The sequence below is a fragment of the Glutamicibacter sp. X7 genome, assembly GCF_054889245.1.
On record NZ_CM142678.1, the window covers coordinates 791,302 to 847,697 of the forward strand.

At 63.2% G+C, this 56,396-nt stretch carries 54 protein-coding genes (2 of these 54 only partly in view); 32 read left to right on the forward strand and 22 right to left on the reverse strand.

The window, feature by feature from the left end:
* A protein-coding gene (locus tag ACYU0X_RS03975; RefSeq protein ID WP_418908519.1) for a PhoH family protein crosses the window boundary here: on the forward strand, positions 1-414 show its end. 903 nt of this gene lie to the left of the window's left edge; 414 of the gene's 1,317 nt are visible here — the last part of the coding sequence; its start codon lies off the left edge, out of view; its stop codon occupies positions 412-414.
* Here ACYU0X_RS03975 and ACYU0X_RS03980 read toward each other — a convergent pair.
* A complete protein-coding gene (locus tag ACYU0X_RS03980) occupies positions 365-1,210 on the reverse strand; it encodes a hypothetical protein (protein WP_418908520.1) in 846 nt (281 codons plus the stop codon). The two genes, ACYU0X_RS03975 and ACYU0X_RS03980, sit on opposite strands and share 50 nt — an antisense overlap.
* Before the next feature lie 72 nt (positions 1,211-1,282).
* Positions 1,283-1,801, reverse strand: coding sequence for a GNAT family N-acetyltransferase (locus ACYU0X_RS03985; RefSeq protein WP_418908521.1), 519 nt, complete (start codon positions 1,799-1,801; stop codon positions 1,283-1,285).
* Positions 1,802-1,941: 140 nt separating this feature from the next.
* Here ACYU0X_RS03985 and ACYU0X_RS03990 point away from each other — a divergent pair, with 140 nt between their 5' ends.
* Genes ACYU0X_RS03990 through ACYU0X_RS04000 form a run of 3 tightly spaced genes read left to right on the forward strand, consistent with a single transcriptional unit; the run spans position 1,942 to position 3,796 of the window.
* A complete protein-coding gene (locus ACYU0X_RS03990; RefSeq protein WP_418908522.1) occupies positions 1,942-2,436 on the forward strand; it encodes a prepilin peptidase in 495 nt (164 codons plus the stop codon).
* Between the two features lie 10 nt (positions 2,437-2,446).
* The gene (locus ACYU0X_RS03995; RefSeq protein ID WP_418908523.1) at positions 2,447-2,902 is read left to right on the forward strand and encodes an NUDIX hydrolase; all 456 of its coding nucleotides are present in this window, start codon (positions 2,447-2,449) and stop codon (positions 2,900-2,902) included.
* 57 nt (positions 2,903-2,959) lie between these two features.
* Positions 2,960-3,796: an SGNH/GDSL hydrolase family protein gene (locus tag ACYU0X_RS04000; RefSeq protein ID WP_418908524.1), complete on the forward strand. Its 837-nt coding sequence runs from the start codon at positions 2,960-2,962 to the stop codon at positions 3,794-3,796.
* On the opposite strand, the gene ACYU0X_RS04005 is transcribed toward ACYU0X_RS04000, so the two are convergent.
* The 4 genes from ACYU0X_RS04005 to ACYU0X_RS04020 form a co-directional block, all read right to left on the reverse strand.
* The gene (locus tag ACYU0X_RS04005; RefSeq protein ID WP_418908525.1) at positions 3,793-4,374 is read right to left on the reverse strand and encodes a GNAT family N-acetyltransferase; all 582 of its coding nucleotides are present in this window, start codon (positions 4,372-4,374) and stop codon (positions 3,793-3,795) included. The two genes, ACYU0X_RS04000 and ACYU0X_RS04005, sit on opposite strands and share 4 nt — an antisense overlap.
* A 65-nt stretch (positions 4,375-4,439) precedes the next feature.
* Entirely contained in the window at positions 4,440-5,852 is a 1,413-nt protein-coding gene (locus tag ACYU0X_RS04010) for a class II fumarate hydratase (protein ID WP_461902173.1), read from the reverse strand.
* Between the two features lie 76 nt (positions 5,853-5,928).
* On the reverse strand, positions 5,929-6,573 hold the full coding sequence (locus ACYU0X_RS04015; RefSeq protein WP_418908527.1) for a carbonic anhydrase: 645 nt from the start codon (positions 6,571-6,573) through the stop codon (positions 5,929-5,931).
* A 64-nt stretch (positions 6,574-6,637) separates the two neighbouring features.
* Entirely contained in the window at positions 6,638-7,282 is a 645-nt protein-coding gene (locus tag ACYU0X_RS04020; RefSeq protein ID WP_418908528.1) for a DUF4245 domain-containing protein, read from the reverse strand.
* A 148-nt stretch (positions 7,283-7,430) separates the two neighbouring features.
* On the opposite strand from ACYU0X_RS04020, the gene glpX reads away from it, so the two are divergent.
* On the forward strand, positions 7,431-8,465 hold the full coding sequence (gene glpX, locus ACYU0X_RS04025) for a class II fructose-bisphosphatase (RefSeq protein WP_418909296.1): 1,035 nt from the start codon (positions 7,431-7,433) through the stop codon (positions 8,463-8,465).
* A 70-nt stretch (positions 8,466-8,535) separates the two neighbouring features.
* On the opposite strand, the gene ACYU0X_RS04030 is transcribed toward glpX, so the two are convergent.
* The 6 genes from ACYU0X_RS04030 to ACYU0X_RS04055 form a co-directional block, all read right to left on the reverse strand.
* A complete protein-coding gene (locus ACYU0X_RS04030) occupies positions 8,536-9,516 on the reverse strand; it encodes an aldose 1-epimerase family protein (RefSeq protein WP_418908529.1) in 981 nt (326 codons plus the stop codon).
* A 95-nt stretch (positions 9,517-9,611) separates the two neighbouring features.
* Positions 9,612-10,883: a glycosyltransferase 87 family protein gene (locus ACYU0X_RS04035; RefSeq protein ID WP_418908530.1), complete on the reverse strand. Its 1,272-nt coding sequence runs from the start codon at positions 10,881-10,883 to the stop codon at positions 9,612-9,614.
* A gap of 205 nt (positions 10,884-11,088) precedes the next feature.
* Positions 11,089-12,294 carry a mannose-6-phosphate isomerase, class I gene (gene manA / locus ACYU0X_RS04040; RefSeq protein WP_418908531.1) on the reverse strand — a complete coding sequence of 402 codons (1,206 nt, stop codon included), beginning with the start codon at positions 12,292-12,294 and terminating at the stop codon, positions 11,089-11,091.
* Positions 12,295-12,333: 39 nt separating this feature from the next.
* Positions 12,334-13,854, reverse strand: a complete 1,521-nt coding sequence (locus ACYU0X_RS04045; RefSeq protein ID WP_418908532.1) for an LCP family protein — start codon at positions 13,852-13,854, stop codon at positions 12,334-12,336.
* A 115-nt stretch (positions 13,855-13,969) separates the two neighbouring features.
* On the reverse strand, positions 13,970-14,503 hold the full coding sequence (gene purE / locus ACYU0X_RS04050; RefSeq protein ID WP_418908533.1) for a 5-(carboxyamino)imidazole ribonucleotide mutase: 534 nt from the start codon (positions 14,501-14,503) through the stop codon (positions 13,970-13,972).
* A 60-nt stretch (positions 14,504-14,563) separates the two neighbouring features.
* Complete coding sequence (locus tag ACYU0X_RS04055) at positions 14,564-15,724, reverse strand: 5-(carboxyamino)imidazole ribonucleotide synthase (protein WP_418908534.1); 1,161 nt, start codon at positions 15,722-15,724, stop codon at positions 14,564-14,566.
* Between the two features lie 237 nt (positions 15,725-15,961).
* On the opposite strand from ACYU0X_RS04055, the gene ACYU0X_RS04060 reads away from it, so the two are divergent.
* Complete coding sequence (locus tag ACYU0X_RS04060) at positions 15,962-16,519, forward strand: GtrA family protein (RefSeq protein WP_309408545.1); 558 nt, start codon at positions 15,962-15,964, stop codon at positions 16,517-16,519.
* 3 nt (positions 16,520-16,522) lie between these two features.
* On the opposite strand, the gene ACYU0X_RS04065 is transcribed toward ACYU0X_RS04060, so the two are convergent.
* Positions 16,523-17,254 (reverse strand): TIGR03089 family protein, encoded by a 732-nt coding sequence (locus ACYU0X_RS04065; RefSeq protein ID WP_461902174.1) that lies wholly within the window; start codon positions 17,252-17,254, stop codon positions 16,523-16,525.
* Positions 17,255-17,528: 274 nt separating this feature from the next.
* Here ACYU0X_RS04065 and ACYU0X_RS04070 point away from each other — a divergent pair, with 274 nt between their 5' ends.
* Genes ACYU0X_RS04070 through ACYU0X_RS04080 form a run of 3 tightly spaced genes read left to right on the forward strand, consistent with a single transcriptional unit; the run spans position 17,529 to position 23,376 of the window.
* On the forward strand, positions 17,529-18,059 hold the full coding sequence (locus tag ACYU0X_RS04070) for a WhiB family transcriptional regulator (RefSeq protein ID WP_461902175.1): 531 nt from the start codon (positions 17,529-17,531) through the stop codon (positions 18,057-18,059).
* 11 nt (positions 18,060-18,070) lie between these two features.
* Positions 18,071-21,538 carry a glycosyltransferase gene (locus ACYU0X_RS04075; RefSeq protein WP_461902776.1) on the forward strand — a complete coding sequence of 1,156 codons (3,468 nt, stop codon included), beginning with the start codon at positions 18,071-18,073 and terminating at the stop codon, positions 21,536-21,538.
* Positions 21,538-23,376 carry a DUF5719 family protein gene (locus ACYU0X_RS04080; RefSeq protein ID WP_461902176.1) on the forward strand — a complete coding sequence of 613 codons (1,839 nt, stop codon included), beginning with the start codon at positions 21,538-21,540 and terminating at the stop codon, positions 23,374-23,376. The genes ACYU0X_RS04075 and ACYU0X_RS04080 overlap by 1 nt, the downstream gene beginning before the upstream one ends.
* Before the next feature lie 3 nt (positions 23,377-23,379).
* Here ACYU0X_RS04080 and ACYU0X_RS04085 read toward each other — a convergent pair whose 3' ends face one another.
* A complete protein-coding gene (locus tag ACYU0X_RS04085; protein WP_309408540.1) occupies positions 23,380-23,829 on the reverse strand; it encodes a metallopeptidase family protein in 450 nt (149 codons plus the stop codon).
* Positions 23,830-23,931: 102 nt separating this feature from the next.
* On the opposite strand from ACYU0X_RS04085, the gene ACYU0X_RS04090 reads away from it, so the two are divergent.
* Entirely contained in the window at positions 23,932-24,324 is a 393-nt protein-coding gene (locus ACYU0X_RS04090) for a DUF3499 domain-containing protein (RefSeq protein WP_461902177.1), read from the forward strand.
* 178 nt (positions 24,325-24,502) lie between these two features.
* Entirely contained in the window at positions 24,503-25,978 is a 1,476-nt protein-coding gene (locus ACYU0X_RS04095; RefSeq protein ID WP_461902178.1) for a TIGR01906 family membrane protein, read from the forward strand.
* Positions 25,979-26,059: 81 nt separating this feature from the next.
* Here ACYU0X_RS04095 and ACYU0X_RS04100 read toward each other — a convergent pair whose 3' ends face one another.
* Both ACYU0X_RS04100 and ACYU0X_RS04105 read right to left on the reverse strand, forming a co-directional pair.
* Positions 26,060-27,901: an AMP-dependent synthetase/ligase gene (locus tag ACYU0X_RS04100; protein ID WP_461902179.1), complete on the reverse strand. Its 1,842-nt coding sequence runs from the start codon at positions 27,899-27,901 to the stop codon at positions 26,060-26,062.
* A gap of 61 nt (positions 27,902-27,962) precedes the next feature.
* A complete protein-coding gene (locus ACYU0X_RS04105) occupies positions 27,963-29,573 on the reverse strand; it encodes a dolichyl-phosphate-mannose--protein mannosyltransferase (RefSeq protein WP_461902180.1) in 1,611 nt (536 codons plus the stop codon).
* Between the two features lie 66 nt (positions 29,574-29,639).
* Between ACYU0X_RS04105 and rsmI the strand changes: the two genes are divergently transcribed.
* Positions 29,640-30,491 (forward strand): 16S rRNA (cytidine(1402)-2'-O)-methyltransferase, encoded by an 852-nt coding sequence (gene rsmI, locus ACYU0X_RS04110; protein ID WP_461902181.1) that lies wholly within the window; start codon positions 29,640-29,642, stop codon positions 30,489-30,491.
* Positions 30,492-30,633: 142 nt separating this feature from the next.
* Positions 30,634-32,118 carry an NAD-dependent succinate-semialdehyde dehydrogenase gene (locus ACYU0X_RS04115; RefSeq protein ID WP_418908544.1) on the forward strand — a complete coding sequence of 495 codons (1,485 nt, stop codon included), beginning with the start codon at positions 30,634-30,636 and terminating at the stop codon, positions 32,116-32,118.
* An 84-nt stretch (positions 32,119-32,202) separates the two neighbouring features.
* On the opposite strand, the gene ACYU0X_RS04120 is transcribed toward ACYU0X_RS04115, so the two are convergent.
* The 3 genes from ACYU0X_RS04120 to ACYU0X_RS04130 are packed head-to-tail and all read right to left on the reverse strand — an operon-like array spanning position 32,203 to position 36,879.
* Positions 32,203-34,602: a transglutaminase TgpA family protein gene (locus ACYU0X_RS04120; RefSeq protein ID WP_418908545.1), complete on the reverse strand. Its 2,400-nt coding sequence runs from the start codon at positions 34,600-34,602 to the stop codon at positions 32,203-32,205.
* A complete protein-coding gene (locus ACYU0X_RS04125; protein WP_418908546.1) occupies positions 34,599-35,903 on the reverse strand; it encodes a DUF58 domain-containing protein in 1,305 nt (434 codons plus the stop codon). The genes ACYU0X_RS04120 and ACYU0X_RS04125 overlap by 4 nt, the downstream gene beginning before the upstream one ends.
* 7 nt (positions 35,904-35,910) lie before the next feature.
* A complete protein-coding gene (locus ACYU0X_RS04130) occupies positions 35,911-36,879 on the reverse strand; it encodes an AAA family ATPase (protein ID WP_461902182.1) in 969 nt (322 codons plus the stop codon).
* A 197-nt stretch (positions 36,880-37,076) separates the two neighbouring features.
* On the opposite strand from ACYU0X_RS04130, the gene ACYU0X_RS04135 reads away from it, so the two are divergent.
* The 7 genes from ACYU0X_RS04135 (at position 37,077) to ACYU0X_RS04165 (ending at position 45,351) form a co-directional block, all read left to right on the forward strand.
* The gene (locus ACYU0X_RS04135) at positions 37,077-37,994 is read left to right on the forward strand and encodes a TatD family hydrolase (protein ID WP_418908548.1); all 918 of its coding nucleotides are present in this window, start codon (positions 37,077-37,079) and stop codon (positions 37,992-37,994) included.
* Between the two features lie 209 nt (positions 37,995-38,203).
* Entirely contained in the window at positions 38,204-39,385 is a 1,182-nt protein-coding gene (locus ACYU0X_RS04140; protein WP_418908549.1) for a transglycosylase family protein, read from the forward strand.
* 105 nt (positions 39,386-39,490) lie between these two features.
* Positions 39,491-40,354, forward strand: coding sequence for a 16S rRNA (adenine(1518)-N(6)/adenine(1519)-N(6))-dimethyltransferase RsmA (rsmA, locus tag ACYU0X_RS04145; protein ID WP_418908550.1), 864 nt, complete (start codon positions 39,491-39,493; stop codon positions 40,352-40,354).
* Positions 40,351-41,283, forward strand: coding sequence for a 4-(cytidine 5'-diphospho)-2-C-methyl-D-erythritol kinase (locus tag ACYU0X_RS04150; RefSeq protein ID WP_418908551.1), 933 nt, complete (start codon positions 40,351-40,353; stop codon positions 41,281-41,283). The genes rsmA and ACYU0X_RS04150 overlap by 4 nt, the downstream gene beginning before the upstream one ends.
* Positions 41,284-41,397: 114 nt before the next feature.
* Positions 41,398-42,774, forward strand: coding sequence for an NAD(P)/FAD-dependent oxidoreductase (locus ACYU0X_RS04155; RefSeq protein WP_418908552.1), 1,377 nt, complete (start codon positions 41,398-41,400; stop codon positions 42,772-42,774).
* Positions 42,775-42,997: 223 nt separating this feature from the next.
* The gene (locus tag ACYU0X_RS04160; RefSeq protein WP_418908553.1) at positions 42,998-44,419 is read left to right on the forward strand and encodes a sugar porter family MFS transporter; all 1,422 of its coding nucleotides are present in this window, start codon (positions 42,998-43,000) and stop codon (positions 44,417-44,419) included.
* Positions 44,420-44,502: 83 nt separating this feature from the next.
* Positions 44,503-45,351 carry a Cof-type HAD-IIB family hydrolase gene (locus ACYU0X_RS04165; RefSeq protein ID WP_418908554.1) on the forward strand — a complete coding sequence of 283 codons (849 nt, stop codon included), beginning with the start codon at positions 44,503-44,505 and terminating at the stop codon, positions 45,349-45,351.
* Between the two features lie 40 nt (positions 45,352-45,391).
* Here ACYU0X_RS04165 and ACYU0X_RS04170 read toward each other — a convergent pair whose 3' ends face one another.
* Entirely contained in the window at positions 45,392-46,294 is a 903-nt protein-coding gene (locus ACYU0X_RS04170; RefSeq protein ID WP_418909298.1) for an EamA family transporter, read from the reverse strand.
* A gap of 87 nt (positions 46,295-46,381) precedes the next feature.
* Positions 46,382-46,987 carry a helix-turn-helix domain-containing protein gene (locus ACYU0X_RS04175; protein ID WP_461902183.1) on the reverse strand — a complete coding sequence of 202 codons (606 nt, stop codon included), beginning with the start codon at positions 46,985-46,987 and terminating at the stop codon, positions 46,382-46,384.
* Between the two features lie 191 nt (positions 46,988-47,178).
* Between ACYU0X_RS04175 and ACYU0X_RS04180 the strand changes: the two genes are divergently transcribed.
* The 12 genes from ACYU0X_RS04180 (at position 47,179) to ACYU0X_RS04235 (ending at position 56,082) form a co-directional block, all read left to right on the forward strand.
* Complete coding sequence (locus ACYU0X_RS04180) at positions 47,179-48,150, forward strand: ABC transporter ATP-binding protein (RefSeq protein ID WP_418908556.1); 972 nt, start codon at positions 47,179-47,181, stop codon at positions 48,148-48,150.
* 2 nt (positions 48,151-48,152) lie between these two features.
* Positions 48,153-49,061: an ABC transporter permease gene (locus ACYU0X_RS04185; RefSeq protein WP_461902184.1), complete on the forward strand. Its 909-nt coding sequence runs from the start codon at positions 48,153-48,155 to the stop codon at positions 49,059-49,061.
* Between the two features lie 170 nt (positions 49,062-49,231).
* The gene (gene lxmK, locus ACYU0X_RS04190; protein WP_461902185.1) at positions 49,232-50,329 is read left to right on the forward strand and encodes a class V lanthionine synthetase subunit LxmK; all 1,098 of its coding nucleotides are present in this window, start codon (positions 49,232-49,234) and stop codon (positions 50,327-50,329) included.
* 13 nt (positions 50,330-50,342) lie between these two features.
* Entirely contained in the window at positions 50,343-51,281 is a 939-nt protein-coding gene (locus ACYU0X_RS04195; protein ID WP_461902186.1) for a T3SS effector HopA1 family protein, read from the forward strand.
* 78 nt (positions 51,282-51,359) lie between these two features.
* Complete coding sequence (locus ACYU0X_RS04200) at positions 51,360-51,536, forward strand: LxmA leader domain family RiPP (RefSeq protein WP_309408503.1); 177 nt, start codon at positions 51,360-51,362, stop codon at positions 51,534-51,536.
* A gap of 75 nt (positions 51,537-51,611) precedes the next feature.
* A complete protein-coding gene (locus tag ACYU0X_RS04205; RefSeq protein ID WP_309408501.1) occupies positions 51,612-51,779 on the forward strand; it encodes an LxmA leader domain family RiPP in 168 nt (55 codons plus the stop codon).
* A 92-nt stretch (positions 51,780-51,871) separates the two neighbouring features.
* A complete protein-coding gene (locus ACYU0X_RS04210) occupies positions 51,872-52,039 on the forward strand; it encodes an LxmA leader domain family RiPP (protein ID WP_418908560.1) in 168 nt (55 codons plus the stop codon).
* Between the two features lie 95 nt (positions 52,040-52,134).
* Positions 52,135-52,305: an LxmA leader domain family RiPP gene (locus tag ACYU0X_RS04215; RefSeq protein WP_418908561.1), complete on the forward strand. Its 171-nt coding sequence runs from the start codon at positions 52,135-52,137 to the stop codon at positions 52,303-52,305.
* A 93-nt stretch (positions 52,306-52,398) separates the two neighbouring features.
* Complete coding sequence (locus tag ACYU0X_RS04220; protein ID WP_418908562.1) at positions 52,399-53,034, forward strand: flavoprotein; 636 nt, start codon at positions 52,399-52,401, stop codon at positions 53,032-53,034.
* Positions 53,031-53,885: a phosphotransferase family protein gene (locus ACYU0X_RS04225; protein WP_418908563.1), complete on the forward strand. Its 855-nt coding sequence runs from the start codon at positions 53,031-53,033 to the stop codon at positions 53,883-53,885. Before ACYU0X_RS04220 ends, ACYU0X_RS04225 begins: the two co-directional genes overlap by 4 nt.
* Entirely contained in the window at positions 53,882-55,132 is a 1,251-nt protein-coding gene (locus ACYU0X_RS04230) for a M16 family metallopeptidase (protein ID WP_461902187.1), read from the forward strand. The genes ACYU0X_RS04225 and ACYU0X_RS04230 overlap by 4 nt, the downstream gene beginning before the upstream one ends.
* Before the next feature lie 11 nt (positions 55,133-55,143).
* The gene (locus ACYU0X_RS04235; RefSeq protein WP_461902188.1) at positions 55,144-56,082 is read left to right on the forward strand and encodes a hypothetical protein; all 939 of its coding nucleotides are present in this window, start codon (positions 55,144-55,146) and stop codon (positions 56,080-56,082) included.
* A gap of 18 nt (positions 56,083-56,100) precedes the next feature.
* On the opposite strand, the gene ACYU0X_RS04240 is transcribed toward ACYU0X_RS04235, so the two are convergent.
* On the reverse strand, positions 56,101-56,396 hold the 3' portion of the coding sequence (locus ACYU0X_RS04240; protein ID WP_418908566.1) for a response regulator. Its footprint extends 382 nt past the window's final position; only the last 296 of its 678 coding nucleotides appear in the window; its start codon lies off the right edge, out of view — the gene reads right to left on this strand; it ends in the stop codon at positions 56,101-56,103.

Here is a 56,396-nt window from a genome sequence, read left to right on the forward strand (position 1 = left end):
GGGGACAAGATGGGTCCCTGGGCGCAGGCGGTCTTCGACACCCTCGGCTCGGTGGTTTCCAAGAATGCCATCGATGAAGTCGTCGAGCGTGGCATGCTCGAAGTCCTGCCGCTGACCCATATTCGTGGTCGTTCGCTGCACGATACCTTCGTGATTGTTGACGAGGCGCAGTCGTTGGAACGCAATGTGCTTCTGACGGTGCTCTCCCGTATCGGCCAGCATTCGAAGGTGGTGCTCACCCACGATGTGGCGCAGCGCGACAACCTGCACGTGGGGCGGCATGATGGTGTGGCGGCGGTGGTCGAACAGCTCAAGGGTCATGAGCTGTTCGGGCATGTGACGCTGACCCGTTCGGAGCGTTCGGCTATTGCTGCCCTGGTGACCCAGATGCTCGACGGCCCTGCGGCGGGCTGACATCCATGCGTAGCTCATAGGGCTCGAAGGATCGCACATCCGTGAGCGTGGGTGCCTCGCCGGTGAACAGCGAGTCAATGTAGTACTCGTTGCTGGCGAGCACCCGCGCCCGTAGCTCGGGTGCCGCCGGCCCGGTGAGTATCTTGCGTTCGAGGCAGATTCCCGTGGCTTGATCGAGCACGATCAGCGTACGAGTGCCGGGCGGGACGAGCGGGAACTCGGCCAGCGCCGGGCGATAACTGTAGCCGGACGAAAGAACCGCGGCCACCGCCGGGCGGTCACTTTCGGTGCGTACCGGGGTGAGCTCATGGATGAACGTGGGATGGTTGAAGGGCAGGTCAAGCTCGGCTTCCTGCGACCCGGCGAGCTCCCACGGGTCAAGCACGCTCGCCCAGTAGGGCAGTGGTAGCAGGTCGCCGTAGTCGGCGATGGCCGGGCGGCGTGCCACCAGATGATCATCGGTATATACCGGCGAGGTCAGCGAGGCCGGCAGCGCCCACGAACTGGCCGTCGCGGCCACATAGTCGCGCCCCCGATCGACGGTGAACAGTTCATGTTGGAAGACAATCTCATTGCCGGCACGTACGGTAATGGCCTCCCGTTCACGCAACAGCACCTGCAGATGACCAACCAGCCCGCGTTCGGGCAGACCCAGCTCCTCGGGCACCTCGAGTTCCACGTGCAACGAATCGCTGAGCCAGGGCGCCGAGCGGGCTAAGGCGCGGAAACGGCGCCGCGCGGCCGAATTCGGTTCGGGGGCGTGGGCGAAGACCTGCGGGTGGGTATCTGCCTTCATGAATTCAGTCTAGAAGCTTGCCGCTGGCACGCAAGGACGGAGCCTACTCGGCTTCGGTTTGATCGCCTTGAACTAGCGGCGCGCGCCAAGCGATTTGATCATCGTGCCAGCATTGGTGGCTTCCGGAGCCGGGACGAACCCCTCGGAGAAGTACAGTTCGCGGGCGAAGTTTTCCGCTTCAACACTCAGACTTAGGGCCCGTTCGCCACGGTGCTCGGCGTACGCAACAGCGCGCCGGAGTAGTTCCCGGCCAAGGCCCTGCCCGCGAAAGGCGGCGTGCACGCACAGGCTCAGTTCACCAATGTCGGGCGCGATAAACCCATAGCCGGGATCGGTAGCCGGTAGATATACCACCCACGCCACACCCGCCCAGCGTTGGTGAGCGTCTATGGCCAGAATGCCGTAATCGCCCCGATCGGGTTGGAGCTGGCAATAGTGTGCCAGTTCCGGCGTGCTCCGTACCTGCTCGGCGGTGAACCGCTCACCGCACCAATTGAGGTTCGCCGTGGTGGCTTCGAGCAGAATCGGGGCATCCGACGCGGCGAGCGGGCGGAACTCGAACTGAGCGACGGCGGGGGAGGTCGGTGGCACGGTGCTCCTTCCGGGGCCAGAACGAATGTCGTGGCATCTTGGAGCATGCTATCGGATGGGCGCACTGTGCGATGCCCGGTGTCCACAGCTTGTTGCCGTGTGGCTAGGCGGTCGGCACCCCACCGCATATGCTCGACGGTATGTTGACCTTTGCGAGCGGATCCCCGGCGCTGTGGCTACTGATGGGCTTGTATTGGGCAACGAGCTTGGGCTTTGGCCTCTGGCTCTCGATCACCGACCTGCGGTGGCATCGATTGCCCAATACCGTCGTGGCCGCATGGCTGGGTGCTAGCGCCTTGCTCTTGTTGCTGATGGCGCTGGTTGCCGGGGAACCGAAACGGTTGCTGTATGCCGGGGCCGGGATGCTGATCTTGCTCGGTGCGTACCTGTTATTACATGTGCTTACCCGCGGGGCGATGGGTATGGGGGATGTTAAATTGGCCGGGGCGCTGGGCTTCAACCTCGGGTTCTTCGCATTAAGCGCGCTGTTCCTCGCGACGGTGCTGGCCTTCGTCACGGCAACTTTCATGGTGCTGATCGGGGTGGCGGTACGCAAACTGAGCATGTCTTCCCGGGTGGCCTTTGGACCCTTTATGATCCTCGGCGCGGTGATTGCCCTAGCCATGACAGGATAGGAGCATGCCTATGCCCGAGTTTGTCACCCGCCTGCGGGCTAAGATCGGCCACGACCCGTTGTGGATGTCTGGGGTGAAGGTCGTGGTGTTCAACGACGATAAACTACTGCTCGTGCGGCGGGCCGATAACGGCCGCTGGACCCTGCCAGCCGGCATTGTGGATCCGGGCGAAGAGCCTGCACACACCGCGGTGCGTGAAGTGCTTGAGGAATGCGGCGTGCACTGCACCCTCACCGCGCTTCTGGGCGTTGGGGTCACCGCGCCGGTCACCTACCCCAACGGCGATCAAGCCCAGTATGTTGACATCGTCTTTCGCGCCGAACATCGCGCCGGACAAGCCCAGGTCAACGACGACGAGAACCTCGAGGTCGGCTACTTCCCGCTCGACAACCGTCCGGAGTTGCCGCCGCTGCATGAACGGGCCGTGCACTGGGCGCTGAACCCCAAGCCCGGGGGCTACTTCTAACTGCGGCGTAACCCGTTGGTCACCGCCGGTCAACCTCCACACGGCAGGCTGGTGAGCGTGCCGGACCACGAACGAAAACTCTATGTGGCCATCGGGGATTCCTTTACCGAAGGCGTAGGCGACTGGAACAAGCAGTTGCCCAATGGTGTGCGCGGTTGGGCCGACCGGGTGGCCGAACAACTGGCGAAGGATTCTCCCGGCTGGCAATACGCCAATCTGGCGGTACGCAGCAAACGCATGCGGCATATCATTGCCGATCAACTAGAGCCAGCGGTAGCCATGAACCCTACGTTGATCACCTTGTATGCCGGTGGCAACGACATCATGGACCTGGGCACCAGCATGGAGAAGCTCATGGCGGACTACCGGTGGATGGCCAAACGCCTTGCTGCCACCGGAGCCCGGCTCGTGCTTTTTACCGGATACAACGTCAAGGTTTCGCTCCTGCTCGAGCCGCTGAAGAAACGCAACGCATATTTCAATGAGCAGGTACGTGCCATCGCCAAGGAAACCGGTGCCCTGCTGCTGGATTACGAGACCTTCACCGAATATGAGGATCGACGCATGTGGGGTGATGATCGGCTACATATGTCCAAGGCCGGACACAAGTATCTTGCGCACCGCGTGCTCAAGCTACTGGGAGTCAAGGACAGCATTAAGCTGACCCTGTTCGAGCCGCCCGAACGGCGCAGCCTTCGTCAGCGGGCCGCGGAACAACGCCAGTGGATTAACGATTGGGTCTTGCCGCTCATGGGGCGCAAAGTGCGCGGCGTGACCATGGGAGATCACCTCACCGCGCGTTGGCCGCGTCCGGTGACGGTGCCCAAGAAGGGTGGGCTGCGCAAGCTCGCCAAGAAACAGCGTAAGGCCGAGCGCGCTCGCCGGGCGGCCTAGCCGCTGCGCTCCTGCGGGAAGATAGCTTTCCAGCTCTCCGGGCTCGGGGCCTGATCGTGGAGCAGTTCGGCCCACCATTCATCGCGCCACTGCCCGTGCCAGTCGGCGCTCCGGCGGGTTTCGCCGATGAACCGAAATCCCAAGGCACGCGCCAGTGCCGCCGAGCCGAGATTGCCGGTAAAGGCGCGCCATAGAATGCGTTGCACGCCTAGGCCCTCGGCGTCGAAGGCGTGGGCGAGGACCGCGAGGCCGGCGGTGCGTAGGTAGCCGCGACGGCGGTACCGTGGATGGCTCCAGTAACCGAGTTCGGCCGCGTGCGATGACTGCGGATGCAGGCTCATCATCCCCACCACTTCCGCATCGCGAAGGATGGCCCAGCTGTATTCTTCGCCGGTCTGTCGAAGCTCGGCGGCGCGGGTGATGAACTGCTGCGCCTCCGGCACACCATAGGGACGCGGCAACACGATGCCCTGTTGCGTGAGCTCGTCTTGGCATGCCTCGGCGATGGACGGTGCATCGGAGGGCTGTGGAGGCCGCAAAGTCAGGTCGGCGGCGTGAAGAACGCGCTGAGCAGGCATAAGCCCAGTGTGCCATGGGCGGACTCGGAACCGGGAGAGCCGGACCCGAGTCCGCCGGCGACGGCCTAGAAGTTGCCGGTCATGGTGGAGACGTCGAGCAACTCATCGAGCTGCTCCTCGGTGACCTCGCCGTGTTCGACGAAGCCTAGGGCGATCGTGGCCTCGCGAACGGTGAGCGACTCGGCCACGGCCTTCTTCGCGATCTTCGCGGCGTTTTCGTACCCAATGAGCTTATTTAGCGGGGTAACGATCGACGGGGAGGCCTCGGCAAGGAAACGGGCCCGCTGCTCATTGGCGGTGATCCCGTCAATCATCTTGGTGGCCATCACGCCCGAGACATTCGAGAGCAAGCGGATGGACTCAAGCAGGTTCGAAGCCATCACCGGAATGCCGACGTTCAGCTCAAAAGCGCCGTTGGTTCCGGACCAGGCAATGGTGGTGTCGTTGCCCATCACCTGGGCGGCCACCTGAATAACGGCCTCGCAGATCACCGGGTTGACCTTGCCGGGCATAATCGAGGAGCCGGGCTGCAGATCCGGAATGGCGATCTCTCCGAGTCCGGTGTTGGGGCCAGAACCCATCCAGCGCAGGTCGTTGGCGATCTTCATCAGCGAGATGGCGATGGAACGCAACTGGGCCGAGCCTTCGATCAGCCCATCGCGGTTGGCCTGTGCCTCGAAGTGATTGCGTGCCTCGGTGATCGGCAGACCGGTATCCGCGCGCAGGAACTCGAGTACCTGTTGCGGGAAACCCTTCGGGGTGTTGATTCCGGTACCTACCGCGGTCCCACCCAGAGGTACTTCGGCCACGCGTGGTAGTGCGGCCTCGATGCGTTCGATCCCGTAGCGGACTTGGGCGGCGTAGCCGCCGAATTCCTGACCCAGGGTCACCGGGGTGGCATCCATGAGGTGGGTGCGCCCCGACTTGACGACGCCGGAGAATTCTTTGGCCTTGGCCTCCAGCGAGCTGGCGAGTTGTTCGAGCGCGGGGATCAGTTCCCCGCTCAGCGCCGCGGTGGCCGCTAGATGAACCGAGGTGGGGAAGACGTCGTTGGAGGACTGGGAGGCGTTGACGTGGTCATTGGGGTGCACGCTGGTTTCGGAACCCGCTGCCGCCAGGGCGCGGCTGGCCAGTTCTGCAATCACCTCGTTGGTGTTCATATTTGAACTCGTGCCCGACCCGGTTTGGAAGACGTCGATCGGGAACTGGTCGTCGTGGGCACCGCTGGCGACCTCGTCGGCGGCGGCGATGATGGCCTCGGCACGCTCGGAATCTAGTACCCCGAGTGCTTGGTTGGCCCTGGCCGCGGCCTTTTTGACCTGAGCCAGGGCCCTAATGTGGGTTGCTTCCAAGCGTTTGCCGGAGATCGGGAAGTTCTCCACGGCTCGCTGGGTCTGCGCCCGGTATAGCGCGTTTTTCGGCACCCGGACTTCGCCCATAGTGTCATGTTCGATGCGGAATTCGTTACTCGTGGTCATGAGCCACAGGTTACTCTTCCAAGGCAGCTAAATAACAGGGCGTTGACCTACATATCACGAGCCGTGGTGAGTTGTCTCACGCCAAGTCGTCGTCGCTCAACCCCAGGTGCGATACTAGGCGAGCCTTGCCTTCGGCGAGGTTATAGGCCACGCCGGCTACCGCGGTGCGTCCGTCCTTGACTGCTTCGGAAATGATGCGGGAACGATCCACAAGCAGATCGGTGGTTTCCTTGACGTGCTCGATCACGGTTTCGTTGACCGTGGTGATGCCCTTGCGTTCGGCGGCGAAGACCGAGGGGGAGATGTGCTCGATCAGGTCGCGCACGAAGCCCTTGGGCATTTGCCCGGTCTTCTTGGATTCCACTGCGGCGGTGACGGCGCCGCAACTGTCATGGCCGAGGATGACGATGAGCGGAATGTTCAAGATATCTACCGCGTATTCCAGCGAACCCAGGGCCGCGGCATCCACCACATGCCCGGCGGTGCGTACCACGAAGACGTCGCCGAGACCCACGTCGAAGATGATCTCCGCGGCAAGTCGTGAATCGGAGCAGCCGAAGATCGCGGCGAAAGGTTCCTGACCGCCGACCAGTGATTCGCGGCGTGTGGCGTCCTGGTTGGGGTGTTGGGTGGCGTCTCCGGTGAACCGGCGGTTACCGGATACCAGTTGTTCCCATGCGGCCTGTGGGGTCATGTCCTGATCAGTTGACGTTGTGCTCATGATTTCGAATTTTACTCGTCCGATACCCGCCAGTAGGGCAGGAGGGCGACTAAGTAGAAATAAGTCAGCGCTGTAGCTGGGTCTGGGCCAGGCGCGCAAGATTGATGAGCTCTTCCTCGCCGGTGTCGCTGGAGAGGACCAAGGTGCTCTGACCCAGCTCCGCGATGAGGTAGGTTTCGTCGTCCTTGGTGCGGACCTCCCACTCGGTGCCATCAAGCACGAGCTTGTCGGAGGGGGTGGCGTTTTCGGTGATATTCGCCAGCCAGGTCGGGTTCGCGTCGGCTGTCTGGCGTACCCAGGCAAATTTGCTGTCGCTGAGGACCAGACCGAATTCCCAGTAGGACACGTCCTGCACGGCGTTGGTGCGCCAGCGTGCGAAGTTCGCGTATTCGTCGCCGGAGAGCTGCGGAGCCCACACCTGGAATTTGGCGACCTGCGCGGCCTCGGTCGCAACCTGCTGGAGATCCACCGGATTCTTGAAGCTGTCATCCTTTGGCCCGGGATTGAGCAACAGGATCGGCACGGCCACGGCCACGGTGAAGAGAATGGAGAGCACCATGCCTTTAAACGTCTGGTTGGCCCGCTTGGCCTGCTTCTCCGTGAGGACCGGCTTGAACGGAAGGTCTTCGTAGGTGGCCTTCGGGTCGCTCAAGTCACGACGCTGCGGGTCGACGGATTCGGTGGGTGGCTGATTCTCCGGTTGTTGCACGGCTCTATTCTCCCCGATGAACCTGTGCAAATCGAACCACTATGGGCGTCGACACATTGGGACTTGGGCGACACACCCCATGAGGTTCTCCGGCGATTGGCGATATGATGGGGGTGTTTGCATAGGCGCAAAGACAATGACTGAAGTGATGGGACCCTTCGTGACCAAAGACAATAATTACGCCCAGCTGTCCGATCGACTGTCGGTTTCCGACGCAGAGCCGGACCGCAACCTCGCACTTGAGTTGGTCCGAGCCACCGAGGCCGCGGCCATCGCTTCGTCCCCGTGGGTCGGCTTTGGCGACAAGAACGCTGCCGATGGGGCTGCCGTGGACGCGATGCGTTCGCTGCTGTCCTCCGTGAACTTCAACGGAGTCGTCGTCATCGGCGAGGGCGAGAAGGACGAAGCCCCGATGCTCTTCAACGGCGAGCAGGTCGGCAACGGGTCGGGCGCGTTGTGCGATGTGGCCGTGGACCCCATCGACGGCACCCGACTGACCGCTCTGGGCCTGAATAACGCCCTGTCGGTTCTGGCAGTGGCTGACCGTGGCGCGATGTTTGATCCGTCGGCCGTGTTCTACATGGAGAAGCTGGTCACCGGCCCGGAGGCGGCCGATCTCGTTGACCTGCGTCTGCCGGTGAAGCAGAACCTGCACTTGATCGCCAAGGCCAAGGGCAAGAAGATCAGCCAGATCGCGGTGACCGTGCTGGACCGCCCGCGTCACGCCGGTCTGATTGAGGAAATCCGCGCCGCCGGGGCCCGCACCAAGCTCATCATGGACGGCGACGTTGCCGGTGCCATCGCCGCGACCCGTGAGGGAACCGGCGTGGATGCGCTGATGGGTATTGGTGGAACCCCCGAAGGTATTGTGACCGCCTGCGCGATCAAGTCCCTCGGTGGCGTGATTCAGGGCCGCCTGGCGCCGATTGATGACGCCGAGCGTGAGAAGGCGCTGGAAGCCGGGCATGAGCTCGACCGCGTACTGACCACCAACGACCTGGTGACCAGCGATAACTGCTACTTCGCGGCGACCGGCATCACCGATGGTGATCTGCTGCGCGGTGTGCGCTACAAGAACAACCGCATTCACACCCAGTCGATCGTGATGCGTTCGAAGTCCGGCACCATTCGCTTCGTCGAGGGTGAGCACGCGCAGGATAAGTGGGAAGCCTACACCCGCTAAACTCGCACGTAGCCCAGAAGAACAGGGGGGCGTTGCCGACCGTTGCGGTCGGCAACGCCCCCCTGTTATTTCACGGCAGTTGTTGTGCGGCACTCGGGGTGCCGCTTGCTAGTGCCGGAGCCTTCACCGCGCTGACCGACCAGTGGTTTTCTACCGGCTCGCCCGGTGCGAGATGGATGAGATCGGTGCCCGAGTTGAACGCGTCGGGTGGGCAGGTCATCGGCTCGATGGCGACCGCGGCGCGATGTGCTGCCGCGGGCTCGTCGTCGCTGGTGTAGACCTGTACCCAGCGGAAATCTTCGGCCGAGAAGGCCAGCTGGACGCCTTGTCCCTGGTCATTGACCAGGCTGATGTTCACGGTTCCCTCGGAGTCCTGCCGGAGTCCGCCGAAGGCATGATCGATGGCTTGCGACTCGAGGCGACGAGCGGTACGGAAATCGAATTCTCGGTGCTCGTCGACCGGCGCCAGTTCTTGGGGGATCAGTCGCTTCTCGTCGGCGAGTAGGACGAGATCTGCCGGTAGCTGCAGCGTCCACTGATCGGCCGGAGTGTTACCGGCGACGAAGTAGGGGTGGATGCTGTTGCCGAAGGGTGCCGGCTCGCTGCCTAGATTGGTGACCTCGAGGCTACCGTGCAATCCTTGTTCGTCGAGCAGGTAGCGCTGAAGAAGCCGCAGTCGATGCGGGTAGCCGGGTTGCGGGGCGATTTCGGTGTGCAGGGTGACATGGTGCTCGCCTTCTTCCACCACCGTCCATTCCTGCCAGCACACCAAGCCGTGGAGGGCGTGGCCGCGTGCCACTTCGGTGAGTGGAAGCTGCTCGGTGGTCCCGGCGTGGTGGTAGCGGCCGTCGACGATGCGATTGGGCCAGGGGGCGAGGACCGCGCCGTGAAAGCCTGGCCGTAGCCGGTTGGCGTCGAAGGGGAGGATCAAGTCTCCCTGTTCATGACGCAGCACGCGAAGGGATGCGCCCACGCTGGAAATGCAGGCCCGATAGGCCCCGGCTTGTATCCAGTATTGCTGTCCCGTTGCGGGGGTGATTGGCTCGCTCATGGGGTCCTTCCGTGACGCTGGGCATGCTCGAATCACTTAATGATAGCGCTAACATCGCCGCCGTGCCGGGGAAGTCTGTCCTGATTCTTGCGCTGCTAGGCCGGCGTATTAGAACTTTCGCGCACCGCTAACGACTCCGGAGCACGGCGTAAGGCACTAGCGGCTAGCGCTACCAAGAAGGCGATTCCCCAAAGAATGTCGGCATTGCCCAGCAAGGACTGCCACCACGACCACTGCAGCTCAAGGTCATGGCCACGCGGCAGGAGCCGTGGCGTACCGATGGCAAAGATTGCTGCGCCGCCGACCAACAGCGCCACCCAGGTTGTCGGTGCCCCGTTGCTCAGCCGGTGGGCCACATACATCAGTGCCGGCACAATCCATACCCAGTGGTGGGTCCATGACACCGGGGAAGCGAAAAGGACGTAGATCGCCAACAGCAACACGGCCCCAAACTCGTCGCCGCGCACGATGAGGCGGCGACCGACATACAGCACGCTCAGCCCGACGATGGCGCAGAGCGCGAACCACAGCAAGGGAACCTCGGCGGCTGAGAACCGTGCCAATAGCCCCTTGAGCGACTGGTTGCCCGCATAGGCTAGATCGCCAATACGCGATGGATCGGTGATGGTGGCAAACCAGTAGGTCACCGAATCCTGGAAGGCCACGAGAAAACCAAAGCCGGTGGCGGCCAGTGCGCTAAGCACTCCCATGACCAACGCGCGCCAGCGACCATTGAGCAGAAAGAATGCCAGAAAAACGGCTGGGGTGAGCTTGATAGCGATGGTCAAGCCGATCAGCGAGCCCTGCCACCAACGACCGCGACCCAGACTGATATCCGCCAGTACCAGGGCCATCAACAACAGATTAATCTGCCCCAAGCCCAAGGTGTGCCGCACCGGTTCGAGGGCGATGGCCAGTACGAACAGCAGGAGCAGCACTGGTTTAACCACAGGGCTCGCGCCGAGTTCACGTGCCGCAATCCAAAGGGTCAACGCCAGGCAGCCGAGCGAGACGGACGTGAAGATCAGATTGGTCAACCACAGCGGCAGCAGCGCCATCGGGGTAAACATCAGCGCGGCAAAGGGTGGATAGGTGAACGGCAGCGCGATTCCCGATGACGTCGGCGGCAAGACGCCGTAGAGGTCCTGACCCGAGAGCAGCGCCACGGCACCGAGCCGGTACACATCCAGATCTAGGTGATAGGCCGGGAAACTTGGCGTAAAGGGCACACCGAAGAGCATCAGTGCGGCGGCCAGTACGGCAAGCACCAGCAACCAGTGACCGTAGGGTGCCAGCCATACCGAGGCGCGTAGCCCGAAGGGCAACTCGGAGCGTGGTGAGGTCGGGGCCGTGGTCTTCAACTGCACGTAGGTCGCCTATCGAGCCTGGCACCGCCAGGCGGCAAGGCTCAGGTTGAGTTCGAAAGTGGACTGCCCCAAGACCTCAGGCTCTGCGCCGGGCGCGCAACAGTCTGATGGGTTGAAGGGCAACCATCAGTCTATTTCATATCTCGACGATGGATGATCCGGTAGTGTTCCGGCTCACGCGGCGGATCTCTAGTGCGGTGGTGGGCTAGGCCGGTTGCGCACTGGCGGCAAAAAGACGCCCGGGCTCGGCGCCGAGCATACTGGCCTGCAACGGTAGTTCCGTCGCGGGCACGAACACCGACTGGCCGCGTTCCACCACGCGTTCTCCGGCGGCACCACGGATGCTGAAGCGCCCCTGAGTGCACAGCAAAATGGATCCACCGTGGAGTTGCAGATCTACCTGCTCACCGTCGGCGATGCCATCGAGCACCTGCAACTTGAACTCGGAGAACTGCGGAATGAACTGTCGGTTCCCGGTTCCCAGCGACTCGCCCTCCAGCAATGGCGCCGGGGCCGGGGTCGCGACGGTGACCTTGAGCAGTTCGGGCACGTCGATATGCTTGCTGGTCAGCCCGCCGCGCAACACATTATCCGAGTTGGCCATCACTTCGATGCCGAGCCCGCGCAGATAGGCGTGAACATTTCCGGCCCCAAGGCTAATGGCCTGTCCCGGTTGCAGGGTCACCAAATTCAACAGCAAGGACACCAAGATGCCTGGATCGGAAGGGTAGATCGTGCTGATCCGCAGCATCTCGGCGAAACGGGCAACCTCATTCAGCGTCGGGTCGGCTTCGATGGCGGTCAGCATCTCATCGAGCATGACGGTGACCGGCTCCCCAGCGGTGAGCACGAAATCCAGCGCGGCAGCCAGCGGCTTTTCACCCTCGAGCAATTCGATGAGGCGTTGACAGGTGGCGGCGCCTCCTTGGCCCAGGTCTCCTTGCAGTAAACGCAGGTCGCTGACGATGGCCGCCGGTTCCCGGAACCCGGAGAGCGCGGTGAACTCGGTCAACGCATAAAGCATCTCCGGCTTGTGGTTATCGTCCTTGTAGTTGCGGTGTGCGGCATCGTCAGGAACGCCGGCAGCCTGCTCGGCGGCATACCCGGCACGTGCCTGCTGCAGCGTCGGGTGTACCTGAATCGACAGCGGTTGCGCGGCGGACAGCACCTTGAACAAGAACGGCAACCGGCCATAGCGTTCGGCGACATCCGCGCCTAAAAGACCCTGCGGGTCGGCCGCAATGAGTTCGGCCAACGAGACACCTTCAAGCGAACAACTCGGCGAACCGGGGTGGGCCCCGATCCACAACTCCGCTTGCGGAGTGATGGACCGGGGCAGGCCCAACTCGTCGGTGATCTGTGATGCGGTACCCCAGTGGTAGTCCCGGATCTGGTTCTGCAACTCAATCATCGAGGGAGAGCCTTTCATAGCGGTTGAACCCGTTGCCGTTTAGGGCACCGAGCATTCGTCGTTGTTGGCGGCGATCTGCGCGATACGGGTGCGCGCACCGTTGTACTCGAGGTTTACGAGGTATTCCTCGGTGATCGGGCTGCCATCTGGCTGGGTGAAGGTCTGCTCGGAACCGTTCGAGAGCTTCGGGGCGTCGTTCGTCCCGGTACCGTCATTCGGTTCTTCGCTTTCCTCGGTCTTCTCCGAGGACTCGCTCGGCGAGGCCGAGTTGCTCTTTTCGTCCTTCTTCTTCGGCTCCTTCTTCTTTTCCTCATTCTGCGCGGCGATGAGTTTTTCGATGCGCGAATGAATCTCGTCGAAGTCCGGGTAGGTCGAGAAACTGCGTGGGAAGTCCGGCGCGCCCAAGGTCAACCGCTTGAACGGGGTGGCCCGAGTCTTATCCGCGAGCGACACGAAGGATCCCAGCTGTCCGGCGGGAATGTTGGTTTCCACCAGCTGTTCGCCGGCCTGCATGATCGCGGTGAAGCGGGTCAGGATGGTCTCCGGGTTGAACTGCTTGATGATTGCCTGCTGCAGGCACTGCTGCCGCTTGATGCGGTGGTAATCATCGGTAAAGTCGCGCGAGCGGCCAAACCACAGGGCCTGCTTGCCGTTCAACTCCAGCTCGCCCGGTGGGAACCAGTGGGTGCGGATGTTGGTGCCCTCCCACTTTTTCGCGTTGTAGGGGACCCAACCACCGGAGTTGATCTTCACCCCACCCAGCGCGTCGATAAACTGCTGGAAGCCGGCCATGTCCACCATGACGTAACCCTGAACTGCCAGACCGGTGCTGCCGGAGATCGCGTCCATCACGGCCTGGGCGCCAACGTTCTTCACCGAATCGGGGAACGCGTCGGCGTGGTTATCCTCGGCATCGCGGTAAATGGCATTGAACAGGCATTCGTCACCACAGTTGTAGCCGTTCGGGTAGAACTGCTTCATCGGTGAGTCATCGGCAAAGCGGGCATTCTGCATATTGCGCGGAATCGAAATCATCAACGACTTGCCGGTTTTGGCGTCTACCGAGAGTAGCGCCATCGAGTCGGTACGCACACCGGTACGGTTATCGCCCGAGTCGGCACCGAGTACGGCAATGTTGTAGCGCCCATCGACCGGGTCAAAGGCAGGTCCCTCGTCGAAGACCTTGGTGATGGTCTCGCGTCCGGTGTTCACCAGCGAGGCACCATAGATAAACACACCACTGGTGGCCACCACGGCCAAAATCGTGAAGGCCGCGACGATGACTCGCATGCCCGGCGCCAGCAGTTTCGGCCTGATAATCGCCAGCGTGTTCAAGAACATGATCAGCCAGCCCACGGCCAGCGCGCCGAGCACGACGATCAGCACAAGCTGGAAATTCGGGTGCGCGATCGTGGAAAGAATGACGCCGCGATCGATGAAGTACAGCCCGAGCACCGCCAACGCGATAGCCCAGCATGTGAGGGTTACGGTCAGCGCAATACGACCGAGCGCGCGGTTACCGGCGATGAGCTGAGCGCTACCGGGAATCAGGATGGTCATGATGACCAGTAGCAGGGCGCGCTTACTGCGCGCCGGTGAATTCAAATCTTCCGGATGGCGCAATGGACTTGGTGCGCGATGCGAGGCGGAACCCATATATTTGCAGCGGCTTTCTTTAGGACGTGAACTTCTCGTTGGCGACTTCTGCGCGCAGGGAGGCACCCTTGGCGTAAGCCGATTCGCGCAGAGAGTTGGCAAATTCCAACAACTTGTTCTGCAACGACTCGGCCAGCTCATCGGTTCCCGAAGCGAGCATGCGCACCGCCAGCAGACCCGCATTGCGGGCCCCGCCGATCGACACGGTGGCCACCGGAACGCCGGCCGGCATCTGCACGATCGACAGCAAGGAGTCCATGCCATCGAGCTTGGCCAGCGGTACCGGCACGCCGATCACCGGCAAGGGCGTAACCGAAGCGAGCATTCCGGGAAGGTGCGCGGCACCTCCGGCGCCAGCAATGATCACCCGTAGTCCGCGCTCGTGAGCACGCTGCCCATACTCGATCATCTCGGTGGGCATCCGGTGTGCGGAGACCACATCGGCCTCGAAGGGGATGCCAAATTCCGTCAGGGCCTCGGCCGCTAGCCGCATAACCGGCCAGTCGGAATCCGAACCCATGACGAGGCCGACCAGTGGTGCAGTTGAAGTCATTTGAAAAAGAGTCCTTGCGTTAGGGCGGGGCAACGACATAGCGGTGCCCCGGTTGGAAGATTACCCGTGGACCGGGACGCCGTCACGGATTAGCGCGGCGACTTCACCGGCGCGCTGGCGAAGTTCATCGACACTTTGCCCGTTGTTTGCCACCACGTTAACGTGGCCGATCTTGCGGCCCGTGCGGACGGACTTGCCATAGGCGTGCACCTTAACTTCCGGTGCGTGGGCCAGTGCGGCAGGGAAAGCGGAGAACAGATCCTCATTGGCGCCGCCGAGGTAATTCTTCATAACCGTGGTTCCCAGCGCGTCGGTCGCACCCAACGGCAGGTCGAGGACGGCACGCAAATGCTGTTCGAACTGGCTGGTGATCGAGCCGTTCTGCGTCCAGTGGCCGGTGTTGTGCGGGCGCATGGCCAGTTCATTAATGACGAAGCCTATGCCCTGCCCCGGGGTCTCGAAGAGCTCGGCGGCCATCACACCGGTGACACCGAACTCCGCGGCGATGCGTAGGGCCGCATCGGCGGCCGCCGACGCGGCGGCCGGATCCAAATCCTGTGCGGGGGCGATAACCTCGTCGCACACACCATCGACCTGAATGGTGTGCACGACCGGCCAAGCCTTGGACTCGCCCGAGGGGGTGCGCGCGACCAGCGCGGACAGCTCCCGGCTGAAGTTGACCTTATCTTCGGCTAATAGGGCACCGTTGGCGAACCAGTCGGCTGCCTCCGCGGCGGATGCAGCGTCATCGATGATGCGCACACCCTTGCCGTCGTAGCCGCCGCGCGGGGTCTTCAATACCACGGGCCAGCCGATGCGATCGCCAAACTCCACGAGTTCAGCCACGGTTTCGACTTTGGCCCACGCCGGGTTTGGCAGGCCGAGGCGCTCAATGGCGGCCCGCATAATGAGTTTGTCCTGCGCGTGAATCAGCGCCTGCGGGCGTGGCTGAATGTTCACGCCCTCGTCGATCAGCGTATTGAGGTGTTCATTCGGGACATGCTCGTGGTCAAAGGTCACCACATCCTTGCCCCGGGCGAAATCGCGAAGGGTCTGTAGATCTTTGTAGTCGCCGACCGGGGCATCGGGCACGCAGCGCGCGGCCGAGACCTCTGCTCCTTCCGCCAGAATATGCAGTTCAAATCCGAGGTTTAGTGCCTCGGGGGCCATCATGCGGGCCAACTGCCCGCCACCAATCACACCAATTTTTGGAAAGCTCACCCACCTAGGTTATCGAAATACTGCGCTCGAGGAGTGTGCTGGTGCTCTCCTTCCGCGTAATCTCCGGCCTATTAACAGGAATCGCCTATAAAATGGGTCGGACAACTCCGATTTACTTGGAATTGGGAAAGCGTACAGATCCCGGCTACCGCCGGGGACCTATAGAATTTCGTGCCCGACCGCCCGCGCAACCCGAACAGGAATGCGTTGGTGGTCTTGGGCCATGTGTGGAGGGCAATGTTCGAGCGCATCAGCCATAAGATCGCAGGACTCGTATCGATGCTGTGGCGCGAGGTCGCCAAGTTCGGAGTCGTTGGCGGTGTCGCCTTCGTCATTGACTCGTCGATTTACCTGTGGATGTTGCATGGTCCGATGAGCGATTCACAGGTGAAGGCCAAAATCGTCGCTGGTGTCGTGGCCACCCTCTTTTCGTGGGTTGCTAACCGCTACTGGACGTTCCGCCACCGCCGCCAAGCGAATGTGGTGCGCGAGCTGGTTATGTTCATCGTGATGAACGCCATCGGTCTGGGCATTGCTGCGGCCTGTGTTTGGGTGACCAAGTATGTTCTGGGTCTGACCGACCCGACGAGCGTCTTCATTGCCGGTTCGGTGGTTGGTCTGGTGCTGGGTACGATCTTCCGCTTCTTCGCCTACCGTTTCTGGGTCTTTGGCGCCGAACTGGATCAAGAAGAACAGTTCGCTCACGACCGTGAGCTGATCGGCTCGCACCACCACGAAGAGCCGGTGATTGCCGAGCCGCTGGGCACCGATACCGGCGCCCAGCCCAAGGTCTAAGTTTTAGTTTTTCTGCGCGAACCCGTACTCGGAACCGATACCTTCACTACTGCGCAGCGAGTCGCTGAGTTCGACTTGCTCTCCGAGCAGCACAATGCTGTCACCGGCGGCGAAGCGTTCCACGATCCAGGGCAGGACCTCTGGCAGGGGGAGTGCGCCGTTGAGCGCAACGGTGCCTTGCTCTTTTCGGTCGCCGTTGCAAATCTCGGCCAAGCTTAGTTTTGTGCTGCCGGCGGCCAGTGCGGTGAGGTGCCCGGGTAGGGCCGAGGCGGAAAAGCTATCGGCAAACGACCGGACGAGGGCGGTATAGTCCTCTGCTACGGGTCCTAGATCGCCGTCGAAAGCCAAAGCCAGCGAGGCGAGATTCACTGCCAGGATCTCGGCTGCCGGAGGAATACGCGCATCATTGGGGTCGGTGCCTACCCAAAGCACCGCCTCGGTGGCCAGCTCGTCGTCGGGAGTGGTGAGCACCGCACCGTGGTGCCAAATGGCGAAGGCCAGCACCAGCGATTTCCAGTGTGTCGGCAGGTCCAGCACGACGGTGTCACCGGGATTCAGCGCCGGGAGGTCCATGAGTAGGTTGGCGCTCTTGGCCACCCAGTTGTCGAAGACCCTGCCGGAGAGCTCGATGCGTTCGCCCTCGTGAGAGTGCCATATTAGCCACGGCGTGGCTTGGGCTCGGCGAGTGGAGAGCAAATCGTCAATGTAAGGAGCGGGGCGCGCTGTATCGGTCATAGAAGAAACTTAACCAATTCCGCGGCAAGATACGACCCCCACGGGGCACGCCCGGTTAACCTTCCATTCTTCTCGGCGTGTTGTGCCGAGAGTTTGCTGAGAAGTCTCCATAGAATGACCTCCCCGCTTGACTATGGGCGAGTTACACGGATGTAATTAGATGGTGAGTTCGCTTCGATAGCCATTTACGCTAGATCGATGGAATAAATAGAAGCGAATGGGCATCGGTGTAACCTGCCTAACTAACTCAAACCAAGCGAAAGGTCAACATCACATGGCGAATTTGGAGCAGGCGTACTCCGATATTTCGACATCAGCTGTTGCGTCGTCCCAGTACGGGCTCGAAGGCGCTCCATCCGATTGGTTTGTCGATCCTCAGGCGGAGGATCAAGAGCGAGATTCGCTCGCTGAAGATCTAGAGAAGGCTGCAGACGCGCTCCTCGAGCGCGAAGAGGCGCAGCCAGTAGAGACGACCGAGGCCGTGTCCACCGCAGGCTCGTGGGCACCGGAACTCGATGAAGATGAGCAGGTCCGCGACAGCATCAAGGCCGTATGGCTGGGTGTCGGCGGCGATCTGGACGAGGGTGAGCTGGGCTGGCAGGCCCGTGCCCTGTGCGCACAGACCGATCCGGAGGCGTTCTTCCCGGAAAAGGGCGGATCCACCCGCGATGCGAAGCGCGTTTGCGGTGCCTGTGCGGTACGTTCAGAGTGTCTTGAATATGCGTTGAGCAACGATGAGCGTTTCGGTATCTGGGGAGGGCTCTCGGAGCGCGAACGCCGCCGCCTACGGAAACGAGCCATCTAATTCGCCCGCCAATCCATGTCACCGCCATCGTTGCTGCGCACGATGGCGCTGACTATTTGCCACGAACTCTTGCCGCTCTGCGCAACCAGACTCGCCCCATTGAACGATTCGTTGGCGTGGACGCGGCCTCTCAAGACAGCTCGTTCGAGACGCTGAAGGTCAATCTGCCCTCCAACGCCGCGCTGCTCCATGCACCAAAGCATTCCCTGGGGCGCTCCGTGGCCGAGGCCGTTGAAGCCTTGCCTGCCGCCCGCGAAGATCGCGACGAGTGGCTCTGGATCATCCACGACGATTCAACCCCGGCCACCGACGCGCTGGAACACCTCACCCGGACCGTGGAGGCCTCCGAATCGGTCTCCATCGCGGGTTGTAAGCTGCTGGACATTGATAATCCGCGGCGGCTGGTCGAGGTAGGACTTGTGGTGGACCGCCGCGCGCAACGCCTGACCATGGTCGACACCGACGAAGTTGATCAGGGGCAGTATGACGCGCGCAGCGACTACTTTGCCGTCTCTTCCGCAGGCATGTTCATCCGGCGTGAAGTATTCGAGGAACTCGGCGGTTTTGACCCGGCGTTGCCCGGACGCGGAGACGACGTCGACCTGTCGTGGCGCAACCGCCTAGCCGGGCACCGCGTGGTTGTGGTCCCCGAGGCCAAGATGTATCACCACGCCGATGTGGTCGAGAGCATGGCAGGTCCGCGGGAAGCGCGACGTGCCGAAGTTTTCATGCGGCTCAAATATGCGGCCCCGGCCGCCCTGCCGCTACTCTGGATCGGCATTCTCGCCGGTTCGCTCGTGCACTTCATGGGTGCGCTACTGGCCAAGGACCCGGGGCACGCCTTTAGCCATCTCGGCGCCACGCTGCGCGGGCTCTTTTCTCCGCTGAAACTTGCCGCCTCGCGCCGCCAGGTGCGCTCGAGCAAGCAGATCCCGCGGCGACAGGTCCGCAAGCTCATGGCTACCGGCGCGCAGGTGCGCGAATATCGCCGCAACCTCGCCACCGGACGCACGGAACAAGACGTCTACGGAGACGGTTCGGGTGCCGCCGGACCAATGGAACCCAGTGGCGATAACTTCGGCGACTACGCCAGTTTGGCCCGCCCGCCGCGGACCTCGGCGGTGCTTTCGCTGTTGCTGGCCCTTGCGCTGCTCGTAGGTGTTTCTCTGGTCGGCTGGCGCTCAATTCTCGGCGCATCGGCGCTAGACGGTGGTGCCATGCGCCCGCTGTCGACCTCGCTTTCGCAGCTTGTGGCCAACGCTTTTTCCTGGTGGCAACCGCTGGGAACGGGTCTCGGCGCGGCTCCGGACAGTGCCGATTCGATGTATTTGCTACTCGGGCTGATCTCGGTAAACCACGCAAATCAAGCCATGGTGATCCTGTACCTGGCGATGATTCCGCTGGCCGGATTCACCGCATGGTGGGGGATCGGTGCGCTCAGCCGTTCGCGCGCGCTACGCTTCGTCGTGGCATTGCTCTGGGGTTTGCAGCCCTCGCTTTTCGCCGCGCTGAACTCCGGGCGCCTAGGGGCGGCTGCCATTCACGTACTGCTGCCGTTGTTCCTTATGGCGCTGCTTCGTGCCATGAACGCACAGGTGCCGGTTGAGGGCACGGTGGAACGCGAGGCCACCGAGCAACGTAAGTCGGCGTGGACCGCGTCGGCCTGCGCTGCCTTGCTTCTCTTTGCAATCTCGACCGGATCCCTACCTTTCTTCCTAACGCTCGTCGTGCTCGTGTACCTGCTGGCACTGCTCGCACCGCGCCGAGCCAAAACCCTGTGGTGGGTGCCGCTACCTGCGTTGCTCTGGAATCTGCCAGTGCTGTTGGATGCCATTGAAACCCCGCGCGTGCTGCTCGGCGAACCAGGCGCCCCATTGGCCTACGATCCGGCCCCGCTATGGCAGATGCTCTTGGGCTTCCCACAGGCCTTCGACATCGCCGGTGCGCCGGTAGGTTTCGGCTGGCTTCCGCAGGGTCCGTGGGCCCTCGTCGCGGCGCTACTCGTCGGAGCCCCGGTGCTGCTGCTGGCCTGCGCTGGCACCATCGGTGCCGGTTTCAGCTCCAACTTTGCCTCGCGTCGCAACCCGCGATTGCTCATGTGGGCCGCGGCCCTATCGCTACTGGCCGGGTGGGGGCTGGGGCGTTTGCCGGCAGCGCTCGATTCCGATCAGGCGGTGACCGCCTATGCCGGGCCGTTCATCTCGCTCGCGGTACTGGCACTGATAGGTGCCGCCGCGACCTCGGTGGCGGCGGTGCGGCAGGAACAACTGGCTCGTCCGGCACGTCGGCTGGCACCGCGTAGCCTGCTTGGCGCGATCACGGCGCTGGCCGTGATCAGCGTGTTGGCTGCCGGAACCATCTCCATGGCCGGGCAACTGTTCACCGCCCAGGACGATCGTTCCGTGGCGCTGGCCGGGACCCGCCAGGTAGGGCCGTCGGTGGCACGTACCGTGCCGGCCACCGCGGCCGATGCGGGGCGCAGTGCCGCGGCCGAACGCACACTCGTGCTCACCCGACGCTCAAACGGGGATATCGACAGCCAGCTCGTTAGTGGAGACGGCCAAAGCCTCGATTCGCTTAGTATCGTCAGCCAGGCTCGCCAGCTGACCGGCCCACTGTGGGCCCCGGAGCGGAACAATGATTCGGCCACCGAGCAGGCGCAGCGCGAAGCCGTGGCGATGCTTCTGTCCGAATCAGCATTGGACGCCCGTGAATTGCTCGGCGATTTGGGCGTTGGCTATGTGGTGCTCAACGAACGTGGCGAGGCCGCGTCGGCGACGGTTCGCGTCTTGGACTCGGCCACCGGCTTGGCCGCCGTGGGTCAAACCGACAGCGGCTGGCTCTGGCGTGTGGGCTACGAGGACGGCGACGGTGAGGCCGGCAGCGGGTTTGCCCGCATTATCCACGAGAACGGGACGATCTCCGTGCTGGAATCCAGCCGCGATAAGATTCGTAACCTTCAGCTTTCAGAGGCCTCCAATGAACGGACTCTGGTGCTGGGCACTGCCGCCGACCCGCGGTGGCGGGCCAGCTTCAATGGTGAACCTCTGCAGTCGGTGAGCTATCCGGAGGACTCACAGAACCGTTGGGCGCAAGCCTGGAAGGTTCCAGTCGAAGCGGGCCAACTTTCCGTCCGATACGAGCAACCGTTGGCGATTCCTGCGATTGTGCTTGGCGCAGTGGTCTTGTTGATCACCGTCCTCTTGGCCATCCCGGTACCGAGCAACCGGCGTCTGGTGAGTTACCGCACCGGAGAATACCGATTCCGCGGTAAATCGAAGGACGCTTCAGAGACCACGGAAACCACGTCGGAAGAGCCAGAGGTGCTTCCCGAGACCGTACCGGCCGCCACTGCGGCACCGCGACCGGCCCTGAGCCGACGTGAGGCGCGTGAACGTGCCCACCGTGTTCGTGAAGATCTCAACCCGAAGCTCAGCGACCGGATTTCCGATAGCGACGCAGAGCAGGAGAAGAAGTAGTGTCTGATTCCACCCGAGGGGAACCGGCCCGCGACTCCGACCTGCCCGAACCGGTCGGTGCCGCCAAACCAGAGCGCCAGCCCGAACCGAAGCCAGCCTCCTCCGAGGAGCCAGCGCCGAAGCCTGCACCCGAGCCGGTCAAGGACCAAAGCACCGGGACAGAGGCAACCCAGAAGGCATCCGAACCGCTGGATCCGTCCGTGGCCAAGCGCCAGCGCAAGTTGGCAAAGGTTTCGCGTGCCGCGAAGAAGGACGCACAGCACCATCAGCGCCGCCGGAAAGTTGGCGCCGCACTGCTCTCTTGCCTAGCGGTTGGTGTCACCGGCGGACTCGTCGCCGCGGGCTCGCTACTGCTACCAGAACCGGATCGACAAACCCTTCCGGCCGCGGTGACCTCCTTGCCTGCCGGTGACGCGCAGAGCGTGTGCCTGCCCGCGCCGCAGCTTCTGAAGGGCGTGGACGGGGTTGACCCGCAGTTTGAGCCTGGCGCGAAGGACATTTCGACGAGCCTGCGCACCGCGTTGGTCTCCGATCTTGCCAAGCGGATGCCGGGAGCGAGCCTGTCGGCACTTGACGGCAGCGACGCCAAAGACATCACCAAGCGCATCGACGAGCAGGAAGCCGCCGAAGCCAAGGGAGCCGATGCCGAGGGTTTGACCGGGCGTGTTGCTCGGGTGGATACGGATTCCAAACGCTCCTCGGCCGCCTTGTTCGGTGTTCAGCCGCTGGGGCAGCTTCCCTCCATCGGCAGTGGCTTGCGTAGTTTCTTCGCAAAGGACGGGGACCTGGCCGGCCTGGCGGTTGCCAGCTGTCAGGTACCCTCGGCCAACTGGCGCTTTACCGGATTGCAGACGCAAACAGGTACCACCAGTGTTTTGCACCTGGCGAACCCCACGCGGACCAGCGCACAGTTGAACCTGCAGCTACGTGGCCGTGAGGGGCTCATCGACGCCCCGACCTTGCAGAATATTGTGCTGGCGCCGGGGGCTACCCGGGCCATCGTGCTCGGAGCGTATGCGCCGGATGAAGAGTCCGTGGCCGTATCGGTGGATAGCACCGGCGGTAAGATCACCGCGATGGTGCAACAAGCCTCCCTGCGTGGTCTGACGCCCTCCGGCGTGGACTGGGTACAAGCCAATGCGGTGGCAGCCGCCAAGCAGGTCATCCCCGGTGTGTGGATTCCGCAGCCCGGTGATCTCGAGAAGCTAACCGGCTCTGGAGGTCAGAACAATCTTGTGCCGCAGTTGCACGTGGCGGCCACCGGTGCCGCCGGTGCTGGTTTCACAGTGAAACTGCTCGATGCCAAGGGCGAGGTCAAGGCCGAGCTGGGAGATAATCTGGCGGTCGCGTCAAACGCCACCAGCATTGTGGACCTATCTTCGGTGGCCCCGGGCACCTATTCGGTGGTGGTTGAATCCAACGATCCGGTGACCGCGTCGGTACGCATGGTGCGTGGGTCGGATCCCAAGAAGTCCTCCGACCAGGCATGGGCGGCCAGCTCACAGGCCCTCAACGGCACCCAAGTCATGCCGGTGGCGGCCGAAGGCAACGGCGAATTTACGCTGACGGCGCCCTTCGCCGCCTCCGAAGTACGCGCCACCGTGGTGGGCAAGGACGGAAAACTGCACAAGTCGCAGACCCTGAAAATCGCCCAGGGCACCAGCGTGAACTTTAAACCCCGGGATACCGATGAGCAGGCCAGCGCCGTGGTCTTCGAGGGTGATTCGAACGCCTACATTGCCCAGCTTGTCTGGGGCGCGGATCGCTCTTTGGGCTGGGCAGCAATGCCACAGGCCACCACCGGGCGCGATGGCATCGTGGTGAACGTCGCCGGGTAGTGACTAGTCGCGGTCGTCGGGGTAGAACTCCGGATCGATTTCGTGCGGGTCGCGGAGCCAGAGATTCGCAACCTCTTGCACGATGCACTGGTGCACAATGTCCACGATATCCACCGGCGACTCGGCCAGCCGTTCGATGGGCAGCCGGTAGATCGTAATGCGTGCCGGGCGCCGCTCCTTGGCCGGCCGAGAACTGCTCAATGGCACACGGGTGCCATGCGCTGCGGCTTTGTCGAGAAGCTTGTCGCCGGGGACCGGCAAGATACTGAAGTCGATCGCTTCGATCGCCGTGCCCCATCGTTCGGCGAGTCGTTGGGCGCTGGCCATGACCGCGTCATCGAAACGCTCTGGCCGTGAGCGGTAGCCAGGCAAATGCATGGGCATCAGCGGGCCGCGACGGCCACGTCCATGCCGCCAACGGCGCCGGCGTGGCGCCGCGAACTGATCGTCCATGGAGCTAACACTACAAGTCGCTAGGCACTTGAAGCGAACGCCATGCGCTCCGGCCGCGTCGGCTACAGCGCACAGCAGGTACTCGCCGAGTAGACTAAAGGTGTGCATGCTCTACGTCTGTGTTCCCGCCCCGCCTGCCAGGAGGCCGCTCGCGCCACGTTGACCTACGTGTACGCGGACTCCACGGCCGTGCTTGGTCCATTGGCCACATACCCCGAGCCACACTGCTACGACCTCTGTGCCCGGCACGCCAATGGGTTGACCGTGCCCAGCGGGTGGAAACTTATCCGAGGGGCGTTTTCCGAACTGCCCGCCGAACCCGAGCCGGTCGATGAACTTTATGCGCTGGCCCAGGCCGTGCGCGAACCCGATGCTCGACCCGAACCCCAGGAGAACCCGGCCCCGGAAACGATGCGTACCTCCCGCGGGGCGCGCCTCGATAGTGGGCCTCGCGTCGCCATGCTCTTTCCACACACCGATCCGGAAGAGTCCTAGCCAGCATGGTGCCCCGGTAGCGTAACGGCCGCCGAAATCTCTCAACCTCGGCTGGGTTTTCGGTGTGGATATGCGCCGTTGCGCTCCTCGCGCTGGATAAGCTGAACCTGCAGGAGCCTACGCTGGGCACACCGCGCCGTTAATCATCGATCAGTGCGCATATTCTGGAGGTTTCCTCATGGCAGAGGCGGCGAAAGATACCAACGGGTCATCTACCCCGGCATCTCAGTCCACGACCGCGGCCACGCCTGACGCGAAGCAGCAGGCCTCGCTGAGCCAAAAGGCCGAGAAACTCGCCGCGCGGCTCGAAGCGCACAAAAAGCAGTCACAGGAACAGGCTCGAACCGCAACGAACGAGCAGCCTACGGTCAAGTCCCAGACCCCAGCGAAGCCAACCAGCGCCGCACCGGAGACAAACAAGCCTGCCGCCAAGGAAGCCTCGGCTAAGCCGGCGGCCGCCTCGGCCACCGCGAAACCGGCGGCGAAGCCCGCCGCAGCCAAGGCCCCACAGAACAAGCCAGCTGCAGCCAAACCGGCCGCGAAGCCCACGGCCAAGCCGGCTGCTGCGAAGCCAGCCGCGGCCAAGCCCGCTGCCAAAGCAGCGACGAATGGGGATAAAGCTGGCAGTGACGTCGAGGACGTGATCCGGGCGATCAAGCTTCCCCATGAGGTTCAGGCCGAGAAGGAGGCGGCACGCACCGCCGCACAAACCGCACCGAAGCCAGCACCGGGCAAGCCGTCCGCGGCAGGGCAGAAGCCGGTCGAGCGTCCCGCGGAGGTTCCTCCGGTCAGCGTGGCCGATTCGAGCGAGAAGACCTCCCCGGCATCGGCCGCGGCCGTCGCCCAGGCGCGGAGCCGAGTTTTCGGCAGCTACTCTCCGGAACCCAAACCCTCGCCCGAGGCGCTCAAGCGCCGCGCGGCGCGTGAACGAGCCCTCAACTCAAAGCCTCCGCTGGCGCGTACGGCGCAAGTGGTGCTCTCCATCCTCTTTCCGCTGCTGGCCTTGATTGCGGCGGTACGGCTGGTGGCCACCCCACTGTTCTTGGCCCTGGCCTACGGCCGCCCGGGTTTCCCCTCGGACGCCTACGGATTCACCGATGAGCAGCGCTTGACCTATGGCAGCTACGGAGTGGATTTCCTCAATAACTTTGCCGGACCAGAATTCCTCTCTGGTCTCAAATTCTCGACCGGGTCCACCATGTTCACTGACGGTGAGGTGCAACATATGGTCGATGTGAAAAACCTTATGGGCATGGTGTACGTGGGCGGGGCGATCTTGGCGGTACTGGCCATTATCTGCATCGTGTATCTTGCGCGTCGCTATGCCGGAGGCGTACGCCGTTCCTGCTTTACCGGAGCCATTCTGCTCCTGGCGGTAATTGCCGCCTTGGCCGTGGCCGCCGTGCTGGGCTGGAACGGTTTCTTCTCAAGCTTCCACGCGTTGTTCTTCACCGAAGGGACCTGGACCTTCAACGTGACCGATACGCTCATCCGGCTCTACCCGGAGCAGTTCTGGATTGACTCGGCGATCACCGTGGCCGCCCTCGTGGTGTTGTGTGTGGTGATCACGCTGAGCGCCTGCTGGCCCACGGCCCGACGCCGTGAAGCCTCGCGGCTGCGTCAGGACGCCCGCGTCTTTGGCCTTGGGGGCTAATACCCACCAGACGTAGAAGTCCGCCGCCGCACCCGAGCCTTATGGGTGCGGCGGCGGACTTCTTGTAGTTGTGCCCCGTTATTAGCGCGCGTAGAGGGCCTCGACTTGATCCGTATGGTTTTCCAGCACGGTGGCCCGCTTGAGCTTCAACGAACTGGTGAGGTAACCGTTGGTTTCGGTGAATTCGGTGGGCAGAATCTGGAACTTTCGAATGGACTCGGCCTTGGACACGGTACGGTTTGCCTCATCGACATAGCCCTGCACCTCGGCAAGGACCTGAGGGTGCTCGGCGGCCTGGCTGAGGGTGAGTTCGCCGAGCCCCTGAGACTTGGCCCAAAGGCCTAGCTCTTCGGTATCGAGCGTGATCAAGGCGGCCACGAAGGGGCGGTTTTCACCGACAACCACACATTGACCGGCGATCCGCCCGGCGCGAACCATTTCCTCCATGGGCCCGGGGGAGACGTTCTTGCCTCCGGCGGTGACGATGAGCTCCTTTTTCCGACCCGTGACACGCAGATAACCCTGATCGTCGAGTTCACCCATATCGCCGGAGCGGAAATAGCCCTCGTCGGTGAATGCCGCGGCAGTGGCCGTGGGGTTGTGGTGGTAGCCGGCGAACACACCGATGCCCTTGATGAGGATTTCGCCGTCGTCGGCGATCTTGATGCTGGTGCCCGGGATGGGACGTCCCACGGTGCCCACGCGGGTGGCATGGGCCTGATTAACCGTGGCCGGCGCGGTTGTTTCGGTCAGTCCATAGCCTTCGACGAGCTGAATGCCAGCGCCACGGAAGAAGTGTGCCACCTCGGGGTTCAGCGCGCTGGCCCCGGAGATTGCGTACCCGCATTCGCCGCCGAAAACCGCGCGCAACTTTGGATAGAGCACCCGGTCGAAGAACGCATGTTTCAGTCGAAGACTCAGTGGGAAGCGAGCCGGCAAGCCACGCCCACGGGCATCACGAATGCGCGAAACTGCGATGGCGGTTTGTTCAGCGCTGAGAAATAGCTGGGCCTTACCGGCTTGCTCGGCGCTGGCCAGCGCGGTGGTGCGGATCTTTTCGAAGACTCGGGGCACGGCCAGAAGGAAACCGGGGCGTACCGCGGCCATATCTTCGGCGATGGTCGCGGTGGAATTGGAGTGGGCGATCACCGCGCCGCCGTGGATGCAGGTCTGCTGCACGGCACGGGCCAGCACATGGGCCAGCGGCAGGAACATGAGGGTGCGGCGCTCTTCGCCGAGAAGTTCGAGCATGTAGGCGGCGAGGTTGTGCGCCACGAGGCAGAAATTCGCGTGGGTCATGGTGCAGCCCTTGGGGCGACCGGTGGTGCCCGAGGTGTAGACCATGGTCGCCGGGTCGTGCAGTCCAGCACTCGCCCGGGCGGTCTCCAACGCGGCGGAGTCGATCTGGTGTTCATCGGTCAACAGCGCATGTAGGCCGGGGCTGGGGATGAGTTCGTCATCGGAGCTCGCGGCTCCTTCGAACAGGTGCACCGTCACGCTTTCGCCGAGGGCGGCGGCGGCTTTGCGCACATTGGCGCGGATCTCGTGATCTTCGGCGAATACCACGCGTGCTCCGGAGTCACGCAGAATCCACTCGATCTGGTATGGGCTGGAGGTTTCGTAGATCGGAACCGAAATCGCTCCGGCGAACCAGATCGCCTCTTCGGACAGCGCCCATTCATAGCGGGTGCGCGAGATGATCGCGACGGTATCCCCGGGGCGCAGCCCGTCGGCTATTAGCGTTGCGGCTAAGCGGCGCGCATCGCGCAGAAAGTCGTTGGCGGTTACATCGTGCCACCGGTGGCCGCGCTGCACGCTGAAGAGGGCGCGGTCGCCCGCGGAAGCCACTCGATCTAACAGCAGGTTGGTGGCGTTGTATCCCGGGTCGAGTTCGGTGAGTAGATCAACATGGACTTCACGCATGGGATTCCTTCGGCGGCGGTGGCGGGGATGAGGGGATTACCGCCTAGTAATATAGTTGAATTTAGCCCCAGCTGGGAATCCAGAGGTGAGCCTTCCAGTAGGCATCGTCAATCATTTCACCCGACCAGATGGGCCAGAAGAAGGCAGAAGTGAGCAACACTAACGCCACGAAGATGCCCACCAAGAGCACCCGGGTATGGTCGGTACCCCGCGGGTCATTCGGTGCGGGCAGGAACCTGCCGATCATGTAGGTCAGGGCCAAGCACATGAATGGCACCAGCGGTAGCGTGTAGAAGAAGAACATGGTCCGCTCCGGGTACATCAACCACGGCAGGAATCCGGCGACCACCGAGGACAGAATGGCTCCCGCCCGCCAGTCGCGGGCCCCGGCCCACCACAGGATGAGCAGGAACATGCTCAGTGTTGCGGCAAGCCACATCACCGGATTTGGCAGATCGGTGATCACCTCGGTGCACCGCGAGACGGTGCAACCGTTCACGCCCTGGTCGTAACCCTCGAAATACATGAGTACCGGGCGGCCGGCGAAGGGCCAGGTCCACGGGGCAGAAGCCCACCCATGTTCCGACCCTAAACCGGTATGGAACTGATAGGCGCTCTGATGATAGTGCCACAGCGAGCGGAGGCTCTCGGGCAACCAAGCGAGACCCTCGCCGGGGTGTTCGGCAGCCCAGTTACGGTATTTGGCGCCGGTGCTGACAAACCAGCCGGTCCAGGAACTCAAATAGGTAATCAGTACCAGCGGCATCATGGTGAAGAAGGCATATATGCCGTCTTTGACGAAGGATGCCTGGAACCAGTGGCGAATGCCGATCGTCCGCCGTGCCGAGAAATCCCAGAGCACGCTGAGCACGCAGAACACTGCGATGAAGGCCAGCGCCGACCATTTGACGGACACGGCGCAGCCCAACATTACGGCTGCAGCCAGCCGCCACGGACGCCACGGCAAGAACGGCCCATGAAGTAGCGAGAAATCATCGGGTTTGTGCCCCTCGGGCACCGACAACGCCCGGATTAGGCGCTTGCGTGCAAACTCCCGGTCCAGTACGAGGAAATAGAACCCGGCGAGCAGGAAGAACATCAGGAAAATATCGAGCAAGCCGGTACGCGAAAGCACAATGCTGTGCCCATCCACCGCCATGAACAGTCCGGCCAGCCCGGCCAGCAGATGAGAGGCGAAGAGTCTGCGAGCGCAGAGAACGACGAGGAGCACCGACAGCGTGCCAGCCACCGCCGTGGCAAAACGCCAGCCAAAACCGTTGAACTCACCGAACAGCGCCATGCCCAGAGCGATTAACCATTTACCCAGCGGTGGGTGCACCACATATGAGGGCTCGCCGGTCAGCTGTGGATTGCCGGCAATGAACTGCTCATTTGAGTCTTTGATCCATTCCATCTCATAGCCGTGGTGGAGCAGTGAGTACGCATCCTTGACGTAATAGGTTTCGTCGAAGATCAGCAGATGCGGATGCTCGAGGTTCACCATGCGCAGCACTCCGGCCAACACGGTGATCACCAATGGAATCAGCCAGGTGCGCACATCCCGTGGGGCCGTAGCTAATAGCAGGCGCGCACGAAGGCTCGCGGCGCTGAAGGCCTGACGCGAGGACTGGACCGTGGCGTGGACGGTGGGACGCGAAACCGTTGTGCTCATCGAAGTTCATGCTACCGCCGTGGTCGAGCAAAACCCGGGTTTGCGACGCACAGTAGGCTAATACCTGTGAATAAAGACGAATCAGCCGGCGCCATCGTGCTGGGCGCAACACCCATTGGCAACCTGGCCGACGCCTCGCCGCGCCTGCGCGAGATCATGGCCACCGCAGATGTGATTGCGGCCGAAGACACGCGAAACTTCCATCACCTGGCCTCGGCACTAGGGGTCACTGTGAGTGGGCGCGTCATGAGCCTGCATGAGCACAACGAGGTGGCCAAACGCGAAGAAGTAATTGACCTGGCCGAGTCCGGAGCCACGGTGCTGGTGGTTTCCGACGCCGGGATGCCGGCCGTTTCGGACCCGGGGTATCCACTGGTTGCCGCCGCGATGGAGCGCGGGGTGCTGGTCACCGCGGTTCCCGGTCCCAGCGCAGTACTCACCGCGCTGGCGCTGTCGGGGCTGCCCACCGGACGGTTTACCTTTGAAGGCTTCTTGCCGCGCAAGGCCGGTGAGCGACGTAAGCGCCTGCAGGCGCTGGCCACCGAACAACGCACCATGGTGTTCTTCGAAGCGCCACACCGTGTCGCCGAATTCCTCAGTGCGGCCGCGGAAGAATTCGGGGCAGGCCGGCTTGGGGCGGTGGCCCGCGAGTTGACCAAGAAGTTCGAAGAGGTACGCCGCGGTGAGCTAGGGGAACTTAGCCAGTGGGCCGCCGAAGGGGTACGCGGCGAAATCGTGGTGGTGATCGCTGGCGCGCCGGAACCGGAACCGGAGAAGGCCGAAGATCTGATCGACCTGGTGCAGCAGCGGGTGGCCGAAGGAACGCGCATGAAAGATGCCGCAGCCGAAGTAGCCAGTGCGCATGGGGTGAAGAAGCGGGAACTCTATGAGGCGGTTCTTGCCGCTCGGGAGAGCTGAATCGGGCCGAGTTCCCTTGGTTTGAATGCACAATGAATCCGGGTATTTTTAGTGCACAGGGAGGTTTACACTGCTTTCACCGAAGACTTAGGTTAGGCATGAAGAAACTACCGACAACCTTCGACTTCAGGAGATGCGCGTTATGACCATTACCGCACAGCACGAAGCTGAACTTCTCGCCAAGGTCCCTACCGGACTGCTTATTAATGGCGAATGGCGTGACGCCTCTGATGGCGGCACCTTCGATGTGATGGACCCCGCCACCGGCGAGAAGCTGACCACTCTGGCCAGCGCCACCTCTGAGGACGCCATGGCCGCACTGGATGCAGCCGACGCCGTACAGGCCGACTGGGCCCGCACCGCACCGCGTGAGCGCGCGGAAATCTTGCGCCGCGCCTTCGATCTGGTGACCGAGCGCGCCGATGACTTCGCCCTGCTGATGAGCCTCGAAATGGGCAAGCCGCTGGCCGAGGCCCGCGGTGAGGTCACCTACGGTGCCGAATTCCTGCGCTGGTTCTCCGAGGAGACCGTGCGCCACTACGGCCGCTACGTGACCACCCCGGAAGGCAAGAACAAGGTACTGGTGCAGCACAAGCCGGTTGGCCCGTGCCTGCTGATCACCCCGTGGAACTTCCCGCTGGCCATGGCTACCCGCAAGGTTGCCCCGGCCATCGCCGCCGGTTGCACCATGGTGCTCAAGCCCGCCAAGCTGACCCCGCTGACCTCCCAGCTCTTTGCCGCGACCATGATCGAGGCTGGCCTTCCCGCGGGCGTACTCAACGTGGTCTCCGGCGCTTCGGCGTCAAAAATCTCGGCACCCTTGATGAGCGACGATCGGTTGCGCAAGGTGTCCTTCACCGGTTCCACCGCAGTGGGCAAGCAGCTCATGAAGGATGCCGCCGATAAGGTCCTGCGTACCTCGATGGAGCTCGGTGGCAACGCCCCGTTCATCGTCTTTGAGGACGCCGACCTGGACGCCGCAGTTGAGGGTGCGATGGCAGCCAAGATGCGCAACATGGGCGAGGCCTGCACCGCCGCTAACCGCTTCCTGGTGCACCAGGATGTGGCCGAGGAATTCACCGCCAAGTTCGCTGCCGCCATGGGCGCCTTGAAGCCAGGCCGTGGCACCGACGCCAACTCCAATGTCGGTCCGCTGATCGAGGAAAAGGCTCGTACCGAAATTGACGGCCTCGTGCAGGCCGCGGTCGCCAACGGTGCAACCGCCGTCACCGGTGGCGCGCCGGTTGAGGGCCCGGGCTACTTCTACCAGCCCACCGTGCTGGCCAACGTGGCCAACGATGCCGAGATCCTCTCGCAGGAAATCTTCGGCCCGGTCGCCCCGGTGACCACCTTCGCCGACGAGGCACAGGCTATCGCCCTGGCCAACTCCACCGAGTACGGTCTGGCGTCCTACGTTTACACCAAGGACTACAACCGCATGTTCCGTGTTTCGGAGCAGATCGAGTTCGGTCTGGTGGGCTTCAACGCCGGTGTGATTTCGAACGCCGCCGCTCCGTTCGGCGGTGTGAAGCAGTCGGGCTTGGGTCGCGAAGGCGGCGCCGAGGGCCTGTCCGAATACACCACCGTGCAGTACATCGGCATCGCCGATCCCTACGCCGCCAAGTAACGCCCGGCACGCGCACCACGTGGTGCGCGCGGCCACGGCGTAGTTAGGCCCGGTTCCTGCTCATGCGGGAACCGGGCCTGATTTTTATTTTTGCCGGCTCATCGCACGCACCCTGAGCGAACGTAGCGAGGGCGGGAACAACCAGGCGCGCAATCGGGTAGTGCCGTTGCTGATGTGGGCGAGTGCCTGACGTAGTTGCGCCAGATCCGCCAGTAGTTGCTCGGCATCGGCCTTATCGGGGTGGCGATGGGCGTAGAAACTCGACTCAATCCTCCGGCGTAGCCGTTCAAAGAGCTCGTCATTGCCCGGCAGTGCTTCGTTGAGGGTCTTCAGGTAGTCACCAACCGAATCTGCCGGGCGCATGGCTCGGCCATAGTCGCATCCGATCGCACGCAACTCATCGAACAGGCCTTGTGCGGCGGCGGCAGACCCAGCACGGATGGCCTGCTCCCGGGAGCGGCGCTGGGAAAGGCGCAGCAGCGGCGCAACCGACAGCAGTGCTAGAAGCAGAAGCGCCCCACCGCCCACGATCCAGCCTGCGACCGAAGATTGCGTACTCCGTGGTCCCGCCGCCGTCGGCGGTTGGCTTGCGGTCTCCGACTCGGTGGCGGTCTGCGTGGCCCGCGGGGTCCGCGGAACCTCTTCGGGGGCGGTGGAACTACCCCCGGCCAATTGCGGGGCCGGGGCATAGCCCGGAGCCTGCCCGCGGCCCGGCGTCGGTTCAAACGGTACCCAGCCAATGCCCGGCAGGAACAGCTCCGGCCAAGCATGAGCCTGACGTCCGGTGATTTCATAGGCCCGGAGCTTGGAGCCGTCCGGCGACAGGTCCACCGCATCGGTGCCCCCGAAGTACCGCTCCAGCACGGGGTCAAGGGCTACCTGCTGGCCCGGGGCGTAGCCCAGTACCAGCCGTGCCGGGATGCCGGTGCTTCGGGCGGCGAGCACCATCGTGGAGGCGAAGTGCACGCAATACCCGGCGCGACGCTCGAGAAAAGCCTCAATGACGCGCTGGTTGGCCCCGTCATAGCCTTCGCGCAGCGGGGTCTGCTCCGAATAGCTAAAGCGTGTGGACCGCAGATAATCCTGGATGGCCTGGGCCTTTTGCAGGTCGGTGGGGGAGCGGCCCAGGTCGTTAAAGGCGGCCTCGAGGAAGTCACCGAGATCGCGAGCCAACGCCCCGTTGGCGTCGAGACCGGGGTCGGTGTAGTTGGGGTGAAGCACCGGCGGGCTGGGATTAAAACGATTCTGCACCCGGTTGATTTCGGCGGCCGACATGTCGAGCTCGTCGTATTCCACCGTGGCGGTGCGGCTCTCACGTGTCATTTCGTTGAGTTTGAGGATTTCCGTCTCCGGGCTCCACGTCCAGGCCCCATCGAGCCCCAAGACGCTGTCGGCACCCTGCGGCATGGGAAGCGTTGCCGCCGAGCCGGGCGTCGTCCAGAACATGGTCAGCAAGTGACGGTGCGTATTGACCCACGGCGAGCGCCCACGCTCGAGTCCGGAGGAATACACGTGGTCCACCTCCATCTCGTCGTCGCTCGGTTCCCAGCGTTCGGTGGAAAGATCATCGATCACGGCGGTGCGCAAATAGGGGGCGTTCTCGGCGGTGCTCAGGTAGGTGAATACCACCGAGCCGTTGTTTGAACGAAGGTCACGACCCAGATTGATCAGGGGATCGATGTTGCTGGCCAATCGTTCACCGGAGGGGCGGGTGCCTTCGGGGAACATGCCCTGGCGGAAGCCGGGCACCCAGAGGCTCGCGGCAAGCATGGCCAGGGCACTGGCGGTGGCGATCACCGCTACCGTGCCGCCCGATCGTCGGCCGGGGCGTGTCGGCCGCTCGAGATCCACGCCGCCATGAACCCACGGCAAGAGGTAGTAGTAAAGGATCAGCGCGAGGAAGACCACCAGCAGGTAGCTCAGCCCCGCACCGCTGAGCTTAAACAGGGAGGCGATGATCAGGGGCACCGCCACCGGCACCGGTACCCACCCGGCCGTGCGTGGGAAGGTCGCCAAGAGCTGAGCGATCAGGCTCACCGCGATGGCGGCCAGGTAGAGCACGAACCCGACGAAGGGGGAGTCGGCCACCGGGGGCAGCTGGGTATAGAACTCGATCATGGCCCCTTGCCATAACCGATTGATCCGGGCCAGCTCCAGCCCCGAACCGAGCCAAGGCACGATGGCCGGGCTGAACAGCACCGCCCCGATCGCCACGGCGATTAATACCGGAACGGCAAGCAGTCGGGTGCGTGGCCGGGAGGTCAGGGAAAAACCAACGACATGCAGAAGCACGACCGGCAGGATGACCGGGGTAAAGAACTGCCAGCCGGCGATGACACCGTTGAAAGAGGCGTAACTAGCCAGTACGGCGGTGGCCAGCGCCCCGGCCGCGAGCAGCCGCCACGGGAGAGTCGAGGGGGACTGCCCGGTGTGTACCGGCCGCGGGGCACGGTGTGCTTGGTGTTCTACAACGGGCAGGCTCATGAGAGGCGCTCCTGCACCCGGTGCCCGGAGGCGTCCATGACGTGCACCTTCCACGCGGTGTCGGCCAGCCGGTCGATGGCTCGACGGTGGCGTTCGGGATGCGAGAGCACCAGGTAGAGATGCAGTTGCCTTTGGCGAAGGGCCAGCGGGGCCAGCCGGTGAGCTTGCGCCTCGCTGAGGTCGCCCAGAACCACGAAGATCGGTTCGTCCCGGTGGTGGTGTAGGGCCCCACGGAGCGCAGGCGCCAGCAGGTCGGGGCTTTGGGCCTGCCCGTTGCCGGGTTCCAAGGCCAGGCTGGGGGTGGCGGCGTGGAATGCCTCGAAGGTGCCCGCCCCATGGGCGGCCGAGTCGTGGCGCAGATCGTGCCCGGCCAGATCTCGCACTTGCACCTGGTAACCCCCGGCGGCGTAGCGCTCGCCGATGGAACAGATGGTTTGCAGTGCGCTTTCGAAGCGTCGGGTGCTGTTCAGCTCAGGCTCCTGCCCTTGCGGAATGGAGAGACGAAAGTCGGCGGCCTGATTCCAGTGTTCAAGGTAGCGATCGAGGATGATCAGGGCCTGTGCGGTGGCGATCTGGTTTTCTTGACGCACCATGAGCTTGCCTTGGTGCGCGGTAGCCTTCCAGTGCACTTGTCGCACCGAATCACCCTGCTGGTAGTCGCGGGTGGCCACGTCGTAGTAGTCGGTGGTGGGGCTGTGGGCATGGCGGGCGTCGCCGGTGAGGTTGCGTTCGCCCACCGCCGGTGGTTGCTCACCGCCTAATGGTGCGCAGCGCACCGGCACGGGGAACAGCCGGCCGGTGGAGACCATGCCGCGGATCAGCCCCAACGGGTCGGCCAGCACGCGTTGCGCGGGGCCGATTAAGTGGATCCCGCGCTCGCGGAAAACCACCTCGTAGTCCACGCTTCCCGGGGCCTGCAACTGTGGGCCCCAGCCGATGGGTTCGGGCAGTGTTTCGTGAATCTGGGCTGGCTCGGGGCAGGACAGGGTCAAGTGGGTGCTGTGCCCGGCCGTGGGGGCCGCGGTGTGTATGAGTCGCTGAATCTCCGTGTGGTGCCGGGTGCGCAGCAGAACCAGCATGCTCAGCAGCACCACGCAGAGTAGTCCCACTCCCAGGGCCATCAGTTCGGGTCGCCCAAGCATGAAAGCCAGCAGCAGACAGAGTAATCCGCCGCCGGCGGTAATTCGGCCTCGCGTGGTCAACAGGTCTAGGCGTAGCCAGCGTACGCGTGGTCGGGGGCGGTCATTTGAACGCTCCCAGGACAGCGAATCGCGTGAGTCGAAGCGGTGCACGGTAGGCATCGGCGGCCTAGCCTTGATTCACATCGGTGTTCTGCAACAGTGCGGTGACGATCTGCTGTGGCTCCTGTCCATCGGCCACCGCATTGCGGGTGAGGATGAGCCGGTGCGGCAGAACCAGGGCGCCCACGGCCCGCACATCCTCGGGAATAGCGTAGTCTCGACCGCGCAGCGCCGCGTGGGCTTTGGCGGCGCGGACGAGCTGAAGCAAGGCGCGCGGTGAAGCGCCGAGCCGCACCGAGGGGTGTTCGCGGGTGCCACGGCCCAGATCGACAACGTAGGCACCGAGCTGTTCGGTCACCGTGACGTTGGCGACCTGATGAATCATGGTGCGTAGCTGCTCTCGGTCGATCACCGGGCTCACGTCGTCCACCGGCTCGTGCAGGTGCCGGTTGGCGATCATCGCGATTTCATCCCCGCGTTGTGGGTACCCCATAGAAATCCGCGCCATGAAACGGTCTCGTTGGGCTTCTGGGAGGGCGAAGGTTCCCTCGGAATCGATCGGGTTCTGCGTGGCGACCACCATGAACGGGCGTTGCAGATCATGAGTTACCGAATCGACCGTGACCTGATGCTCTTCCATGCTCTCGAGCAGCGCGGACTGGGTTTTCGCGTTGGCCCGGTTAATCTCATCGGCGATGATGATATTCGCGAAGATTGGGCCGGGGTGGAAGGAAAACTCTTGAGTTTTAGGGGAGAACACCGAGACGCCGGTGACGTCGCTGGGCAGCAGATCCGGGGTGAACTGAATACGGTGTACGCTGCAGTCCACGCTACGTGCCAGGGCTTTGGCCAGCATGGTCTTCCCAACTCCGGGTACGTCCTCGACCAACAGGTGACCTTCGGCGAGTAATACGATCAACGCCTGCTCGGTCACCTCGTCCTTGCCGGAGAGTACACGGCGCATCGAGTTGGTGATGGCCTCGGCCTGTTCCCGAAAGCTGGTGTCGCGCAACGGGATGGTCTGCTGCGAATTCATCGAATTCCTCCTGGGGCCGTGACCGGCACATGCGTGCTGATGTGTGTGTCAGGCCCCGGTTTCGCCCTTTTAGTGTGTGTTTCACATCATAGGCGGTTGGGCCCCGGCTCGATAGTCGAATGGACCGTGGTGCGCGGGATTGCTGAGCTTAATGGAAAAATGGCTAGCGGATGTTCGACGAGCGGGAGATTAAACGCATGGCTAAGAGCAAGGCAATCGATCTGGAACTGATTCCCGAGGCTTATCGTCCAACACAGCCACTGAATTCCGAGGCATCGAGCAAGGAGCGCAACCGGATCTATCCGCCCGCGCCACAAGCGCTACCGGTGCCGGTGATCGATAACCATACGCATATGGACTTCGAGAAAAGTTCCCCGATTGACGTGGAGCAGGCCCTGGGCGCCGCGGCCCGCGTCGGGGTCAGCGGCGTGGTGCAGGTGGGGTGCGATGTGCTCTCATCCCGCCAAGCGGTGCAATTGGCCGAAACCCACCCTCAGGTGTTGGCCGCGGTCGCCATCCATCCGAACGACGCCGCACGCCTAGCCGAACGTGGTGAGCTCGAGGCCGCGCTGGATGACATCGCCGCGTTGGCCGGGCATGAACGGGTGCGCGCCATCGGGGAGACGGGGCTGGACTACTTCCGCACCGAGGAGCCGGGGCGCCCGGCCCAGGAATACTCGTTCCGGGCGCACCTCGAGCTGGCCCGTGAGCACCACAAGGCCGTACAAATTCACGACCGGGATGCCCACCAGGATGTGGTGCGGGTTTTGCTCGATGCGCAGCGCCCGGAAAAGGTCGTGTTTCACTGCTTCTCAGGCGATGAAGAGCTGGCGCGGCTGTGCAATGAGCACGGGTGGTATATGTCCTTTGCCGGAACCGTATCGTTCAAGAATTCCACCGACCTGCAGGCGGCCTTGCGGGTGGCGGACCCCTCGCTGATTCTGGTGGAAACCGATGCGCCCTTCCTGACCCCGCATCCCTTCCGCGGACGCCCCAATGCCAGCTATATGATCCCCTACACGGTGGAATTCATGGCTCGTGAACGCGGGATGGACCTGGCGGAGCTTTGCCACTTGGTGGCCCAGAACACGCGCGCAGTGTACGGCGACTTCTAAGGGCTTCCGGTGTGCGACGCGCCATATTTCGGTTGCGTCTTTTATTAAGATTCGGTTACGGTTGAAAGGATGCATTGCCCGCGGGCGGTGCCGCCGGGTCTTTGGGTTTGCTTCCCTCAGCATCGCGGCCACGTAGACACTGATGTAAGCAGGCAGTTCACTGCCCGGGCCGACCGCCGGCCGACACTACCGATGGGGTAAGCACAACCGTGACTCACTTGTTCAAAAAGCGCTGGGCGAAATTCATCGCCCAAGCCGCCGTTCTGGCACTGGTTATCGCCGGCGCCGTGTTCTATATTGCCGGCCAAAAGTCGGTAACCATCGCCATTGACGGCAAGGAGCAGGTGGTCAGCACCCGTGCCGCCTCCGTTCAGGACTTGCTCACCCAAGAAGACATCACGCTGGATGAGCGTGACGAAATCTCGGCCGACCCGCAGTCGCCACTCAGCGACGAGCAGCGTATCGACATCTCGCTGAACAAGTCCATCGAGGTAGTGCTCGACGGCGAAGAGCGCGTAGTGCACACCACCGGCATGACGGTGGCCGATGTGATCAACGAACTCGACGTGGACCAGGACGCCAAGCTTTCGCAGGCCGAAGACCTCGCCATTTCCGCGCTGAGCGGTGGGCTGGAGATCATCACTCCGAAGGAAGTCACCCTCAAGCAGGGCAAGGATTCGAAGAAGCTGTCCACCACCGCCGAAACCATTGCCGACCTCTTCAAGGAAGAGGACGTCAAGCTCGATAAGGACGACGAAATTCAGGTCCGCATCGATGATGAAACCGAGAAGGACGTCGACGCAAAGACCGCCATTGTCGAAGGCTCCGAAATTCGCGCCATCAAGGTTGAAATCAAGACCTGGGATGAAACCCGCGACATCGACTTCAAGACCACCAAGGTCAAGGACAAGGACCTGGACAAGGGCAAGACCAAGGTGAAGACCGAGGGCGAGAAGGGCGAGCGCAAGCTGACCCTGCGCCAAGAGATTCGCGATGGCAAGAAGGGCGAGGAAGAAGTCCTGAAGTCCAAGGTCTCCAAGGAACCGGTGACCGAGGTTGTGCGCGTGGGCACCAAGAAGCCCGAAAGCAGCAGCTCCAGCGACTCCAGCGGTAGCTCGAAGACCAAGGCGCCGACCGGTTCGATCTCCTCAACCTGGGCCGCACTGGCCAAGTGTGAGTCCGGTGGCAACTGGTCGATCAACACCGGCAACGGCTACTACGGTGGCCTGCAGTTCTCCGCCTCCTCGTGGCGTGCGGTCGGTGGCACGAAGTACGCGCCATTGCCGCACCAGGCCACCGCACAGGAGCAGATTGCCGCGGCCGAACGCCTGCGTGCCAGCGGCGGTTGGGGTCACTGGCCGGCCTGCGCCCGCAAGCTGGGCCTCATCTAAGCCCTATACGGCTCAAACTCTCAGACAACGCGCTCACCGCTTGGCGGTGGGCGCGTTGCGCCTTTGCGGGGCACACTCTCGCCCTGACCTAGAATTGGAGACGTGATGTCTAAGGAATCCCTGCCGCTGCTGGGCGCAACCGAAATCCGCCGTTTGGCCGACGAGCTGGGAATCCGGCCGACCAAAACCCTGGGCCAAAATTTTGTGATCGACGGAAACACCATTCGTCGCATCGTTGCCGGTGCGAATCTTCGACCAGATGAGACGGTGCTCGAGGTTGGACCCGGGCTGGGCTCACTGACCCTAGGGATTATGGACGCCGCCGCACAGGTGGTGGCCATTGAAATCGACCCGCCGTTGGCGCGACGCCTGCCGCAGACCATGGCCGAATTCCGCCCGGGACGCGAAGAGGACCTGACCGTCATCGAGAGCGATGCGCTGAAGGTCACCGAGTTGCCGGTCGAACCGACCGCCTTGGTGGCAAATCTTCCCTACAACGTTGCCGTGCCCGTGGTGCTGCACCTGCTGGAGACCTTCCCTTCCATCGCCCACGGGCTGGTGATGGTCCAAGACGAGGTCGCCGACCGGATGAGCGCGGCGCCCGGAAGCAAGATCTACGGGGTGCCCTCGGTGAAGGGGGCCTGGTACGGGACGTTGCGTAAGGCCGGAGTGATCGGCATGAACGTCTTTTGGCCGGCGCCGAAAATCCACTCCGGACTCGTGTCATTCACGCGCGGAGCCGAACGCGTCGATGCCCCACCGCGCGCCGAGGTATTCGCGATTATCGACGCCGCCTTCGCCCAGCGCCGCAAAACGCTGCGTGCTGCCCTGTCGGGGTGGGCCGGTTCGGGGGCCCGCGCCGAGCAGATCCTCGTGGCCGCCGGGATTGACCCGAAGGAACGCGGGGAAAAGCTGGATATTGACGCCTACATTGCGATCGCCCGTGCCGCAGCAGAGGTGCAACCGTGAGCAAGCAACACGTCATAGCCAGCGCGCCCGGCAAGATCAACTGCTACTTCCGGGTCGGTCCACCGCGTGACGATGGATACCACGATGTGGCGAGCCTCTATGTTGCCGTATCACTGCGCGAGCAGATCGAGGCACGGCTGCGTACCGATGGCGAGCTGTTGCTGAGCCTTGAGCCCGATAGCGAGGTGGTGGCCGATCCGGAGAACTTCCCCTTGGGCAGCAGCAATCTGGTGTATCAAGCCGCCGAACTGCTGCGCGAGCATACCGGGTGCACCCTAGGCGCCGAGCTGAGCATCACCAAGCGGGTGCCGATTGCCGGCGGAATGGGCGGGGGATCCGCCGACGCGGCGGCGACCCTGGTGGCCTGCAATGAGCTGTGGCAGACCGGGCTGGATCGCGAGGAGCTGTCGCGTCTGGGGGCACGGCTGGGCGCCGACGTGCCCTTCGCCCTGATGGGTGGGGCCGCCATTGGACTGGGCGTAGGGGACCAGCTGGCTCCGTTGCTGACCCGTGCGGTCACCCACTGGGTATTGATCCCGGCCAGCTATGGCTTGTCCACTCCCCGGGTGTACGCGATGCTCGACCGCCTGCGCCAAGGCCAGCAGCTCGAGGTGCCCACCGAAGTTGATCCCGAGGTGATCGGGGCACTGATGAATTCCGATGCCGCGGCACTCGCTGACCTATTGGTCAATGACCTAACCCAGGCCTCGCTTGCGCTCGCCCCGGAGCTGGGAACGGTACGTGACTTGGCCGAGGGCGCTGGCGCCCTGCGGGCCATGGTCTCCGGTTCGGGGCCGACCCTCGCGCTTCTGGTGCGCGATGCGGAGCATGCCACCGAGGTCATGGCGCAACTTGGCGACGAGGTAGGGGTGGCAACGGTAGCCGTCACAGCCCCGGCACCAGGCGCAAAGGTGGAATTCAGCGACTAGGACCCTTGTCCCGCGAACCCCGACGGCTTAGGGTGACTCTAAACCACAAATGAGTGTGGTTCATTTCCTTGGTTGGGATGAGAGCGTTCCGGCGGGACGAGCGAAGGGGCACCGATGAGTCTGCACAATGGAGAAGTCTCCCACTGGTGGCAGCAGGTCGGTATTCCGCAGCTTCCGGATCCGCTCGGTGAAGACCGTTCGGTGGACGTGGCAATTGTCGGTGGCGGCTTTACCGGTTTGTGGACCGCCTACTACCTGGCAAAGGCCGATCCAAGTCTGCGCATCGCGGTGCTCGAACAACGCCACGTGGGCTATGGCGCCTCGGGACGTAACGGCGGCTGGCTGACCAACTCGATTACCGGCGGCCGCGCCCAGTACGCCGCGCGCTGCTCGCGCGAACTGGCCGAAGAGTTTCAGCTGGAAATGAACCGTACCGTGCAGGAGGTCATTGCCCGCTGCGCCGCCGAAGGAATCGACGCCGATATTTTGCCTGGCGGTGAATACGAGGTGGCTTACACCCCGGCGCAGGAACGTCGGCTCCGTGCACATGCTGCGGCCGAACGCACCTGGAAGCACACCGACCTGCAGCTCCTCGAGGCAACGGAAGCCAAAAACACCATTGACGTCGCCGGAACCCGGGCCGCCACCTGGCACCGGCATGCGGCGCGCATTCATCCGGCGAAACTGGTTGCCGGGCTGGCGCGTGTGGTGCGCTCGCTGGGCGTGGAAATCCACGAAAACACCCGAGCCACCGCTATTGCACCGGGCTTGGTGCAGACCAAGCACGCGAATGTGCGTGCGCAGTACGTGGTGCGCGCCACCGAGGGCTTTACGGCCGAACTTCCCGGGCTACGCCGGCTCTGGCTGCCGATGAACTCCTCCCTGATTGTCACCGAACCCTTGGGTGCGGACTTTTTTGATCGGGTGGGATGGCGCCGCGGGGAGGTGCTTGGGGACTACGCCCACGTGTATATGTACGCCCAACGCACCGCCGATGGGCGGGTTGCCATCGGCGGGCGCGGGGTGCCCTACCGCTACGGCTCACGTACGGATCTCGACGGTCAGACCCCGCAGCGCACCATCGAACACCTGCGCGCAGTGTTGTACCGAATGTTCCCTGGTACCGCCGGGGCGGGCATCGAGCATGCCTGGTCGGGCGTGCTCGGCGTGCCACGGGACTGGACCGCAACGGTCGGCCTCGACCGCCGAACCGGCATGGCCTGGGCCGGGGGATATGTGGGCACCGGAGTGAGCGCCACCAACCTTGCCGGCCGCACCCTACGCGACCTGATTTTGGGGCGGGAAAGCGAACTGACCCGTCTGCCCTGGGTGAACCATCGGGTACGGCGCTGGGAGCCGGAGCCGCTGCGTTGGTTGGCCACGCGGAGCCTCTATGCCGCCTATAGTTGGGCCGATCGTAGCGAGCTGGCCGGACGGGCCAGTACCTCGCCGGTGGCCCTCGCGGCCTCCCGGATTGCCGGACGCCCCTAGGGGCCAGGGACCGGTTCATGGGCCAATGGATAAATCTGCTTTCTTTTTTGGCCCGAGCATGCTTACCATAGGCGACGTTGCGCGACGACGCGTGAGTGGATTCCCTTTGGTTTAGGCTGGGGTCTACCGGACGTGTCGCGGCGCCCGGTGCTGAATCTGCAAGCGGCGCCAGCTAATCACGGTCGCCGCGAGATGACCGCGAAAAGCGAAGGACGAGGTAGGCATGAGACCAGAGCATGCACAGGATGTCGAAGACGGAAAAATCTCCGGCAAGCTCATCGGGTTGGCATCGGTTGCCGCCCTAGGCGGATTCCTTTTTGGTTACGACAGCGCCATCATCAACGGCACGGTGGATGCCGTGCAGGCAGAATTTGGGCTCTCGCCGGTAGGGATCGGATTCGTGGTCTCCTGCGCCCTGATCGGTGCCGCCATCGGTGCATGGACCGCCGGTTGGTGCGCGCAGCGCATCGGGCGCGTGAAGACCATGCTCATCGCCTCGGCACTACTGGCGATCAGCGCAGTGGGTTCGGCCCTGGCCTTTGGCTCGACCGACCTGATTGTCTGGCGTTTCGTCGGCGGTATCGGCGTGGGCTTCGCCTCCGTGATCGCCCCGGCCTACATTGCCGAAATCGCTCCCTCGAAGCACCGCGGGCGCATGGGCTCGCTCCAGCAGATGGCGGTCGTGACCGGTATCTTCCTGGCCTTCTTGGTCTCTACGCTGATCGTATCCACCACCGGCGGCGCCGCCGAAACCGGTTGGTTGGACATGCCCGGCTGGCGCTGGATGCTGCTGAGCGAGCTGTTGCCCGCACTACTCTACGGACTCCTCGCCCTGCGTTTGCCCGAGTCCCCGCGTTATCTGGTCGGTTGCCAGCGGCTGGCCGAAGCCTCGCATATTTTGGTGCACTACGTGGGCATTGATGCCGGGGCACGTACCGAGGCCAAGATCGAAGAGATTCGCCAGACCTTGAACGTGGAACGACGCCAAACCTTCGGCGACCTGCTCGGCGGATCGTTCATCTTCAAACCGATCGTGTGGATCGGCATTGTGCTCTCGGTGTTCCAGCAGTTCGTTGGCATCAACGTGATCTTCTACTACTCCACGACGCTGTGGAAGTCCGTGGGCTTCGATGAGTCCAACTCCTTCCTGATTTCCGTGATTACCTCGGTGACCAACATTGTCGCTACCGTGATTGCGATTGCCCTGATCGACAAGATTGGGCGTAAGACGCTGCTGGTGGCCGGTTCGACGGTGATGACCATCTCGCTGGGAATTATGGCTCTGGCGTTCTCCCAGTCCGAGATCGTCGGCGGGGAACTGGTGTTGCCGGGCAACTGGGGTGTGACCGCGTTGATTTTCGCGAACCTCTTCGTCATCGGTTTCGGTACCAGCTGGGGACCTGCCGTTTGGGTGCTGCTGGGCGAAATGTTCCCCAACCGGATCCGCGCCATGGCTTTGGGCGTGGCGGCGGCGGCCCAGTGGATGGCCAACTTCCTGGTCTCCACGACCTTCCCTTCGCTGGCCGAAGTTGGCCTGCAACTGGCCTACGGCCTGTATGCGACCTTCGCCCTGCTCTCGCTGCTCTTCGTGTTGAAGTTCGTGCGCGAAACCAAGGGCAAGCAGCTTGAAGAAATGACCGGCTAGTAGCCGCTTTCGTGACACCGCCGACCGACATCTTCACGGAGTCGGTCGGTGCCGTGTTTCCGCCCCCTACCTACAGGATGAGAATGGACATGATGACCCAGGGCACCGAATGGTCCCAGATTCCCGCCAGCGAGATCGATCTGCGACTGGTCGTCGCCGATATGGACGGCACCCTGCTCACCGATGAAGGTACGGTGCCCGAGGACTTTTGGCCGTTGCTGCGTGAACTGACCGAGCGGGGAATCGTGTTCGTACCGGCCAGCGGACGCCAGTACGCGACCTTGGCCGAACTCTTTGACCACGCCGGCTACCCGTTGTCCTACATTGCCGAAAACGGCAACTTGGTGATGCACCACAACGAGCCGATCTTCACCGCAAGCCTGAGCGAAGACACCGTGCGCAAGGGCATCGAGGCCACGCGCGGTGCTGCATCCCAGCGCAACCTGGGTTTGGTGCTTTGCGGGCAGGCCAGCGCCTATGTGGAGCGCGGCGACGAAGAATTCCTTGCCGAAGCCGGCAAGTACTACCGCAAGCTCGAGGTGGTTCAGGACCTCACCCAGGTGCAGGACACCTTCTTCAAGCTTGCGATCCATGACTTTGACGATTCGCAGCAGGCCTTCGATCAGATCTACGCGCCCTTTGCCGAGGAACACCAGGTGGTGATCTCCGGTCAGCGCTGGCTCGATATCATGCGGACCGATATCGACAAGGGCCGTGCGGTGCGCGCCTTACAGGAGCGCATGGCAGTGACCCCGGCACAGACCGCAGTTTTCGGTGACTACCTCAACGACCTGCAAATGCTGGCCGCCGGTGAGCTGTCCTTCGCCATGGCCAACGCACACCCGCAGATCAAACAGGCCGCAACGTACGCGGCGCCGGCGAACAGCGAAAATGGTGTCACTCGGGTACTCGCCCACCTACTGGGAGGCTAAACCGCCCGGCCCCCGGCTGCCGGGCGAGTGGCTCCATGCCCTAGTCGGTGGCGGGGTTTTCCGGTGTATGGGGAAGTAGTTCCTCGAGCCCCTGTGGGCTGCGCGCACTTCCGCGTTGTGCGGCCGCCCCGGCGAAGACCACCAATGCGATCCCCACGATCTGCAACAAGCTCGGTGCCTGGCTCAGAATAAGCAAGCCCATCAGCACGCCGAAGGCCGGCTCAATGGCCAGGAGCGTGCCGAAGGCAGTATGCGTCATCCGGCGCAGCGCCAACATCTCCAATCCAAAGGAGACCACCGGGGTAATCAGGGCTATGCCCGCCGCGAGAAGCAGCACCCACCCTGCCGGATTCCCCGCAAGTACCTGCGGAAGCCCCACCGAGGTGGTGAATAGGGCGGCGACGGGGATCGCCAAGGCGAGACCGCTGATGCCGCTAAAGCGGTCGCCGACCAATTGGGTAAAGACGTTATAGAGTCCCCAACAGGCGCCGGCGAGCAGGGCAAAGCCAACTCCCACCAGATCCACTTCACCATGCCAGGGTTCGGTCAGGAGCACCACACCGGCGAGCGCAAGTATCGGCCAGAGCAGTGCACGTAATTTGCGCCCCGCGATACCTGCCACGGTGAGCGGACCGAGGAACTCCACCGCCACGGCCGTGCCCAGCGGGATGCGTTCCACGGCCGCCAAGAAGAAGGTGGTCATGAAGCCGGTGACCAAGCCCAAGGTAAGCAAGGCCGGAATGTCGCGTGCCCGGATCGACCGGAAACTGGGGCGCACAATGAGCAACAGCAGCAGACCGCCGAAGCACATGCGCAGCCACGCCGTACCGGCGGGACCGACCTGGTCGATAACCGTGACGGACAGGGCATTGGAGATCTGGATGAGTAACATGGCCGCAATGGCCAGCGACCACGGCGGCACGGTCTGTGCCCGGGCGCGCATCATCGCACACCGCCTTCGAGGCCAGCACCCTGGGCCGGGGAAACTACCCGGTTTTGGCGGACGGTCGCAATAGCTGCCGGTCCCGAATTATTCATGAGAGCTCTCTTTTCCGCCAGACCTACCGAGACTAGGCTCGACGACGGTCAGGACGAAGTGGGTGGTTTCGCTGCTGTCGTTGACATACGCATGCGGTTGGTCGCCGTGGAAACTCAGTGCGTCGCCCGGGCCTAGTTCGTAGGATTCCTCTCCGGTGTGCACCCGGAGGATGCCGTGCTGCACCTGGAGCAGTTCGCGGGTGCCGGGGGTGTGTGCCGTGCTTTCGTGGCGGTCACCGGGGGCGAGCGACCAGTCCCATAGCTCGACATTGTCCGGTCTATCGGCGCCAGCGACGAGCCTGGCCTGTCCGCCGCGCTCGCCGGACCAGAGCAGTGCGCCCTCGCCGCGTCGGGTCAGCTTGGCCTGCCGCTCGCTGGGTGGCTCGACGAGCGCCGGAAGGCCGACCCCCAGCGCCTCGGAGAGGTGCAACAAGGTGGCGACACTGGGGTTTGCGGCCCCTTGCTCCACGTTGATGAGCATGCGTCGACTGATCCCGGCGGTATCTGCCAGGCGGTCGAGTGTCCACCCTCGGGTTTTGCGTTCGTGTTTGACGCGGGCCCCGATGGCTCGGGCCAGTAGCTGCGCATCCATCTCCATATGGTGCATCATACTGCACTATTTGTGCACTTGTTCCATTCTCATCTGGTGGGTTGCGCCTCGCCACCCACGGTTGTGCCCGCAATTGAACTTAAGTACAAGTCAGCGCTGTACCGAAGTACAACAAGCCGCGCCCGGCTCCTGCGTAACGTCATACCTGTCAGGAAAACAACTCTTCTTCAGGAGGACGAATGCTAGGCCTTCAGCTCACGGGTGTAAGCCGTAGTTTCGGTGGTCACAAGGTACTGCAAGGCGTCGATCTGTCGGTAGCCCGCGGTGAAATTGTTGGATTTATCGGCGGTAACGGCGCCGGCAAAACCACGACCATGCGACTGATTCTTGGACTGCTCTCCGCCACCGAAGGACGTATCGAGTGGGATGGGGAAGCAATCACCGACCAGGTGCGAAGCTCCATCGGATACATGCCGGAGGAACGCGGGCTCTACCCGGAAATGACCGTAGAAGACCAGATCGTGCATTTCGCGCTTCTCGAGGGAAAAAGCCACCAGCAAGCCCGCGCGACCGCCGCCGAGCTCATCTCCTCCTTGGGTCTGAGCACACGTGAACGCACTAAGGTCCAGGACCTGTCGCTGGGCAACCAGCAGCGCGTGCAGCTGGCGGTCTCGCTGGTAGGAGATCCCACCCTGCTGGTGCTCGACGAACCCTTCTCGGGCCTTGACCCACTGGCCGTGGAGACCATGGCGGGACTGATCGCCGATCAAGCCCGGCGCGGTGTCGGAGTTCTCTTCTCCTCGCACCAGCTGGAACTGGTCGAGCGCATCTGCGACCGGGTCTGCGTGCTGGATAAGGGGCGCGTCGTCGCCAGCGGCCCGGTAGACGAGCTGCGCGGCGGGCAAGAATCGCTCTGGAAACTTCGATTTGCCGCCGCACCCAGCGACCGGCTCATCGCAGAACTGTCGATGCTGCCGCACGTCACCCTCGAAGCCCTCGACGATGAACCGGACGCGTTGCTGGTGCACAGCCAACGCGAGGAGGAGCAGATTCCATCCGAACTGCTGGCGGTGCTCATGCGAAACCCCGGATTGCGGGCCATCGAACCACTGCAGCGTTCACTGGCCGAGGTGCTCTCCGAGCGGCTCAGCGCCAGCCTACTGACCGACACCGCCAACGCCTCAGCGGATCTTGAAAGCATTGGAGCCTAACGATGACGGCAACGACAACCCAACTTCTGCCCACCGGTACCCGCAGCACCACGGATCTCGACTCGGTGCGCACCATTATCCGCCGTGAGCTGCTCACCCGCACCGGAAACCGCACCATTCTCACCGCCACCGGCGTGCTGGCCCTCTTAGCCGGACTCGGAGCCGGCATCGGCGGCTGGTTCCTGGTCAACGCCAACCGGGGAGGGGAACCGCTGGCCCTGGACACCCAGCTGTTATTCGCCACCGCCATGATCACGGCCCTGCTCGCCTCGCTGGTCTACTCCTCACAATCCTTAGCCTCCGGGGTGGTCGAGGAAAAATCATCGCGCATCGTGGAGATTCTGTTGACCAAGATCGGTGTCGGACCGCTGCTGGCCGGCAAAATGATCGGCGTCGGCCTGGTGACACTGGGCCAACTACTGACCATTGGCGGGGCCGCCGTGCTCGGATTCAGCGTCGTCGGTGGCTGGACGGTACTAGCCGTCGACGTGGGACCCAGCTTGCTCTGGTTCTTCGTCTGGTTCATCCAAGGCTTCATGATCTTTGCCGGACTGAGCACCTTGCTGGCCTCCACGGTCTCCCGGCAAGAGGACCTGGCCACCGCCTCGACTCCGCTATCGGTGCTGCAGATGGTGCTACTGATTTTGGCCCTCTACATGGTGCCGCAAAATCTCGACGCAGCGTGGGTGAACATCCTCTCCTATGTGCCGCTGTTCTCCTCCTACCTCATGCCGATGCGCTTCGCCCTGAACAGCGTCGGCACAACAGAGATCATTATCGCCGCGGTCATCGCCGCCATTACCGTCCCACTGCTCTTCCGACTGACCACCCGGGTCTACCGCAATAACGCACTGCGGACCGGATCCCGCGTCTCCATCCGCCAGTCCATGGCCTCGGACGACCAAGCCTAAGTATCACCCAACCCACCTCGAAAGGACACACACCATGAGCACCTCCAACACCCAGAACGCCAGCGGCGCAAAGAAACTCCTGAAGAACGCCCTGTGGCTGGTGGTCGGTGTCGTCGCCGCCTACGCGGTAGTCACCTTCCTCTTCTAACGACTCACCGGGAGATCGCATCATGACACGCACCCTTGAGACACCACGCTGGCGGGTAGATCCCACGCTCAGCGCGGCGGCCGCCCGGGCTACCGACCTGTTGGCCGATGCAGGGATCCACGCGGACATCACCGACGTTCAACCCCCAGCCTTCAACGGCCGCAACGGCGCCTGGAGCATGAGCCTGACCTCGGGGCAGCGTATCTTCGTCAAACACATCTCGGCGGAGGTCTCCGGGGACCGAGCCTTCGAACGCTCCGTGGCCTTCGCCGAGTTCTCCCAGCGCCATAGCGCACTGGCACCACATAGCCCTCAACTGATCGCCCACCGCAAAGCCGACGGACTGTTGATCTTCGAACACTGCGGTGGCACCAACCTTGCCGAACTGCTGATCCGGGAAGCAATCCCGGAAGACTTTGCCGCACAAGCCGGACGCCACATGGCACGCCTTCATCGGGCACCCACCGACGGGCTCACCGCCAGCTATCACCCGAGCCCACCGACGCAGATGCTGCGCCACGGGGTCTCACAAGAGCGTTATGTACGATTCACGCTGGCCGAGCTGGCCCTGTGGCCACAACTGCAAGAGGATCAGGCGCTGGTAACCGCCGCCGAGGAACTTCGGGCCTGGGAGGCGGCACACCAGGTAGCCCCCATCCACGGAGATTTGCGACTCGATCAGTTCCACCTCAGCGACGGCCGCCCGGTGCTGCTGGACTGGGAAGAATTCGGCCTCGGAGATCCGGCCCGCGATCTGGGAAGCTTCGCCGGCGAATGGATCTATCGCGCGGTGCTCGACACCGTCACCAGTCGCGGCGGAGCCGGAGCCCCACCACTGAGTTTCGATGCGGCCAGCGCCACCCGGCGCATCACCGAACGCATGGAACACCTCGCCCCACGCATCAGCCAGATGTGGCAGGCCTATCGACTCGAAGCCAAGCGCGAGGATCCCGACCTCGCCCTGCGTGCCACCGCGCACCTGGGATGGCACCTCGTGGATCGAACCATCGCCCGAGCCGCGACCGTCTCCCGGCTGCCGGGTATTGAACGAGCCGCCGCCGGCATCGGGCGGAAAATTCTACTCGCTCCGGCCGCCTATCGTGCGGCCCTGGGATTCTGAAGGAACGACACCAATGAGTAGCATCTGCCTCACCCAGAACTTCCTCGATGTACTCGACGAGATCGAGCTTTCGGTCGCGGAGAACGGTACCGCTGCCACGGTTGGTACCGAACGGATTCAGGCCGGCAGCGAGGCGGAACTACGAGCCGAGTTGGCGGCGGCCATCTACCGAAACCTGCACATCAGGCACTCGGAGACCGCTGCGCAAACACCACCTACCGGCGAACCCGAGCTCGTCGAACGCCTCATCGCAGAGATCCCGCACCGTCAGGTGTACCAGCCGGTGGCTGCACTAGGCCCGCAGCTGGCCGAGACGGGCTCACCGACCCCGGTAGACGTGGCCGGACTCAAGGTCCTGATCCACCCCGAACATCTGGTCCGTGATGCACAAGGAACGATCACCGGGGCGTACTTTCCTAGTTACCGCACTAACACCACACCGGGCTACGTTCTTGCGCTTGGCGAGCACGGACCCGGCCCGGGGGAGATCAGCCGGATTTACATCTCCTCAAGCTCGGCATCGGACACCGTGCGGTACTGGGGCCCGCTGCTCCGGGCGCTAAATGCCACCGGTTGCGGGTACCAGGCCAAGGCACTTTCCACCGCGGCCAGCCACCCGCGATCGGACGCCATCGTCCTCTACCTCCCGCGGACCGACGTGAACGCCGTGCACCTGATCTGCGAAGAAGCTCTCGCCGCGCCGCAGCGCGCGACGACACCCACCTCGATATTTACCGAGGCGCTGGGCGGCCAACTCGCCACCGCACAGGAACCGGCCGACCCGCGCCCTGCCTACCGGGGACTGAGCTTCGGACAACACCGATCACGAGTACTGGCCGAAGCGCTCCTGAGCTCGGCCCGCAGCGGAACCACGCTGCGCGACGCATGGCAACAAGCCGCCAACCAGGCTCGAATCGACCCCGATAATCCCGGACGCAACCTGAACCGGTAGCGTCCGCCACAGATTTCCCAGCGACGCTGGGGAAACCCACCCACCGGCCGGAGCACCGGCCACAACGAAAGGAAAACCATGACCGCCATTAACCTCAACGAATCCAACGTGCAGGGCCTGAACGACCTGGCTGCCGGCCACGACGCCTTCACCAGCGCCGCCGAGATCGGTGCAGACGCCGCCACCGAGGCACCAGCCACCAGCCCGCTGTGTGTCGGCATCATCGTCGGCGCCACCCTCGGCGCCGGCTGCTAGAACAACACCACAACACTCACATCACCTCGCACCACACCGACGGTGCACCGCAACACACAACCAAAGGAATCACAGATGAACAACATCCAGAACCCAAGTGCCGGCCTCTCCGAGCTGGCCGCCGGCCACGACACCTACACCACCGCAGCCGAGATTGGCGGCGAGGCCGCCACCGAGGCACCAGCGACCAGCCCGTTCTGTGCCGGAGTGGTCATCGGCGCCACCCTCACCGTGGGCTGCTAGGCACTTCCTTCACCAGATCCATCACCTCGCACCGGCACGACAACGTATTTAGGTGCATTCTCACGCAACACAACTAACCAAAGGAATCACAGATGAACAACACCCAGATCACCGCCGCTGGCCTTTCCGACCTGGCTGCCGGCCACGACACCTACACCACCGCGGACGAAATCGGCGGCGAGGCCGCCACCGAATCGCCAGCCACCAGCCCCTTCTGCGTCGGTGTCATCGTCGGGGCAACCCTCGGCGCCGGTTGCTAAGCACCTGCACGAACACCACATCATTCACCTCGCACCCATGCGATCACGCTTCTAGGTGCATTCAGTAACAGGAACAACCGAAGGGAAAACCCACCATGACCACCAACACTCCAGCCACCGCCGCCAGCCTCTCCGAACTCGCTGCCGGCCACGACACCTTCACCACCGCAGCCGAGATCGGCGGCGAGGCCGCCACCGAGGCACCGGCGACCAGCCCGTTCTGCGCTGGCGTAGTCATCGGGGCCACCCTCACCGTGGGCTGCTAGCCACACCGAAAGTCTCAGCGGGCGCCGGTCAGCACCGGTGCCCGCTCAGGCACTCACACCACACACAACGAACCGCTGCAGAAGGGCAAGGCCATGAGCCACACCAAGAACTCCACCCGGGCTACGATCTCGGCTGTAAGTCTCGAAAGCTTCGGGTACTCACGCGTTGCGCTGGTGTTGACCGGTTCGGCCATGACGCAGGCGATGCCGTACTGGATCGAGTGGGCCCGAGCAGCGGCACCGGACACGGAATTCCGGGTTATCGTCCGCGAAACCGCCTATCGCTTCACCACACGGCACAACCTTGAATCGCGGCTACGCGCACACGTCCAAGACGACTGCTGGGAAGACGAGATCATTGCCAGTCACATCGAATTGGCCGAGTGGGCCGAACTGATCATCATCTACCCGGCCACGCTGGACTATTCCGCCAAACTTTCCCACTGTGTCACCGAATCCCCGTCGCTACTTGCCGCGCTCTCCACCGAAGCGGTGGTCTGCATCGCCCCGTCCTTGCCGCCGCGCTCCTGGGATAACCCACTGGTTCGCGAGGTCTTCGAACGGCTTCGGAAACCAAAGAACTTTATTGTCATCGATCCGGTGCCCGGCCCCAGCGAATCCAGTGACACCGCGCTAGCCTGGATCCCACCGCTACTTCCCGACGTGCTGCGGCGACTCGAAGAGCACCGAACCACTCACCAACAAGTGAGCGAGGAACGTAGCGCATGATGCCTTGTGCACCGGCGGAACAGGTGCTGCGCACAGCGCGCACCGGACTGCTCGAAACCGTGGTCACCCAAGAAGAGGCCGGCGCACGGTGGATCCACCGTCTGGGGACGGACGCTCCGCGAGATTTCGTCGAGCTACCCATGCAACGGATCGACCGCGACGGTGTGTGCTGGGGGCACGGAAGCACCACCGAGCGGTCCTATAGGACCTGTACCACCCAGGGCCTGACCGAGATCCTGCCGGCGGCGCGGCCCGCCACGCTGGAAAGAATCGGATGGCTCTGGGGTCAGGCCGTGCGCGCGGTGCATGAGCAGGAACTATCCGGCCTCGAAGGGCAGGCCCCACGGACCCTGCTACGGGCCGAGCGCTGGATCACCGGCCGGTGGCGGCCGATGATCGATGTAGTTGGCGCTCGCCGTGCAACCCAGCTTGAACGCTGGGCACAGCACATTGGTCCGCACGCCCCGGAGACGATCTTCGTCCACGGTAGCCCAGGGATGGCGCACTGGACGCTGAACGAGGAAGCAACCGCCGGTGCCCTGCTCACCGGGGAAGACACCGGTTTGGCACACCCGGCTTACGACCTCGCCTGGATCTACGGAGAACTAGCCGAACTAGCGGCCTTCTACCCTTCCCGGCGACCGGCGCTGTACCGGCTGCGCAGCGGCATCGCACAGGGTTACGGAGCGGATCTAGACCCCCAACTTCTGCGCACCGGCATCTCCTATCGCCTAATTCAGCACGCCTTCGATTGGCACCACTACGCCGGTGCTGCGCTACCGCACGCACAACTACTGATCACCGAAGCCCTGAACTATCTTGATCACCCACAGCAGGAGGAGCGGTTATGAGCTGCGCACCAACTATCGATAACCTGACGCTCCGCGGGCTCGAGGCCAAACAATGCACTCTGCCTTCGGGGGCCCGCGTGTTGGCGATTTCCGATCCGCGCGCCAAGAATCTCAGTCTGTCGTTGACCGTACCGGCCGGGATGCGGCATGAACAGGCGATGGAGCACGGCACCATGCACCTGATCGAACACCTGGTCTATCAAGACAGCGCACAGATCGGCGGCCTTGAACGCCAACGCACCGTCGCCGCGGCCGGTGGCACCTTGGGCGGTAACACGCATATGGACTACACCGAATTCTACGAAACCGGACCGGTCGGCTCCGCCACACCGGTGGCGCGACGTCTCATTGAGCAGGTCTTCTACCCGCGTTTAAGCGAAAACCAGATCGAGGAGCAGATTCAGGCAGTTGCGGCCGAACGCGCCCATCGCCTGCACGGCGTTCCTGGGCAGCGGCTACCCTGGCCACACCTGACCGGCCTGTACTGGAGCGACTACGGCTCCGGACATGATGGCAGCGGAGACACCGACCTGCGCGGGCGGGTCCATGCGGAGCAACTTCAACGTATCCATCGGCGGTACTACCGCCCCGAACACTGCGTTCTGGTCGCCCTGACGCCCCGTGATCCGCTGGAGACCGTCGCCGAGTTGGCCGACGTGATGGCCGAGGTGACGGTGGCTGCCCAGGACACCGAGCCTGAGCCACTTCGTACGCCACATGCCGCGCCTAACCCTCCACACGATCAGCACGGGCACGGTGACCGGCACCGGCTGATCGCGGTGACACAGGCCGCGCCGGCGCGTACGGTAACCGATGCGTTCCTTGGCGATACGCTCACCGCCGAGCTCTTGGCCGGCCAGCCGGGAATCGATGCTGCGGCGGGTATTTTTGGCCTCGGGGACAGCACGTTGCCGGATCTTTTTGTCCTGATCGATGACACGAATTTCACTCTTGATCCAGCCGAGCGGCTGCGGGCGGTGAGTACGGCCAAGGAAGAGAAAGTGCAGCAGGCGGTGCGCCGAGCTCACTATCGTGCCCAAAAGTTCGTCGTCGACGACGAACGCCTGGTCCGTACCGTCGCCCGCGATCTGGTGCTGCGCGATTGCCCGGAATTCACCCTGCACCTGAGTGCCCAGCTGGGCGGCTTGCGTCAGGACATCCAGCGTTCGAAGACCCTGATCGACGAATCGTGCCAGCGACTGGCGGGCCAGCCCATGGCCACGCTCACCATCCGTTATGCGTCATGAAAGGTGGACCCGTGAACGCAATACCGAGCACCCGAGAACATTTATCTGTGCAGGATGATCGTGGCGATTACGCCGCCCTGTCACTGGCGATTTCGGCCGAATCAGCCAGCGACCAAGGGTGGAGCCCGGCCCGATTGCAGGAACAGCTCACCTCCGTGGTGCATTCCGACGCGGTTGAACCATGGATCGTAGAGCACCAGTGGAGCCCGGGTGCTCAGATACATCGGTTCCAGCTGGTCGTGCCCAACGCTCAGGCGCAACGTTGGTCCATCGAGGCCCTGTACCCGGTGTTGAATGCGTTGCCTTCGACGGTGCCGGTGGTGCTGGCCCAAGCCGGTGCGGCCGCAAGCATCGAGGCGGTGTCCGAGCTGGCCGAGCAATTTCCCGGTGTAGCCCTTCCACTACCGGAGCCTACTCGTAGCATGCTGTCCCAGCGCAGAGAGGCCGGATATGAGCAAAGCACGATCACCGGAGCTGACCCGGCGGGCACTATCGGATCTGCGGCTACCTTTGCCGCGCTATGTGCGGTCATGGCTGCGGGAGCACCGGATGTGCAGGCAGCTCTCAAAGCGGCCGGCGACCCGTCGCAGGTGGCGTTGTCACGGCGAACGCAGCAGGGCTCACCGAGTATCGAGTGGACGGTGATCACTCGGGCGGAATCGAGTTTGCAGGCCCTCGACCTCGTGCTCGAAGTTCTTACGGTGATGGCTCAGCGCGCTCAGGCCGCGCCCGAGCACATCTTGCGTTTCGCCTACGCCAATCTCTGTCGTGCATGGCTCTCGCCCACGTCGCTGGCTGGCACTCTGGCGGAATACGCGGCGATGGGTTGGGGAGGTGAGCTCATCCAGGATCCCGCATCGGTACGAAATGTCAGCGGAGCCGAGCTAGCTCAGGCGCTCGGGCAACTGGGCAGACCGATCCGCGAAGTGCTGGGGCACCCCGAACGGTAATGGTCGGCGCGAGCGTGTCTAGGCTAGCGAACTTGGGTTCTTGCCGAGATCTACCAATCCGTTTTGAGCGGCGAGCACCAAGATCTGTACCCGGTCACGGACGCCGAGCTTTTCCATGATTTTCACGAAACGGGCCTTGATCGTAGATTCCGTGACGAATAATTCCTGGCTCATCTCGCGATTGTTTTTGCCGCGCGCCAACAACTGGATGACCTCGAGCTCTTTATCGCTGAGCGCGGCCAGTAGCTGCTCATCGGGCTGGACATGCGAAGGCACCGACTCCTCCAGACCCTTCACCACAAATCGCGTCACCT

Excerpts from the sequence above, each read along its gene's own strand:
- ACYU0X_RS03980 (WP_418908520.1), bottom strand. The coding sequence starts at position 1,210 with ATGAAGGCAGATACCCACCCGCAGGTCTTCGCCCACGCCCCCGAACCG.
- ACYU0X_RS03990 (WP_418908522.1), top strand. The coding sequence starts at position 1,942 with ATGTTGACCTTTGCGAGCGGATCCCCGGCGCTGTGGCTACTGATGGGC.
- ACYU0X_RS03995 (WP_418908523.1), top strand. The coding sequence starts at position 2,447 with ATGCCCGAGTTTGTCACCCGCCTGCGGGCTAAGATCGGCCACGACCCG.
- ACYU0X_RS04005 (WP_418908525.1), bottom strand. The coding sequence starts at position 4,374 with ATGCCTGCTCAGCGCGTTCTTCACGCCGCCGACCTGACTTTGCGGCCT.
- ACYU0X_RS04010 (WP_461902173.1), bottom strand. The coding sequence starts at position 5,852 with ATGACCACGAGTAACGAATTCCGCATCGAACATGACACTATGGGCGAA.
- ACYU0X_RS04015 (WP_418908527.1), bottom strand. The coding sequence starts at position 6,573 with ATGAGCACAACGTCAACTGATCAGGACATGACCCCACAGGCCGCATGG.
- glpX (WP_418909296.1), top strand. The coding sequence starts at position 7,431 with ATGGGACCCTTCGTGACCAAAGACAATAATTACGCCCAGCTGTCCGAT.
- ACYU0X_RS04030 (WP_418908529.1), bottom strand. The coding sequence starts at position 9,516 with ATGAGCGAGCCAATCACCCCCGCAACGGGACAGCAATACTGGATACAA.
- manA (WP_418908531.1), bottom strand. The coding sequence starts at position 12,294 with ATGATTGAGTTGCAGAACCAGATCCGGGACTACCACTGGGGTACCGCA.
- ACYU0X_RS04045 (WP_418908532.1), bottom strand. The coding sequence starts at position 13,854 with ATGACCATCCTGATTCCCGGTAGCGCTCAGCTCATCGCCGGTAACCGC.
- purE (WP_418908533.1), bottom strand. The coding sequence starts at position 14,503 with ATGACTTCAACTGCACCACTGGTCGGCCTCGTCATGGGTTCGGATTCC.
- ACYU0X_RS04060 (WP_309408545.1), top strand. The coding sequence starts at position 15,962 with ATGTTCGAGCGCATCAGCCATAAGATCGCAGGACTCGTATCGATGCTG.
- ACYU0X_RS04065 (WP_461902174.1), bottom strand. The coding sequence starts at position 17,254 with ATGACCGATACAGCGCGCCCCGCTCCTTACATTGACGATTTGCTCTCC.
- ACYU0X_RS04070 (WP_461902175.1), top strand. The coding sequence starts at position 17,529 with ATGGCGAATTTGGAGCAGGCGTACTCCGATATTTCGACATCAGCTGTT.
- ACYU0X_RS04085 (WP_309408540.1), bottom strand. The coding sequence starts at position 23,829 with ATGGACGATCAGTTCGCGGCGCCACGCCGGCGCCGTTGGCGGCATGGA.
- ACYU0X_RS04095 (WP_461902178.1), top strand. The coding sequence starts at position 24,503 with ATGGCAGAGGCGGCGAAAGATACCAACGGGTCATCTACCCCGGCATCT.
- ACYU0X_RS04100 (WP_461902179.1), bottom strand. The coding sequence starts at position 27,901 with ATGCGTGAAGTCCATGTTGATCTACTCACCGAACTCGACCCGGGATAC.
- ACYU0X_RS04105 (WP_461902180.1), bottom strand. The coding sequence starts at position 29,573 with ATGAGCACAACGGTTTCGCGTCCCACCGTCCACGCCACGGTCCAGTCC.
- ACYU0X_RS04115 (WP_418908544.1), top strand. The coding sequence starts at position 30,634 with ATGACCATTACCGCACAGCACGAAGCTGAACTTCTCGCCAAGGTCCCT.
- ACYU0X_RS04120 (WP_418908545.1), bottom strand. The coding sequence starts at position 34,602 with ATGAGCCTGCCCGTTGTAGAACACCAAGCACACCGTGCCCCGCGGCCG.
- ACYU0X_RS04125 (WP_418908546.1), bottom strand. The coding sequence starts at position 35,903 with ATGCCTACCGTGCACCGCTTCGACTCACGCGATTCGCTGTCCTGGGAG.
- ACYU0X_RS04130 (WP_461902182.1), bottom strand. The coding sequence starts at position 36,879 with ATGAATTCGCAGCAGACCATCCCGTTGCGCGACACCAGCTTTCGGGAA.
- ACYU0X_RS04135 (WP_418908548.1), top strand. The coding sequence starts at position 37,077 with ATGGCTAAGAGCAAGGCAATCGATCTGGAACTGATTCCCGAGGCTTAT.
- rsmA (WP_418908550.1), top strand. The coding sequence starts at position 39,491 with ATGTCTAAGGAATCCCTGCCGCTGCTGGGCGCAACCGAAATCCGCCGT.
- ACYU0X_RS04155 (WP_418908552.1), top strand. The coding sequence starts at position 41,398 with ATGAGTCTGCACAATGGAGAAGTCTCCCACTGGTGGCAGCAGGTCGGT.
- ACYU0X_RS04160 (WP_418908553.1), top strand. The coding sequence starts at position 42,998 with ATGAGACCAGAGCATGCACAGGATGTCGAAGACGGAAAAATCTCCGGC.
- ACYU0X_RS04165 (WP_418908554.1), top strand. The coding sequence starts at position 44,503 with ATGGACATGATGACCCAGGGCACCGAATGGTCCCAGATTCCCGCCAGC.
- ACYU0X_RS04170 (WP_418909298.1), bottom strand. The coding sequence starts at position 46,294 with ATGCGCGCCCGGGCACAGACCGTGCCGCCGTGGTCGCTGGCCATTGCG.
- ACYU0X_RS04175 (WP_461902183.1), bottom strand. The coding sequence starts at position 46,987 with ATGGAGATGGATGCGCAGCTACTGGCCCGAGCCATCGGGGCCCGCGTC.
- ACYU0X_RS04180 (WP_418908556.1), top strand. The coding sequence starts at position 47,179 with ATGCTAGGCCTTCAGCTCACGGGTGTAAGCCGTAGTTTCGGTGGTCAC.
- ACYU0X_RS04185 (WP_461902184.1), top strand. The coding sequence starts at position 48,153 with ATGACGGCAACGACAACCCAACTTCTGCCCACCGGTACCCGCAGCACC.
- lxmK (WP_461902185.1), top strand. The coding sequence starts at position 49,232 with ATGACACGCACCCTTGAGACACCACGCTGGCGGGTAGATCCCACGCTC.
- ACYU0X_RS04195 (WP_461902186.1), top strand. The coding sequence starts at position 50,343 with ATGAGTAGCATCTGCCTCACCCAGAACTTCCTCGATGTACTCGACGAG.
- ACYU0X_RS04200 (WP_309408503.1), top strand. The coding sequence starts at position 51,360 with ATGACCGCCATTAACCTCAACGAATCCAACGTGCAGGGCCTGAACGAC.
- ACYU0X_RS04205 (WP_309408501.1), top strand. The coding sequence starts at position 51,612 with ATGAACAACATCCAGAACCCAAGTGCCGGCCTCTCCGAGCTGGCCGCC.
- ACYU0X_RS04210 (WP_418908560.1), top strand. The coding sequence starts at position 51,872 with ATGAACAACACCCAGATCACCGCCGCTGGCCTTTCCGACCTGGCTGCC.
- ACYU0X_RS04215 (WP_418908561.1), top strand. The coding sequence starts at position 52,135 with ATGACCACCAACACTCCAGCCACCGCCGCCAGCCTCTCCGAACTCGCT.
- ACYU0X_RS04220 (WP_418908562.1), top strand. The coding sequence starts at position 52,399 with ATGAGCCACACCAAGAACTCCACCCGGGCTACGATCTCGGCTGTAAGT.
- ACYU0X_RS04225 (WP_418908563.1), top strand. The coding sequence starts at position 53,031 with ATGATGCCTTGTGCACCGGCGGAACAGGTGCTGCGCACAGCGCGCACC.
- ACYU0X_RS04230 (WP_461902187.1), top strand. The coding sequence starts at position 53,882 with ATGAGCTGCGCACCAACTATCGATAACCTGACGCTCCGCGGGCTCGAG.